Source organism: Glycomyces terrestris (assembly GCF_003933745.1).
Taxonomy (GTDB): Bacteria; Actinomycetota; Actinomycetes; order Mycobacteriales; family Micromonosporaceae; genus Glycomyces; species Glycomyces terrestris.
In genome coordinates, this window is the sequence record NZ_RSEB01000003.1 from 739,865 (window position 1) to 795,410 (window position 55,546).

At 72.6% G+C, this 55,546-nt stretch carries 55 protein-coding genes and 1 riboswitch (2 of these 56 cut by a window edge); of the genes, 32 read left to right on the top strand and 23 right to left on the bottom strand.

Features of this window, described 5'->3' with window-relative positions:
* Positions 1-230 carry the final stretch of a tripartite tricarboxylate transporter TctB family protein gene (locus EIW28_RS13375; protein ID WP_125248177.1) on the top strand. It extends 331 nt beyond the left edge of the window, so 230 of the gene's 561 nt are visible here — the last part of the coding sequence; its start codon lies beyond the left edge, outside the window; the stop codon is at positions 228-230.
* Between the two features lie 10 nt (positions 231-240).
* Positions 241-1,752, top strand: coding sequence for a tripartite tricarboxylate transporter permease (locus tag EIW28_RS13380; RefSeq protein ID WP_125248178.1), 1,512 nt, complete (start codon positions 241-243; stop codon positions 1,750-1,752).
* A gap of 54 nt (positions 1,753-1,806) precedes the next feature.
* On the opposite strand, the gene EIW28_RS13385 is transcribed toward EIW28_RS13380, so the two are convergent.
* Both EIW28_RS13385 and EIW28_RS13390 read right to left on the bottom strand, forming a co-directional pair.
* The gene (locus tag EIW28_RS13385; RefSeq protein ID WP_125248179.1) at positions 1,807-2,961 is read right to left on the bottom strand and encodes a DUF418 domain-containing protein; all 1,155 of its coding nucleotides are present in this window, start codon (positions 2,959-2,961) and stop codon (positions 1,807-1,809) included.
* Positions 2,962-3,074: 113 nt separating this feature from the next.
* Positions 3,075-3,821: a DUF2306 domain-containing protein gene (locus EIW28_RS13390; protein ID WP_125248180.1), complete on the bottom strand. Its 747-nt coding sequence runs from the start codon at positions 3,819-3,821 to the stop codon at positions 3,075-3,077.
* A gap of 139 nt (positions 3,822-3,960) precedes the next feature.
* Between EIW28_RS13390 and EIW28_RS13395 the strand changes: the two genes are divergently transcribed.
* Positions 3,961-4,659: a TetR/AcrR family transcriptional regulator gene (locus EIW28_RS13395; protein WP_158630398.1), complete on the top strand. Its 699-nt coding sequence runs from the start codon at positions 3,961-3,963 to the stop codon at positions 4,657-4,659.
* A 60-nt stretch (positions 4,660-4,719) separates the two neighbouring features.
* Here the strand turns inward: EIW28_RS13395 and EIW28_RS13400 are convergent, their stop codons facing one another.
* Complete coding sequence (locus tag EIW28_RS13400; RefSeq protein ID WP_125248182.1) at positions 4,720-6,087, bottom strand: dicarboxylate/amino acid:cation symporter; 1,368 nt, start codon at positions 6,085-6,087, stop codon at positions 4,720-4,722.
* Between the two features lie 323 nt (positions 6,088-6,410).
* Here EIW28_RS13400 and EIW28_RS13405 point away from each other — a divergent pair, with 323 nt between their 5' ends.
* The 3 genes from EIW28_RS13405 to EIW28_RS13415 all read left to right on the top strand — a co-directional run bounded on the left by EIW28_RS13405 (position 6,411) and on the right by EIW28_RS13415 (position 9,852).
* Positions 6,411-6,848, top strand: coding sequence for a fluoride efflux transporter FluC (locus EIW28_RS13405; protein ID WP_232013972.1), 438 nt, complete (start codon positions 6,411-6,413; stop codon positions 6,846-6,848).
* Positions 6,845-7,207: a fluoride efflux transporter CrcB gene (crcB, locus tag EIW28_RS13410; protein WP_125248184.1), complete on the top strand. Its 363-nt coding sequence runs from the start codon at positions 6,845-6,847 to the stop codon at positions 7,205-7,207. Before EIW28_RS13405 ends, crcB begins: the two co-directional genes overlap by 4 nt.
* A gap of 146 nt (positions 7,208-7,353) precedes the next feature.
* Complete coding sequence (locus EIW28_RS13415) at positions 7,354-9,852, top strand: S8 family serine peptidase (RefSeq protein ID WP_125248185.1); 2,499 nt, start codon at positions 7,354-7,356, stop codon at positions 9,850-9,852.
* Positions 9,853-10,280: 428 nt separating this feature from the next.
* Here EIW28_RS13415 and EIW28_RS13420 read toward each other — a convergent pair whose 3' ends face one another.
* The gene (locus EIW28_RS13420; RefSeq protein ID WP_125248186.1) at positions 10,281-11,015 is read right to left on the bottom strand and encodes an SDR family NAD(P)-dependent oxidoreductase; all 735 of its coding nucleotides are present in this window, start codon (positions 11,013-11,015) and stop codon (positions 10,281-10,283) included.
* 134 nt (positions 11,016-11,149) lie between these two features.
* Positions 11,150-11,357, top strand: a riboswitch (cobalamin riboswitch).
* Positions 11,358-11,398: 41 nt separating this feature from the next.
* Between EIW28_RS13420 and metE the strand changes: the two genes are divergently transcribed.
* The 9 genes from metE to EIW28_RS13465 all read left to right on the top strand — a co-directional run bounded on the left by metE (position 11,399) and on the right by EIW28_RS13465 (position 20,301).
* Positions 11,399-13,630: a 5-methyltetrahydropteroyltriglutamate--homocysteine S-methyltransferase gene (gene metE, locus EIW28_RS13425; protein ID WP_125248187.1), complete on the top strand. Its 2,232-nt coding sequence runs from the start codon at positions 11,399-11,401 to the stop codon at positions 13,628-13,630.
* Between the two features lie 144 nt (positions 13,631-13,774).
* Positions 13,775-14,899, top strand: a complete 1,125-nt coding sequence (gene alr / locus EIW28_RS13430) for an alanine racemase (protein ID WP_125248363.1) — start codon at positions 13,775-13,777, stop codon at positions 14,897-14,899.
* Between the two features lie 63 nt (positions 14,900-14,962).
* Positions 14,963-16,153, top strand: a complete 1,191-nt coding sequence (locus EIW28_RS13435) for an alpha/beta fold hydrolase (RefSeq protein ID WP_125248188.1) — start codon at positions 14,963-14,965, stop codon at positions 16,151-16,153.
* Positions 16,154-16,213: 60 nt separating this feature from the next.
* A complete protein-coding gene (tsaE, locus tag EIW28_RS13440) occupies positions 16,214-16,690 on the top strand; it encodes a tRNA (adenosine(37)-N6)-threonylcarbamoyltransferase complex ATPase subunit type 1 TsaE (RefSeq protein ID WP_232013973.1) in 477 nt (158 codons plus the stop codon).
* Complete coding sequence (gene tsaB / locus EIW28_RS13445) at positions 16,687-17,328, top strand: tRNA (adenosine(37)-N6)-threonylcarbamoyltransferase complex dimerization subunit type 1 TsaB (protein WP_125248189.1); 642 nt, start codon at positions 16,687-16,689, stop codon at positions 17,326-17,328. Before tsaE ends, tsaB begins: the two co-directional genes overlap by 4 nt.
* 53 nt (positions 17,329-17,381) lie before the next feature.
* Positions 17,382-17,837 (top strand): ribosomal protein S18-alanine N-acetyltransferase, encoded by a 456-nt coding sequence (rimI, locus tag EIW28_RS13450; RefSeq protein WP_125248190.1) that lies wholly within the window; start codon positions 17,382-17,384, stop codon positions 17,835-17,837.
* Positions 17,834-18,892 (top strand): tRNA (adenosine(37)-N6)-threonylcarbamoyltransferase complex transferase subunit TsaD, encoded by a 1,059-nt coding sequence (gene tsaD, locus EIW28_RS13455; RefSeq protein WP_125248191.1) that lies wholly within the window; start codon positions 17,834-17,836, stop codon positions 18,890-18,892. The genes rimI and tsaD overlap by 4 nt, the downstream gene beginning before the upstream one ends.
* A gap of 38 nt (positions 18,893-18,930) precedes the next feature.
* Complete coding sequence (locus EIW28_RS13460; protein WP_125248192.1) at positions 18,931-19,488, top strand: mycothiol transferase; 558 nt, start codon at positions 18,931-18,933, stop codon at positions 19,486-19,488.
* A gap of 39 nt (positions 19,489-19,527) precedes the next feature.
* The gene (locus EIW28_RS13465) at positions 19,528-20,301 is read left to right on the top strand and encodes a hypothetical protein (RefSeq protein ID WP_125248193.1); all 774 of its coding nucleotides are present in this window, start codon (positions 19,528-19,530) and stop codon (positions 20,299-20,301) included.
* On the opposite strand, the gene EIW28_RS13470 is transcribed toward EIW28_RS13465, so the two are convergent.
* Genes EIW28_RS13470 through EIW28_RS13495 form a run of 6 tightly spaced genes read right to left on the bottom strand, consistent with a single transcriptional unit; the run spans position 20,298 to position 23,230 of the window.
* Positions 20,298-20,906, bottom strand: a complete 609-nt coding sequence (locus EIW28_RS13470; protein WP_125248194.1) for a hypothetical protein — start codon at positions 20,904-20,906, stop codon at positions 20,298-20,300. The genes EIW28_RS13465 and EIW28_RS13470 overlap by 4 nt on opposite strands.
* A gap of 10 nt (positions 20,907-20,916) precedes the next feature.
* The gene (locus EIW28_RS13475; protein ID WP_125248195.1) at positions 20,917-21,390 is read right to left on the bottom strand and encodes a toxin-antitoxin system YwqK family antitoxin; all 474 of its coding nucleotides are present in this window, start codon (positions 21,388-21,390) and stop codon (positions 20,917-20,919) included.
* Entirely contained in the window at positions 21,372-21,980 is a 609-nt protein-coding gene (locus tag EIW28_RS13480; protein ID WP_125248196.1) for a YwqJ-related putative deaminase, read from the bottom strand. Before EIW28_RS13480 ends, EIW28_RS13475 begins: the two co-directional genes overlap by 19 nt.
* Complete coding sequence (locus EIW28_RS13485; RefSeq protein WP_125248197.1) at positions 21,973-22,467, bottom strand: WXG100-like domain-containing protein; 495 nt, start codon at positions 22,465-22,467, stop codon at positions 21,973-21,975. The genes EIW28_RS13480 and EIW28_RS13485 overlap by 8 nt, the downstream gene beginning before the upstream one ends.
* Positions 22,468-22,500: 33 nt before the next feature.
* Entirely contained in the window at positions 22,501-22,827 is a 327-nt protein-coding gene (locus EIW28_RS13490; RefSeq protein ID WP_125248198.1) for a WXG100 family type VII secretion target, read from the bottom strand.
* 1 nt (position 22,828) lies between these two features.
* Positions 22,829-23,230: a hypothetical protein gene (locus tag EIW28_RS13495; RefSeq protein WP_125248199.1), complete on the bottom strand. Its 402-nt coding sequence runs from the start codon at positions 23,228-23,230 to the stop codon at positions 22,829-22,831.
* Positions 23,231-23,360: 130 nt separating this feature from the next.
* Here EIW28_RS13495 and EIW28_RS13500 point away from each other — a divergent pair, with 130 nt between their 5' ends.
* Positions 23,361-24,383 carry an endonuclease/exonuclease/phosphatase family protein gene (locus EIW28_RS13500; protein WP_125248200.1) on the top strand — a complete coding sequence of 341 codons (1,023 nt, stop codon included), beginning with the start codon at positions 23,361-23,363 and terminating at the stop codon, positions 24,381-24,383.
* Positions 24,384-24,474: 91 nt separating this feature from the next.
* Positions 24,475-25,041, top strand: coding sequence for a dihydrofolate reductase family protein (locus tag EIW28_RS13505; protein ID WP_125248201.1), 567 nt, complete (start codon positions 24,475-24,477; stop codon positions 25,039-25,041).
* A gap of 337 nt (positions 25,042-25,378) precedes the next feature.
* Here EIW28_RS13505 and EIW28_RS13510 read toward each other — a convergent pair whose 3' ends face one another.
* The 3 genes from EIW28_RS13510 to EIW28_RS13520 form a co-directional block, all read right to left on the bottom strand.
* On the bottom strand, positions 25,379-25,915 hold the full coding sequence (locus tag EIW28_RS13510) for a GNAT family N-acetyltransferase (protein ID WP_125248202.1): 537 nt from the start codon (positions 25,913-25,915) through the stop codon (positions 25,379-25,381).
* An 87-nt stretch (positions 25,916-26,002) separates the two neighbouring features.
* A complete protein-coding gene (locus EIW28_RS13515) occupies positions 26,003-26,983 on the bottom strand; it encodes a S66 peptidase family protein (protein ID WP_125248203.1) in 981 nt (326 codons plus the stop codon).
* 83 nt (positions 26,984-27,066) lie between these two features.
* Positions 27,067-28,119: a hypothetical protein gene (locus EIW28_RS13520; RefSeq protein WP_125248204.1), complete on the bottom strand. Its 1,053-nt coding sequence runs from the start codon at positions 28,117-28,119 to the stop codon at positions 27,067-27,069.
* Positions 28,120-28,215: 96 nt separating this feature from the next.
* Here EIW28_RS13520 and EIW28_RS13525 point away from each other — a divergent pair, with 96 nt between their 5' ends.
* From EIW28_RS13525 to EIW28_RS13545, 5 genes are all read left to right on the top strand, one after another.
* Positions 28,216-28,392: a histidine phosphatase family protein gene (locus EIW28_RS13525; RefSeq protein ID WP_125248205.1), complete on the top strand. Its 177-nt coding sequence runs from the start codon at positions 28,216-28,218 to the stop codon at positions 28,390-28,392.
* A gap of 128 nt (positions 28,393-28,520) precedes the next feature.
* On the top strand, positions 28,521-30,794 hold the full coding sequence (locus tag EIW28_RS13530) for a glycoside hydrolase domain-containing protein (RefSeq protein ID WP_125248206.1): 2,274 nt from the start codon (positions 28,521-28,523) through the stop codon (positions 30,792-30,794).
* A complete protein-coding gene (locus EIW28_RS13535; protein ID WP_125248207.1) occupies positions 30,791-32,077 on the top strand; it encodes a glycosyltransferase in 1,287 nt (428 codons plus the stop codon). The genes EIW28_RS13530 and EIW28_RS13535 overlap by 4 nt, the downstream gene beginning before the upstream one ends.
* A 347-nt stretch (positions 32,078-32,424) precedes the next feature.
* Entirely contained in the window at positions 32,425-32,970 is a 546-nt protein-coding gene (locus EIW28_RS13540; protein ID WP_197717238.1) for a SigE family RNA polymerase sigma factor, read from the top strand.
* Positions 32,967-33,752: a hypothetical protein gene (locus EIW28_RS13545; RefSeq protein WP_125248208.1), complete on the top strand. Its 786-nt coding sequence runs from the start codon at positions 32,967-32,969 to the stop codon at positions 33,750-33,752. Before EIW28_RS13540 ends, EIW28_RS13545 begins: the two co-directional genes overlap by 4 nt.
* Positions 33,753-34,084: 332 nt before the next feature.
* On the opposite strand, the gene EIW28_RS13550 is transcribed toward EIW28_RS13545, so the two are convergent.
* Positions 34,085-34,555, bottom strand: a complete 471-nt coding sequence (locus tag EIW28_RS13550; protein WP_125248209.1) for a rhodanese-like domain-containing protein — start codon at positions 34,553-34,555, stop codon at positions 34,085-34,087.
* Between the two features lie 120 nt (positions 34,556-34,675).
* Here EIW28_RS13550 and EIW28_RS13555 point away from each other — a divergent pair, with 120 nt between their 5' ends.
* A complete protein-coding gene (locus tag EIW28_RS13555) occupies positions 34,676-35,512 on the top strand; it encodes an aldo/keto reductase (RefSeq protein WP_125248210.1) in 837 nt (278 codons plus the stop codon).
* Between the two features lie 81 nt (positions 35,513-35,593).
* Here the strand turns inward: EIW28_RS13555 and EIW28_RS13560 are convergent, their stop codons facing one another.
* The 5 genes from EIW28_RS13560 to EIW28_RS13580 form a co-directional block, all read right to left on the bottom strand.
* Positions 35,594-35,809, bottom strand: coding sequence for a helix-turn-helix domain-containing protein (locus EIW28_RS13560; RefSeq protein ID WP_125248211.1), 216 nt, complete (start codon positions 35,807-35,809; stop codon positions 35,594-35,596).
* A complete protein-coding gene (locus tag EIW28_RS13565) occupies positions 35,809-36,297 on the bottom strand; it encodes a DUF2975 domain-containing protein (protein WP_125248212.1) in 489 nt (162 codons plus the stop codon). The genes EIW28_RS13560 and EIW28_RS13565 overlap by 1 nt, the downstream gene beginning before the upstream one ends.
* 126 nt (positions 36,298-36,423) lie before the next feature.
* Positions 36,424-37,311, bottom strand: a complete 888-nt coding sequence (locus tag EIW28_RS13570; protein ID WP_125248213.1) for a sigma-70 family RNA polymerase sigma factor — start codon at positions 37,309-37,311, stop codon at positions 36,424-36,426.
* Positions 37,312-37,409: 98 nt separating this feature from the next.
* Positions 37,410-38,651 carry an arginine deiminase gene (locus EIW28_RS13575; protein ID WP_125248214.1) on the bottom strand — a complete coding sequence of 414 codons (1,242 nt, stop codon included), beginning with the start codon at positions 38,649-38,651 and terminating at the stop codon, positions 37,410-37,412.
* Positions 38,652-38,671: 20 nt separating this feature from the next.
* Positions 38,672-40,111 (bottom strand): basic amino acid/polyamine antiporter, encoded by a 1,440-nt coding sequence (locus tag EIW28_RS13580; protein ID WP_125248215.1) that lies wholly within the window; start codon positions 40,109-40,111, stop codon positions 38,672-38,674.
* A 199-nt stretch (positions 40,112-40,310) separates the two neighbouring features.
* Between EIW28_RS13580 and EIW28_RS13585 the strand changes: the two genes are divergently transcribed.
* The gene (locus tag EIW28_RS13585) at positions 40,311-40,802 is read left to right on the top strand and encodes a universal stress protein (RefSeq protein ID WP_125248216.1); all 492 of its coding nucleotides are present in this window, start codon (positions 40,311-40,313) and stop codon (positions 40,800-40,802) included.
* 292 nt (positions 40,803-41,094) lie between these two features.
* On the opposite strand, the gene EIW28_RS13590 is transcribed toward EIW28_RS13585, so the two are convergent.
* Entirely contained in the window at positions 41,095-42,561 is a 1,467-nt protein-coding gene (locus tag EIW28_RS13590) for a glycoside hydrolase family 43 protein (protein WP_197717239.1), read from the bottom strand.
* A gap of 528 nt (positions 42,562-43,089) precedes the next feature.
* Here EIW28_RS13590 and EIW28_RS13595 point away from each other — a divergent pair.
* Positions 43,090-45,057 (top strand): potassium transporter Kup, encoded by a 1,968-nt coding sequence (locus EIW28_RS13595; RefSeq protein WP_125248217.1) that lies wholly within the window; start codon positions 43,090-43,092, stop codon positions 45,055-45,057.
* A 6-nt stretch (positions 45,058-45,063) separates the two neighbouring features.
* On the opposite strand, the gene EIW28_RS13600 is transcribed toward EIW28_RS13595, so the two are convergent.
* Entirely contained in the window at positions 45,064-46,479 is a 1,416-nt protein-coding gene (locus EIW28_RS13600; RefSeq protein ID WP_125248367.1) for a short-chain fatty acyl-CoA regulator family protein, read from the bottom strand.
* Between the two features lie 142 nt (positions 46,480-46,621).
* Here EIW28_RS13600 and EIW28_RS13605 point away from each other — a divergent pair, with 142 nt between their 5' ends.
* The 6 genes from EIW28_RS13605 to ligD all read left to right on the top strand — a co-directional run bounded on the left by EIW28_RS13605 (position 46,622) and on the right by ligD (position 52,131).
* Positions 46,622-48,139: an MmgE/PrpD family protein gene (locus tag EIW28_RS13605; protein WP_125248218.1), complete on the top strand. Its 1,518-nt coding sequence runs from the start codon at positions 46,622-46,624 to the stop codon at positions 48,137-48,139.
* Positions 48,139-49,044, top strand: a complete 906-nt coding sequence (gene prpB / locus EIW28_RS13610) for a methylisocitrate lyase (protein WP_125248219.1) — start codon at positions 48,139-48,141, stop codon at positions 49,042-49,044. The genes EIW28_RS13605 and prpB overlap by 1 nt, the downstream gene beginning before the upstream one ends.
* On the top strand, positions 49,041-50,159 hold the full coding sequence (locus EIW28_RS13615) for a bifunctional 2-methylcitrate synthase/citrate synthase (RefSeq protein WP_125248220.1): 1,119 nt from the start codon (positions 49,041-49,043) through the stop codon (positions 50,157-50,159). The genes prpB and EIW28_RS13615 overlap by 4 nt, the downstream gene beginning before the upstream one ends.
* Before the next feature lie 200 nt (positions 50,160-50,359).
* On the top strand, positions 50,360-50,695 hold the full coding sequence (locus EIW28_RS13620; RefSeq protein WP_125248221.1) for an ArsR/SmtB family transcription factor: 336 nt from the start codon (positions 50,360-50,362) through the stop codon (positions 50,693-50,695).
* Positions 50,692-51,165, top strand: a complete 474-nt coding sequence (locus EIW28_RS13625; RefSeq protein WP_125248222.1) for an SRPBCC domain-containing protein — start codon at positions 50,692-50,694, stop codon at positions 51,163-51,165. Before EIW28_RS13620 ends, EIW28_RS13625 begins: the two co-directional genes overlap by 4 nt.
* A gap of 69 nt (positions 51,166-51,234) precedes the next feature.
* A complete protein-coding gene (ligD, locus tag EIW28_RS13630; protein WP_125248223.1) occupies positions 51,235-52,131 on the top strand; it encodes a non-homologous end-joining DNA ligase in 897 nt (298 codons plus the stop codon).
* Between the two features lie 131 nt (positions 52,132-52,262).
* Here the strand turns inward: ligD and EIW28_RS13635 are convergent, their stop codons facing one another.
* On the bottom strand, positions 52,263-53,108 hold the full coding sequence (locus EIW28_RS13635; protein ID WP_125248224.1) for an SDR family oxidoreductase: 846 nt from the start codon (positions 53,106-53,108) through the stop codon (positions 52,263-52,265).
* Positions 53,109-53,340: 232 nt separating this feature from the next.
* On the opposite strand from EIW28_RS13635, the gene EIW28_RS13640 reads away from it, so the two are divergent.
* Positions 53,341-54,888: a pectate lyase family protein gene (locus EIW28_RS13640; protein WP_125248225.1), complete on the top strand. Its 1,548-nt coding sequence runs from the start codon at positions 53,341-53,343 to the stop codon at positions 54,886-54,888.
* Positions 54,889-54,990: 102 nt separating this feature from the next.
* Here the strand turns inward: EIW28_RS13640 and EIW28_RS13645 are convergent, their stop codons facing one another.
* Positions 54,991-55,546, bottom strand: partial view of a UDP-N-acetylmuramoyl-tripeptide--D-alanyl-D-alanine ligase gene (locus tag EIW28_RS13645; protein ID WP_125248226.1) — the end only. It continues 800 nt past the right edge of the window; 556 of the gene's 1,356 nt are visible here — the last part of the coding sequence; the start codon falls outside the window, past its right edge — the gene reads right to left on this strand; its stop codon occupies positions 54,991-54,993.

The window sequence follows — 55,546 nt, forward strand, 5'->3', positions numbered from 1 at the left end:
CCGTCGCGCTCCTGTGCGCGGTGTTCGTCGCGAACGCGCTCCTCATCGACTGGCTCGGCTGGGTCATCTCCGGTTCGCTCCTGTTCTGGGGCGCGGCGATCGTCCTCGGCTCGCGCCGCTACTTCCTGACGCTCGCGGCCGCCGTGGTGCTCGGCCTGGCCACGTTCTACGGGTTCGCGATCGGCCTGGGCCTCGGCCTGCCGGCCGGCGTGCTCCAGGGCATCCTGTAGGGGGGCGGGCGTGGACAACCTCAACTCGCTCCTCGACGGCTTTGCCGCGATCCTCACCCCCGGGAACCTCCTCATCGCCCTCATCGGCGTCACGATCGGCACCGCGGTCGGGATGCTCCCGGGCCTGGGCACCGCGATGGCGATCGCGCTGCTGCTGCCGATCACGTACGGGATGGAGCCGACGCAGGCGTTCATCATGTTCGGCGGGATCTTCTACGGCGGCATGTACGGCGGCTCGACCACCGCGATCCTGCTGAACACGCCCGGCCAGTCGTCCTCGGTCGTCACCGTCCTCGAGGGCTTCAAGATGGCCAAGAACGGGCGCGGCGGGCAGGCCCTCGCGACCGCGGCCATCGGCTCGTTCGTGGCCGGCACGATCGCGACGGTCGCGCTCGTGTTCGTCACCCCGATCACCGTCGACTTCGCGATCGGCCTCGGCGCGCCCGAGTACTTCGCGATCATGGTGCTCGCGCTCGTGGCGACCGCGTCGGTCCTCGGTTCCTCGCGCATCCGCGGCTTCGCGTCGCTCCTCGTCGGCCTCGTCATCGGGACGATCGGCATCGACGCGGTCACCGGCCAGCAGCGGCTCACCTACGGGATGCCGGAGCTGGCCAACGGGATCGACATCGTCGTGGTCGCGGTCGGCGCGTTCGCCGTGGGCGAGGCCCTGTGGACGGCGGCCCGCCGCCGCAACGGCAAGGACGAGATCGTCCCGGTCGGCCGGGTGTGGATGGGCCGCGGCGACTGGCGCCGCTCGTGGGGGCCGTGGCTGCGCGGCTCGGCGCTCGGGTTCCCGTTCGGGGCGGTCCCGGCCGGCGGCGCCGAGGTGCCGACATTCCTGTCGTACGTGACCGAGCGGCGGCTCTCGAAGCACAAGAGCGAGTTCGGGAACGGCGCGATCGAGGGCGTCGCGGGCCCGGAGGCGGCGAACAACGCCTCGGCCGCGGGCACGCTCGTGCCGATGCTCGCGCTCGGCCTGCCGTGCAACGCGACCGCGGCCGTCATGCTCGCGGCGTTCCAGACGTACGGCATCCAGCCGGGCCCGCTCCTGTTCGAGCAGGAGTCGGCGCTGGTGTGGACGCTCATCGCGGGCCTATTCGTGGGCAACGCGATGCTGCTGGTGCTGAACATGCCGCTCATCCCGGTGTGGGTGAAGCTGCTGCGCATCCCCAAGCCGTACCTGTTCGCGGGCATCCTGTTCTTCGCGTCGATGGGCGCCTACGCGACCAGCGGCCAGGCGTTCGAGCTGTACGTGCTCCTGGCGCTGGGCCTGCTCGGGCTCGGCATGCGGCGCTTCGGGATCCCGATGCTGCCGATGATCGTCGGCGTGATCCTCGGCCCGATGGCCGAGCGGCAGGCGCGCATGTCGCTCCAGCTCTCGGGCGGCGACCTGTCGGGGCTCGTCGGCGGGCCCGTCGCGTGGACCGTGTACGGGATCATCGCGGTCATCGCCCTGTGGCCCTTGGCGATGCTGGTGCGCCGCCGCGCGGTGCGCGACCGCGAGGCGGTCGCCGCCGGGTGAGGACGGGGTGCGGGCCGATCTCGAACCGGCCCGCACCTCCTTCTGCTCCGCGCCCTAGCGGAGGACGGCCTTCTGGAGCGCCTCGGCCGGGCCGGTGCTGAAGCGGCGCAGCCACAGCCAGGACCCGGCGAGGAGGAACGCGCCGATGCCGAGCCACAGGGCGGGCGCGAACCACGCCTGGTCGCCGTACTTCGCGGCGAGGCCGAGGCCCCAGCCGTAGCAGAGCGCCGAGGCGAGCAGGTTCTGGAGGATGTAGCCGCTCAGGGCGGTGCGGCCCAGGGACTCGAGCGAGGCCATGACCGGGCCGCGGCGCAGGTGCTCGACGAGGTAGCCGATGAGGCCGATGTAGCCGAGCATGACGACCGGCGCGATCACGTACCGCTCGAGGTAGAGGACCTCGTCGGGCAGGAGCAGCGCCACGGCGTTCAGCGGCAGGCCCAGGCCGAGACCCCAGGCCATGAGGCGGGCCCGGATGCGCCGCCCGGTGTCGTCGGCGCCGAACGCGCCGGCGCGGAACAGCCGGACGCCGAGCAGGAACAGGAAGACCAGCAGCGGGAACGTGATGATCGGCTCGACGCGGAAGACGAGGGCGTGGTTGAGCCGGAACTGGACCTGCTCGAGCCAGGTCCCGGACGCGTACAGCGCCTGGACCTCCGGGTTCGGCTCGGGCGCGACGCCGCCGAGGGCCGACCCGGCGGTGACGAGGGCGACGACGGCCAGGTGCAGACCGAGCGCGGTCCACATGACGGCGCGCTGGGCGCGTTCGGAGCGCTTGAGGAGCCAGGCGACGGTGATCGCGGTGACGGCGTACCCCATGAGCACGTCCCATGCGAACAGCAGGACGAAGTGGACGGTGCCTTCGGCGAAGAGGAACAGGGCCCGCCAGTGGTAGCGGCCGGGCCAGCGGCGGCCGCGCTTCTCGACCGACCGGAACTGGATCGCGAGCCCGACGCCGAAGAGGACGGTGAGCATGGAGAGGAACTTGCCGTTGGCGAGGAGCTGGAAGGCGGAGCCGAAGAAGCCGCCTTCGGTGATGCCGAAGCCGAGCAGGGGCCCGGCCTCGCCGTGGGCGGAGGCGAAGAGCCAGATGTTGGTGCCGAGGGTGCCGAGGATCGCGGCGCCGCGGAGGACGTCGAGGAGCGGCAGCCGCTTCGCCGCGGCCGGCCGGGTGTCGGGGGCCGCGGATACGGTGGCGGAGGTGGTGTCCATGCCGTCCAGCATCGCGTGGAGGGAGGCGGTGCGAATCCTGCTGCGGCATGGACTTTCGGGGCGCGGCGGGGCGACCGCGGGTGGAACCCGGGCCGCCCCGAAGGTGGCATCCGTCAGGCGGCGGCTGCGACTTTGGTGGCAGGCCTGGCGCCGCGGCGGCGCTTGGGCCTGCGGTCGAGCCACCACTGGGCGATCATGAGGTTGACGATCCAGCTGAGCCAGATCGAGGCGACCGCGACGTCCGCGATGAGCGCCTCGGTGTCGCCGCCGTAGTAGCTCTCCCGGAACGGCAGCAGGATCACCAGCAGCAGCGCGATCCACACCCGGTTGACGACGATGGACCAGCACAGGGCGAAGCTGCGGATCATCCAGCGGCGGTGGGCCTGGAAGTCGTGGCGGCGGGCCGCGAGGAACCCGGAGAACGTGGTGCCGAACCACAGGAGCGAGAGCAGCACGTTGCCGATCTTGCCGTCGTTCCCGACCGTCGACATGACCGAGACGACGAGCGCGAAGATCCCCGAGGGCACGACGCCCGCGAAGACGTAGAGGCGCCCGGAGACCCGGTGGACGCGGGGGTGCTTGAGCCGCAGCCAGGTCCACACCTGCATGGAGCAGGTGACGAGCGCGATCGAGCCGAACAGGATGTGCCCGGTGAGCATGAGGTAGTGGGTCTCGGGGAAGGCCGACTGGAGTTCGACGAGCGAGTCGCCGGTGTCGAAGGTGAGGTAGAACGGCAGGCGCGCGGCGACGAACAGGCCGGCGACCGCGAAGAGCGGGACGATCCAGGGCCGGCGGTACCACTTCGGCTTCTCGCGCTCGGGCGGGCGCTGGGGTTCGGACTGGGCGAGGGTCTGGGTCACTGGTCTCTCCGATCGCGGTGGGGTCCGATCGATGCGTATGGGATACGCTTTTCAGCGTACATCATACGCAAGCCTGGTGCGTGCACCCGGGACCCTCAGGGGCCCTAGGCTTGCCAGGCGCGAGGCCGGAGCTGAGGGGGTGCTTCTGTTGGGACAGGGCGAGTACGAACTGCTGTGGGGCGACCGGTCGCGGCCGGGCCGCGGCCGCCCCTCCGGGCTCACCCGCGAGCGCATCGTCGCCGAGGCCGTCGCCATCGCCGACGCCGAAGGGCTGCACAAGGTCTCGATGAAGCACCTGGCCGACCGCCTGGGCTCCGGCGTCATGTCCCTCTACCGGCACGTCCCCGGCAAGGACGAGCTCGTCATCCTCATGTACGACTCCCTCATGGACGGGCCCCCCGACCTGCCCGACGCCGACACCTGGCGCGACGTCCTCCTCCACTGGGGACGGACCGTCATCGGCCTGTTCCGCGCCCACCCGTGGGCGATCACCGTCGGCACCTCCGCCCGCACCATGGGCCCCGGCGAGGCCGGCTGGGTCGACCACGTCCTCGGCCGCCTCGGCGCCCTCGGCCTCCCCGCCGACCTCGGCCTCATGGCCGTCCTCACCGTCGACTGCTTCGCCCTCGGGGCCGCCCGCCCCGAGACCGGCGGCGCCGGCTCCTCCGCCGAGTTCTTCAGCTTCCTCGCCGACCCCGCCGCCGGCGCCCGCTTCCCCCACCTCGCGGCCGTCACCACCGCGTCCTTCGCCTCCGAGCAGCTGCTCGAGGACTACTTCGAGTTCGGCCTCCAGCGCGTCCTCGACGGCCTCGAGCAGTACATCGACGCCCGCGCATAGGAACGGGGGCCGGCCCTCCCGGACCGGCCCCCGCTTCTCAGGAGAGGAACAAAGCTCGGATCACGCCGGCGCGAGCGCCGGCTCCCCCTTGCGGGAGCCCTCGGCGTCCCCGCCGAACGCGGACTCCTCGTCCAGCGGCTGCGGGGCCGCGTCGTACACCTCGCGGTCGAGGAGGTCCTCGGACTTCGCCACGATCACCGGCACCACCATCTGCCCGGCCACGTTCGTGGCCGTGCGGATCATGTCCATGATCGGGTCGATCGCCAGCAGCAGGCCCACGCCCTCGAGCGGCAGGCCCAGGGTCGACAGCGTCAGCGTCAGCATCACGGTCGCACCGGTCAGGCCCGCCGTCGCCGCCGAGCCGATGACCGACACGAACACGATGAGCAGGTAGTCCTGCACCGCCAGGTCCACGCCGTACACCTGCGCCACGAAGATCGCGGCGATGGCCGGGTAGATCGCGGCGCAGCCGTCCATCTTGGTCGTCGCGCCGAACGGCGACGCGAACGACGCGTAGTCGCGGTCCACGCCGAGCCGGTCGGTCACGGTCTTCTGCGCCAGCGGCAGCGTGCCGACCGAGGAGCGGGACACGAACGCGAACTGGATCGCCGGCCACGCCTTCCGGTAGAACCGGACCGGCGAGACCTTCCCGAACACGCGCAGCAGCACCGGGTAGACGACGAGCATCACGATGAGCGCGCCCGCGTAGATGTCGACGCTGAACACCGCGAGCGGCTCGAGCAGGTCCCAGCCGTACGCGTACACCGACTTCCCGATCAGGGCCGCGGTGCCGACGGGCGCCAGGCGGATCACCCACCACAGGGCCTTCTGGACCAGTGCCAGCGCGGAGGCGTTGAACTTGAGGAACGGCTCGGCCTTGTCGCCGATCTTCGCGGCCGCCGCGCCCGCCACGATCGCGACGAACACGATCTGGAGGACGTTGACGTTCACGAACGCGTCCACGACGTTCGTGGGGATGATGCCGGTCAGGAAGTCGGTCCACGACCCCTGCGTCTCGGGCGCGGCGGCCGCGCCGGAGAGCTCGACGCCCCGGCCCGGGTTCGTCGCCAGGCCGATGGCGATGCCGATCACCACCGCGATGAGCGACGTGACCGCGAACCAGCCGAGGGTCTTGGCGACCAGCCGGCCCGCGTTCGCGAGGTTGCGCAGGTTCGCGATCGACGCGACGATCGCGGTGAACACCAGGAACGGCACGATCAGGAACAGCAGCTGCACGAACAGCGTGCCGACCGTCTCCAAGGTGGTGCCGAGCCACGCGACGGACCACTCGCGGGCGGCCCAGCCGAGGACGAGGCCGACCACGAGGCCGACGAGCAGTTGCGCGGCGAACGGGAACCGCTTGCGGCGCTTGGACTTCGAATTCTCCTCCACGGCCGTGTCGGCCGTGTTCTCGGGAGCACTTGCCATGGGAACTACCTCTTGTGAAGGCTGGCGCAGGCACGGGGGCGCGCGGCGGCGCGGACCGTGCCGGCGGTAAGGAGTGCGGGTCGGGCTCGGACCCAGCGGGGAGATACGAGTACGTCGGCGAGCCGGCCGGTGGGATCGGCGGAACTAGCGACAGAGCACGGTCGACACGCGGCAGAAGTCGAGATGACGCCTGCGTGTCAGGAACTGGTTGGTGACCGTGTAACTCATAGCCCGTCAACGGTAGCGTCATTCGCAATTCGGGCGCAAGTCCCGGTGAGGGATCGCATACGGACCGCCGCGGCCGGGGCGGTTAGATTCACGGCGTGACCGGACCACACCGCCCGCCCCTGTGGGACGCGCTCCGCGCCGTCCCCGCCTCCGCCCTGGCCGCCGTCGCGCTCGGCGGCGCCGCCGGGGCCCTGGCCCGCGCCGGGCTCCTCGTCCTCCTCCCCGCCGCACCCGGCCGCTTCGACCTGGCCACGTTCCTCGCCAACGCCCTCGGCGGGCTCCTCATCGGCGTGCTCATGACCGTCGTCACCGAGGCCGCGCCGGGCCTGCGGCTCCTGCGGCCCTTCCTCGGCGTCGGCGTCCTCGGCGGCTTCACCACCTTCTCCACCTACATCGTCGGCATCGGCCGCGCCGTCGACGCGGGCGAGGCGCCGCTCGCGGTCGTGTACGCGTTCACCACGATCGCGGCCGCGCTCGGGGCCGCCGCCCTCGGCATGGCCGCCACCCGCCGCGTCCTGGCGGGCCGCCGGTGACGCTCCTCCTCATCGCCGCCGGCGCGGCCGTCGGCGCGCCCGCCCGGTTCCTCACCGACCTCGTGGCCGCCCACTACCTCGGCCGGCACCTCCCCTGGGGCACGCTCGCGGTCAACACCGCCGGGTCCGGCCTCGCCGTGTTCCTCGCCGCCGCCGTCGCCGACCCGGCCTGGTCGGCGCTCCTCGCCACCGGCTTCTGCGGCGCCCTCACCACGTTCTCGACGCTCTCGTGGGAGACCCTCGTCCTCGTCGAGCAGGGCCGCTGGAGGCACGCCGTCCTCAACATCGCCGTGAACCTCGCGGGCGGGCTCGCCGCCGGCCTCGGCGGCCTCGCGCTCGCCCGCCTCCTCGGGTACTGAAGCGCCGACACGCGGCCGGGCGGCGCGGCAAATGCGCGGTTCGGCCCGCCCGATGGCCCACGATCGAGGTCCTGCCATATCTGCCCGCCGGGGGTTCCCGGGCGCCTCCGCGAACCCCCGGCGGGCGCGAGACGAAGGGACCCCTGATGCCGGGCCACCGCACGCTCCGAACCGTCCCGCCCTCCTGGCGGCGGCCCCTCGCGGCCGCGGCCGCCCTGCCGCTCCTGGCCCTCGCCGCCCCTGCGGCGCAGGCGGAACCGGAGGCGGGCGACGCGCGGGTGTGGCTCGTCGAGTTCGCCGAAGGCGCCGACGCCTCCGTGCTCGACGCCGCCCCCGGCCTCGACTTCGAGGTGCGCCACGACTTCGAGCGGATCTGGAACGGCGTCTCCGTCGAGGCCGACCCGGCGACCGCGCGCCGCCTCGCGCAGTTCGGGCACGTCGAGCGCGTCTGGTCCGACGTGGTGTTCACCGGCCCCGCCGCCGTCGCCGACGATGGGCCGGTTCCCGAACTGGCGCAGGCGATCCAGACCACCCGCGCCGACGTCGCGCACGGGCGCGGCGTCACCGGCGAGGGCGTCAAGGTCGGCGTCATCGACACCGGCATCGACTACACCCACCCCGATCTCGGCGGCTGCTTCGGCTCCGGCTGCCGGGTCGCGTACGGCGCCGACTTCGTCGGCGACGACTTCGACTCCGACGACCCCGAGTTGAGCGAGCCGAGCCCGGACGACGACCCGGCCGACTGCGGGGGCCACGGCACCCACGTCGCCGGCATCGTCGGCGCCGACGGCGAGGTCACCGGCGTCGCCCCCGACGCGACCTTCGGCGCGTACAAGGTCTTCGGCTGCGAGGGCTCCACCAGCGCCGAGGTGATCATGCAGGCCCTGGAGGCCGCGCTCGACGACGGCATGGACGTCGTCAACCTCTCGCTCGGGCAGTCGTTCCAGTGGCCCGGCTACCCGACGGCGAAGGCCGCCGACCGGCTCACCGAGGAGGGCGTCGTGGTCGTCGCCTCCATGGGCAACGACGGCGAGCACGGCGTGTACTCCGGTTCGGCGCCCGGCGTCGGCGAGGACGTGATCGCCGTGGCCTCCACCGACAATCCGGCCCAGCGCATGGACGCCGCGTACGTGCCCGCGCTCGACCGCCGCATCGGCTACCGCCCCATCGACGCGTCCCCCGACCCCGAGGCCGGCACCGCGACCGACCCGCTCGCGTGGCTCGGCCGCGCCTGCGCCGACGACGCCTCCGAGAGCGACGTCGCCGGGAAGGCCGCCCTGGTCGTGCGCGGCACCTGCACCTTCGACGAGAAGTACCGGCGGGCCGTCGCCGAGGGCGCGACGAGCGTCGTCGTCTACAACGACCGCCCCGGGCCCTTCGGCGGCGGCGGCGTCGAGGACCCGGCCGTGCCGGTCATCGCGGTCACCGACGCCGACGGGAAGGACCTGCACGACCTCGTCTCGATCGGCGAGGCCCCGGTCCTCGAGTTCACCGGCGAGACCGTCCTCGTCGACCTGCCGCGCGGCGGCCTCGCCTCCGGGTTCACCGCCTACGGCCCGGCCCCCGACCTGACGTTCAAGCCGGACCTGGCCGCCCCCGGCGGCGGCGTCTGGTCCACCGTGCCCGTCGCCGACGGCTCCTACGCCTCGCTCTCGGGCACCTCGATGTCCTCGCCGCACGTCGCCGGCGCCGCGGCCCTGCTCCTCGACGCCGAACCGCGCCTCGCGCCCCGCGAGGTCCGCACCCGGCTCGCGAACGCCGCCAAGCCGGTCCCGTGGGGCGACAACCCCGACCTCGGCGAACTCGAAGCGGCCCACCGGCAGGGCACCGGCGTCGTCGACATCGTCGACGCCCTCGACGCCCGCGCCTGCCTGCACCCCACCGGGGTCAACACCGGCCACGGCACGGGACCGCGCACCTTCGAGCTCACGCTCACCTCGCGCGACGAGGCCGTGCGCGACTACACGCTCACGCACCGGTCCACGATCGCGACCACCGGCGACGACCGGGACCCCGGCTTCCACGCCGCCGAACCCGCCGTCACGTTCGAGCCCAAGGAGATCCGCCTCCACCCGGGCCAGACCGCCACCGTCGAGGTCACGGTCGAGCCCAGCGCCGACCTGCCGCTCGGCAGCGTCTTCGGCGGCCGCATCACCGCCCGCCCCGACGCCGGCGGCGAGTCGCTCACGGCCGCCTACTCGGGCTACCACGGCGACTACCTGGCGATCCCGATCCTGGAGCACCCCGAGCTGCCGAAGCTCGCCGCGATCGTCGCCCAGGACCCGGAGACGCACGAGTTCGAGTACCGCGACCTCGCCGCCGACGAGTCGTTCAGCCTCGCCGACGGCCCTGACCTCGCGGCCCTCCTCTACCTGGGGCACCAGCCGGCGGCCATGGAGGTCTCGGCGGCGAACGCCGAGACGGGGGAGGTCGTCGACTGGGAGCCCGAGGCGTTCCTGCCGCGCTCGCCCGGGCCCGACGACGCGATGGGCATCCACCTGGAGGACCTCATCGCCCAGCGCCCGGGAGCGCTGGAGGCGGGCCGGTGGACCCTCACCGTGAGGGTGCTCAAAGCCCTCGGCGACGAGAGCGACCCGGCGCACTGGGAGCAGTGGACCTCTCCGGAGTTCACGCTCACTGCGTGATCCCGGGGCGACATCGAGGGTTGCGGGCGGCCGGGATGGTGTTCCCGGCCGCCCGCGCCTGTGACTGGCGGTCCTGCGTGGACCGCCGGGCGGGTGGCTTCCCGCGCGCGGTCTCGGTATGGCGACGTTCGCGATTCCCCTTCATATCGCCGCCATCCCGCAGGGCCAGATGGCTTTTTTGTCTCAACCGTGACACCGTCCGGGGTGGAGTGTCGAGAACGAATTTCCGGCCTGTGGATAACTCGCGCCGCGCGCAGCCGCGCAGCGGTCGCCGCGCTGCGGCCGGTGGCCGGGCGGGTGCTGCGGAGCCTGTCGTGATGGCGCATGGGTCAACACTGGCACCGAGTGCCGCCAGGTGTCCAGCGCGAGTTCTCCGCCTGTGGATAACCGCCGCGAACGGCCGGCGGCTTCGCCGCCGGCCGACCGGTCTACTTGCGGCGGTGGACGAGCTGGGCCCCGGCCTGGTCGCGCGGGGTGATGGTGAGCTGGTCGATGTTCACGTGCGAGGGCCGGGTGGCGACCCACGTGACCGCGTCGGCGATGTCGGCCGCGACCAGCGGCGTCATGCCGGCGTAGACGGCGTCGGCGCGCTCCCGGTCGCCCTCGAAGCGCACCAGGCTGAACTCGGTCTCGACCATTCCCGGGTCGATCTCGCACACCCGCACCGGCTGGCCGAGCAGCTCCATGCGGAGCACCCGCGTGACCGCCGCCTCGGCGTGCTTGGCCGCGTTGTAGCCGCCCCCGCCCGGGTACGGCTGGTGGCCCGCGATCGAGCCGATCACGATGACCTGCCCGTCGCCCGAGTCGACGAGCTTCGGCAGGAGCGCCTTGGTGATCCGGGCCGTGCCGAGCACGTTCACGTCGTACATGCGCTGCCACAGCTCCAGGTCCGCGCCGGCCACCGAGTCGAGGCCGAACGCGCCGCCCGCGTTGTTGACGAGCACGTCGCACCGCTCGACCTGGTCGGCGAACGCGGCCACCGACGCCTCGTCGGTCACGTCCAGCGCCAGCGCCGTCCCGCCGCACTCGGCCGCGACCTCCGCGAGCCGGTCGGCCCGGCGGGCGCCGAGGACCACGTCGAAGCCGGCCTCGGCCAGGCCCCGGGCGGCGGCCGCCCCGATGCCGCTGCTCGCTCCCGTGACGACTGCGGTCTGCTTGCCCATCGTTTCCTCCTCGCGTCGCGGCCCGGGCCGCGGTCCCGGCCCGGCCCGGCTCGGACCTTACTCGGCGCTTCCGGGCCGCCCGCACCGGTTCTCACACTCTGGCCGAGGGGCCCGGGGCGCGCGTCCGCGGCCGTACCATCGCTCTCGACGCTGGTTCCGCGGCGAGGACTCGCCGCGGCCAAGAGGGAATCTGGTGCGAGTCCAGAACTGCCCCGCAGCGGTGAGGGGGAACGAAACCCGCCAAGAGCACTGGGTCCGCGAGGGCCTGGGAAGCGGCGGGGACTAGGCGCCGGCGACGGAGCGCCCCCGAGTCCGAATACCTGCCCGCGTCCCGCGCGCGACCGCGCGCGGCCCCGCTGTCGCATGTTCGAGGGAACTGACACATGAACAACCGCACCGCCGTGCGCTCCACCGCGCTCGGCTACCCGCGCATCGGATCGAACCGGGAGCTCAAGCGCGCGCTCGAGGCCCACTGGTCCGGCCGGCTCGACGCCGCCGGGCTCGAGCGGGCCGGCGCCGCCGTCCGCGCCGAGATGCTCGGCGACCTGTCCGTGCTCGACTCGGTCCCGACCGGCGTCTTCTCCTACTACGATCACGTGCTCGACACCGCGTTCGCGGTGGACGCCGTCGCCCCGCGGCACCGGCGCGACGACGAGCTCGCCTCCTACTTCGCCGCCGCCCGCGGGGACGCCGCGGCCGCGCCGCTCGAGATGACGAAGTGGTTCGACACGAACTACCACTACCTCGTGCCCGAGATCGGCCCCTCGACCGCGTTCGCCGCCCGGCCGGGGAAGGCCGTCGCCGAGTTCCTGGAGGCGCGCGAGCGCGGTCTGGACGCCCGGCCGGTGCTCGTCGGGCCCGTCTCGTTCCTGCTGCTGGCGAAGCCCGCGGACGGCGCGCCGGAGGGCTTCCGGCCGCTCGACCGCATCGGCGACCTCGTGGAGGTGTACGCCGAGATCCTCACCGCGCTGGGCCGGGCGGGGGCCGGGTTGATCCAGCTGGACGAGCCCGCGCTCGCGGCCGACCGCACCCCGGAGGAGCTCGCGGCCGTCGCGGCGGCGTACCGGCGGCTCGTCGGCACCGCGGAGATCCTGGTGGCCGGCGGGTACGGCCCGTTCGGGGAGTCGCTGCCGGTGCTCCTGGAGGCCGGGGTCGAGGGGATCGCCCTCGACCTGGTGCGCGGCCGGGCGGATCTCGATGCACTTGAGGCACTGGATGTTTCACGTGAAACATTCGTGGTCGCCGGGGTGGTCGACGGGCGCAACATCTGGCGCACCGACCTGGCGGCGGCCGCCCGGGACGTCGAGCGGGTCCGGGCCCTGACCGACCGGGTCGGGGTCGCCTCGTCCTCCTCGCTGCTGCACGTCCCGGTCGACCTCGCCGCCGAGACCGACCTCGCGCCGGAGCTGGCCGCGCGGCTCGCGTTCGCGCGCCAGAAGCTCGCCGAGATCGCCGCGCTCGCCGACCCGGACGGGCCGCGCGACGCGCGCCCGGCGGCCCCGGACGCCTGGCGGGACGCGTCGGTGCGGTCCCGGCTCGCCGGCCTCGGCGCGGACGCGGACCGCCGGGCGCCCTACGCCGAGCGCCGCGCCGCGCAGGCCGAGCGGGTGCCGCTGCCGCCGCTGCCGACGACCACGATCGGCTCGTTCCCGCAGACCGCGGAGCTGCGCCAGGCCCGCGCCGCCCACCGGCAGGGCCTCATGATCGACGCCGACTACCGCGCCCGCATGCGGGCCGAGGTCGCGGCCGTCATCGCGGAGCAGGAGCGGCTCGGCCTCGACGTCCTCGTCCACGGCGAGCCCGAGCGCAACGACATGGTGCAGTACTTCGCCGAGCAGCTCACCGGCTTCGCGACGACCGCGGCCGGGTGGGTGCAGTCGTACGGCTCGCGCTGCGTGCGGCCCCCGATCCTGTTCGGCGACGTGGCCCGGACCGCGCCGATGACGGTGCCGTGGACCTCGTACGCGCAGTCGCTCACCGCGAAGCCGGTGAAGGGGATGCTCACCGGGCCGGTGACGATCCTGGCGTGGTCGTTCGTGCGCGACGACCAGCCGCTCGCCGACACCGCCGACCAGGTGGCGCTCGCCCTGCGCGACGAGGTGGCCGACCTCGAGGCGGCCGGGACGGCGATCATCCAGGTCGACGAGCCCGCGCTGCGCGAGCTGCTGCCGGTGCGGGCGGCCGGGCGCGCCGCCTACCGGGCGTGGGCGACGCGGGCGTTCCGGATCGCGACCGCCGGAGTGCGGCCGGACACCGCGATCCACACCCACCTCTGCTACTCCGAGTTCGGGGAGGTCATCGACGCGATCGCCGCGCTCGACGCCGACGTCACCTCGATCGAGGCGTCCCGCTCGAAGATGGAGGTCCTCGCCGACCTCGACGGCGCCGCCTACCGGAGCGCGGTCGGGCCGGGCGTGTGGGACATCCACTCCCCGCGCGTGCCGGACGCCGCCGAGATGGCCGCGGCGCTGCGCCTCGCCGTGGCCGCGCTCGGGCCCGACCGGGTGTGGGCCAACCCCGACTGCGGGCTGAAGACCAGGCGCTACGAGGAGGTCCTGCCGGCGCTCGCGGGGCTCGTCGAGGCCGCGCGCCTCGTCCGCGCCGAGGCCGCCTAGACCGCGGCGCACCGGACCGCGCCTCCCGTTTCGCCCGGGATGCGCGGTCCGGGTGCGTTGCGGCGGCCCGGTCCCGGAGCCACGTACCCTTGAGCCGTGGCGATGGACAACTACCGCATCCTGACCGAGCCGGTGCACGGCGGCATGTCCGGCCTGGCGAAGGCCAGCGCGGACTGGCGGCGGCTCGCGCACAACGTCGAGGCGCTCGCGCGCGTCGCGGGCGTCCCGATGATGGCGATGGTCAAGGCCGACGCGTACGGGCACGGCATGGTGCCGGCCGCGCGGGTCGCCGTCGAGGCCGGGGCGGAGCGGCTCGGCGTGGTGACGCTCAAGGAGGCGTGGCAGCTGCGGCAGGCGCCGGGCCTGGGGTCGGCGCCGGTGATGGCGTTCTTCTTCGCGCCGGAGCAGCCGGGTCTCGCGGAGGTCGTGGGCGCCGGGATCGACCTCGGGGTGTCGTCGCTGGCGCAGCTGGAGGCCGCGGCCGCGGCGGGCGAGGCGGCGGGGTCGCCGGCGCGGATCCATCTCAAGGGCGACACGGGCATGTCGCGCGGCGGCGTGGCCGAGCACGAGTGGGAGCAGGCCGCCGAGGCGGCGGCGAAGTTCCAGGCCGCGGGGTCGGTCGCGGTGGTCGGCGCGTGGAGCCACCTGGCGTGCGCCGACGAGGTCGGGCACCCGGCGAACGCGGCGCAGAAGGCGTCGTTCGCGCGGTTCCTCGCGGCGGTGGCGGCGGCGGGCCTGGAGCCGGAGGTGCGGCACCTGGCGAACTCGGCCGCGCTCATCGCCGACCCGGAGACCCGCTTCGACCTGGTGCGGCCGGGGATCGCGCTGTACGGGTACAACCCGGTCCCGGACGTCCCGGTGGACCTGGTGCCGGTGCTCGAGGTGCGGTCGCAGGTGATGAGCGTCAAGCGGCTCCCGGCCGGGTCGGGGATCTCCTACGGCCACACGCACGTCCTGGAGCGGGACACGACCGTGGCGCTGGTGCCGCTCGGCTACGCGGACGGCGTGCCGCGGGCGGCGTCGAACCGGGCCGAGGTGTACCTGGCGGGGAAGCGGCGGCGCGTGATCGGGCGGATCTGCATGGACCAGTTCGTGGTCGACTGCGGCGACGACGCCGTGAAGACGGGCGAGCCGGTCGTGCTCATCGGCGCGGGGGAGCAGCACCCGGACGCGGACGAGTGGGCCGCGTGGGCCGGGACGATCCCGAACGACGTGCTGACGGGCCTCGGGGCCCGCATCCCCCGGCTGTGGAACCGGGGCCTGGAGTAGCGCCGTCGGCCCGGGCATCGGCGCCCGGGACCCCTGAGACCCCTTGAGTGGCAGTGAGGTCGCATGACTGAGAGGCAATCGGGCCGCGGTTCGCGGCGGGCGCGCGGCTGGACGCTGGCGGGCGGGATCACCGGCGGCATCGCGGTGGGCGCGGCGCTGGCGTACGGCGTGCCGGCGTACCTGGCGCGGCGCACCCGCGCGTCCTCGGCCGACCCGTACGCGCACGAGCCGTTCGAGATGCCGCCGGTGAACTCGGTGCGGACCGTCGAGACCCGCGACGGCGCGTCGGTGCACGTGGAGACGGCGGGCCCGGAGGACGCGGACCTGACGGTGGTGCTCATCCACGGCTACATGCAGGACATGGGCACGTTCTACTTCCAGCGCAAGGCGATCGCGGACGCGGTGCGGGGCGGTCTGCGCCTGCGCGCGGTCCTGTACGACCAGCCCGGGCACGGCCGCTCGGGCGGCCTGGTGCGCACCGAGTACTCGATCGACGACCTGGCCGAGATCCTGCGGGACGTGCTCGACGCGGTGGCGCCAGAGGGGCCGCTGGTGCTCGCCGGGCACTCGATGGGCGGCATGACGGTGATGGCGTACGCGCGCCTGTTCCCGGAGGAGTTCCGGGAGCGGGTCAAGGGCGTGGCGTTCCTGTCGACGAGCGCGGCCGGGCTCGACACGGTGGAGACGAAGCCGATGCGGGCGCTGCGGCGGCTGAGGCGCACCGTGCTGCCGATGCTCCAGCAGGTGGCGGGCTGGACGCCGGACCTCATCGACCGCTCGCGGCTCCTCGCCGGGGACCTCGGGTGGCTGCTGACGCGCAAGGCCGCGTTCCGGGCCCCGAACCCGCCCGGGTCGATCGTGACGCTGGTCGAGCGCATGAACCGGCGCGTGTCGATCCAGTCGATCGTGGGGTACGCGCGCGCTATCCTCGACCACGACGCGACGGCGGTGCTCCCGCAGTTCAAGGGCCTGCCGATCCTGGTGGCGGTCGGCGACGGGGACCCGTTGACGCCGCCGGCGCACTCGCGGCGGCTCGCGGAGGCGCTGCCGGGGTCGCGATTGGAGCTCATAGCCGAGGCGGGGCACTCGCCGCAGCTGGAGTACCCTGGTGAAATCTCACAACTGTTGTTGGAGATGATCGACAAAGTCGCGGCCGAGATCGGTGACGGTTCGCTGCGCCCGGGGACCGCCGGCCCGGAGGCCGGCCCTGAGCGCCGCCGCAGCTGGAAGCCGTTCTCGCGCCACCTTCCGTAGACGAAGGCCGAGTCAGACACGGGCGCCGGCGTGCCGCCGGCCGCAGAAGAGGAGTGAGACGTGAGGCTGACGCTCCAGACAGCCGGAGACACCCACGAGTTCGGGCTGCGCCTGGCCGCGGTCCTGCGCCCCGGCGACCTCGTGATCCTCACCGGCCCGCTCGGGGCCGGGAAGACGGCCCTGACGCAGGGCATCGGCGCCGGGCTCGGCGTCGAGGGGCGCATCACCAGCCCCACCTTCGTGATCGCGCGCACGCACCGCGCCGGCGCCGCCGGCGTCCCGCTCGTGCACGTCGACGCGTACCGGCTGGAGACCCTCGACGAGCTCGACGACCTCGACCTGGACACCGACGTGGAGGCTGCGGTCACCGTCGTCGAGTGGGGCGCGGGCCTGGCCGAGCGGCTCGCGGAGTCGCACCTGGAGATCGCGATCGAGCGCCGCGCGGACGAGGTCCGCGAGGCGGTCCTGCACGCGCGCGGCGGCGACTGGGCCGCGCGGCTCGCGTCCCTCGACCTGCCGGTGGTCTCGGCCGCATGAGAGTCCTCGCCCTCGACACCTCCACCAGCGCCGTCCAGGCCGCGCTCGTCGACCTCGAAGACGACGAGCTGTTCCTGACCTCGTTCCGGCGCGAGATCGACTCGCGCGGGCACGTGGAGAAGCTCGGCCCGTTCATCGAGGCGTGCCTTCAGGATGCGGGCCGCACCGCGAAGGACGTCGACGCGGTCGTCGCCGGCGTCGGCCCCGGCCCGTTCACCGGCCTGCGGGTCGGGATGGTCACGGCCGCGGCGTTCGCCGACGGCGCGGGCGTCCCGGTGTACGGGGTGTGCTCGCTCGACGGGATCGGCGGGAACACGCGCGGCCGGGCGCTCGTCGCCACCGACGCGCGCCGCAAGGAGGTCTACTGGGCCGTCTACGAGGACGGGGTCCGCGAAGGCGAACCGCAGGTCGGCAAGCCCGCCGACCTCCCCGAGACCGGCGCGGACTACGCGATCGGCGAGGGCGCGTCGATGTACGCCGACCAGCTCGCGGTCCAGGCCGAGACCGAACCGGTCTACCCGGACCTGGTGAAGCTCGTCGAGCTCGCCGCGCCGCGGCTGCTCGCGGGCGCGCCGTCCGAGCAGCTGACGCCCCTGTACCTGCGCCGCCCCGACGCGCAGGCCGCCGGCGGGAAGTGACGCGCGCGGACGCGGCGGCCGGGCCCCGGCCCGGCGTGGTACAGCTTGACGTGATGAACGGTGACTTGAGGATCGAGCGGGTGCGCTGGTGGCACCTGTCCGCGCTGGCGCGGATGGAGGCCGCGATCTTCGGGCCCGAGGCGTGGAGCGAGGGCGTGCTGTGGTCCGAGCTCGCGGCCGGGCACGACTACCGGGCCGTGTTCGACCGCGCCGCGGGCGACCGGATCGCCGGGTACGCGGGCGCCGCGTTCGCCGACGCGGAGGCGTGGATCAACAACATCGCCGTCGACGAGGCGTACCGGCGCCGCGGCGTCGCCCGGATGCTCATGGACGACCTGATCGCGCGGGCCCGCGCGGGCGGCGCGAAGTCGGTGTTCCTGGAGGTCGCGGTCGACAACGTCCCGGCCCAGCGGCTGTACGACGGCTACGGTTTCTACGGCATCGGCGTGCGCAAGAACTACTACCAGCACACCGGCACCGATGCCGCGGTGATGAGGATGGACCTGTGAAGAACGAACCTGTGGTACTCGGCATCGAGACCTCCTGCGACGAGACCGGCGTCGGGATCGTGCGTGGGCACGAGCTGCTCGCCGACGCCGTCGCGTCCTCGGTCGAGGAGCACGCGCGCTTCGGCGGCGTCGTCCCCGAGGTCGCCTCGCGCGCGCACCTGGAGGCGATGGTGCCGACGGTGCAGCGGGCCCTGGACGACGCCGGCGTGACCCTCGCCGACCTCGACGGCATCGCCGTCACCGCCGGCCCGGGCCTGGCCGGGGCGCTCATGGTCGGCGTCGGCGCCGCGAAGGCGTACTCGATCGCCACCGGCGTGCCGATCTACGGCGTCAACCACCTGAGCGCGCACATCGCGGTCGACACGCTCGAGAACGGGCCGATCCCCGAGCCCGCGATCGGGCTCCTCGTGTCCGGCGGGCACTCCACGATCATGATGGTCGAGGACCTCGCCGGGAAGGTCACGCAGCTGGGCGCCAGCATCGACGACGCCGCGGGCGAGGCGTTCGACAAGGTCGCGCGCCTGCTCGGGCTGCCGTTCCCCGGCGGGCCGTACATCGACCGGGCCGCGAAGGAGGGCGACCGGGCGTTCGTCGAGTTCCCGCGCGGGCTCTCGGCCGCGAAGGACATGGAGAAGCACCGCTACGACTTCTCGTTCTCGGGGCTCAAGACCGCGGTCGCGCGCTGGATCGAGGCGCGCCGCGCCGACGGCGAGGACGTGCCCGTGAACGACGTCGCGGCCGCGTTCCAGGAGGCCGTGTGCGACGTCCTCACCCGCAAGGCGATCCTGGCCGCGAAGGAGCACGGCGTCGAGACGATCCTCCTCGGCGGCGGCGTCGCGGCCAACTCGCGCCTGCGCGGCCTCGCGACCGAGCGCGCCGAGGCGGCCGGCCTGACGCTGCGCTACCCGCGGCCGAAGCTGTGCACCGACAACGGCGCCATGGTCGCGGCCCTCGGCTCGCACCTCGTCGCCGCCGGCGTCGCCCCGTCCACGATCGACTTCCCGGCGAACTCGTCGATGGACGTCGAGGTCGTCAGCCTCGCGAACTCGCTGTAAGCCCGCGGATGTCGGTCCCCGGCGCTACCGTGACCGGCATGACCGACACTCCGTGGGAACCGCCGCTGGCGGGAACCGAGTCCGAACACCTCCTGGCGATGCTCGAACGGCTGCGCACGACCTTCCGCTGGAAGGCCGACGGCCTCGACGCCGCCGGCCTGAACGCCCGCGTCGGCGCCTCCGCGCTCACCATCGGGGGCCTGCTCAAGCACCTCGCGCGCGTCGAGGACGTCACCTTCGCCTGGAAGATGCGCGGCGAGAGCCCGGGCGAGCCCTGGGTCTCGGCGCCGCTCGACGACAGCGACGCGTGGGAGTTCGCCTCCGCGGCCGACGACAGCCCCGAGTACCTGTACGGGCTGTGGGACGCGGCGGTCGCGCGCTCCCGCGAGCGCCTCGCCGCGATCACCGCCGACGGCGGCCTCGACCAGCCCGCCCACTGGGAGTGGCCCGGCCGCGGCCACTTCAGCGTCCGCCGCGTCGTCTGCGACCTCATCGAGGAGTACGGCCGCCACACCGGCCACTGCGACCTCCTCCGCGAAGCCGTCGACGGCCGCGTCGGCGAGGACCCGCCCGAGGGCTGGACCCCGCGCTCCTGACCCCGGTACCGTTGCGGGTCAACCGGAAGGGAGCACCCGATGAGCACCGGCCCGCAGCGGCTCGCCGCCGCCCTCGACGCATGGGCCCTCGCCGTCGACTGGATCGAATGGGTCGAACTCGGCGGCTCCCTCGGCCGCGGCGCGGGCGACGAGCTCTCCGACGTCGACGCGGGGATCGGCGTGACCGACTTGGCCGAGGACGACCCGCGCATCGGCGAGGCGCTCACCGCGATCAGCGGCTTCGCCCCGGTCGCGGCCACCTTGCGCCAGCGGCTCGGCGACCTCGTCCACCTCGTCTGCGTCTACCGGGACGGCCGCCAGCTCAGCCTCGTCGTCTTCGACGCCGCGGCCCGCGCCGGCCTGCCCCCGCAGTCCACCGCCACCGTCGACAAGACCGGCCGCCTCGCCGCGCCCCTCGACCCGGCCCGCTGGACCCCCGACGCCGCCACCCGCCGCGAATGGGCGTTCCTCGCCTGGATCGCCCTCGGCGACGCCGCCCGCCACGCCTATCGCGCCCACCCCTGGCGTGCGCTCCGCTCCCTCACCGAGGCCCGCGACCACCTCTGGCAGCTCCACGCCGCCGCCCTCGGCCTCCCCTATCCCGCGTTCGGCGCGGTCACCGCCGAGAACGCCGAAGCCGAACCGCCGCAAGGCATCGAGGCCACCCACCCCGCGACCCTGACGCCCCCGGACCTCCACCGGGCCCTGAACGCCCTCGCCGAACTCCTCGCACCCCACACCACCCCGGACCTGCAAGCCCTACCAGCGGCGATCCGCCCCCGCCTGGACCTGCTCGACCCGAGCTGCGACTAGACCAGCCCGGCCGCCAGCAGTAGTTCGAGCCAGCGGTCGCGGACGACCGCGGGCGTCCCGAGCACTAGCGCGTGCTCCTCGCCCACCGCCCGCGCGACGAGTTCGGCGTAGCGCCACCCCAGGACGAACTCGTCGAAGAACTCGGCGACGCTCCCCGTGAGCCGTTCGAACGGCGGCCCCTCTCCCGGGTTCTCGTAACGGAACAGGTACTCGTCCGAATCGCAGTAGAAGACCGAGCCGTCGAGGAGGTCGACGTGAACCACGTCCTCCCATTCGGCGAACGCGATGAACTCGGGGAGTGCGAACCGTAGGGTGCCGATCACCGCCGCGTCGGCGAACGGGTCGCCTTCCCTCCGGGGCCTCGCGTCCAAGCGCTCCGCCGAGGCGACGACCGCCGGGCGGTCGAACCGGAGGAGGTTCCCGCCGATCGATCGCAGCGATCCGAACACCTCGCGCATGCCTCCTGGGAGCGGCGGCAGCACCAGCGGCTCCGGCTCGATTTCGATGACGACGCCCCCACCGCTCCGTGCTGCCGCCGCCTCAAGCGCGCTGAGCTTCTCCAGAACCGATCGCATCAGCTCCGTGTCGGGACGACTCGAGTCCACCTCGGCCCGGTTAGTGGACGCCGAGCGAGGCGGCCGCCGACGGTCCCGGCACCGGTGGGAGGTCGTAGACCGTCCGCGTCTTGGCGATCGACTCCTGCTCGGGCGCATCGGAAGGCAGCGCCCACTGCTCCGTGGCGACGCCGCCGTCGAACGCGACGCGCCAGACGACGGTGCCGCCGTCGTAGGCGACGGCGGCCGCCAGGCTGCCGTCGGGTCGGAACTGCCGCGACACGCCGTGGCGGAACGCCTTGCAGTACCAGTCCTCGACGAGGACCGTCCCGTCCGCGGCGATCGTGCGAGCGGGACCGTGCTGGTAGCCGTCGCGGTAGGCGATCTCGTCCCGGCCGCCGCCCCGGTTCTCCTCGAAGCCGATCCCGGTGAAGCGCCGGCCCTCGTAGGAGAAGCGCTGATCGCCGTCCACGTCCAGGTCGTCGTCGGGCACCCTCGGCATCGCCGAGGTGTCCGTCAGCTCTTCCTGTCCCATCCGTCGATCCCCTCTACGATGCTGCTGCAGTTCGCGCAGCACTCGATGAACTCGCCCTTCTTGGAGCCCTTGAGTCTGATGTTATCCACGATGAGATCCTCCGGCTTCGCGTCGGGCCGGTCCTTCAGCGCCTCGTTCCACGCGTAGACCTCGGAGTGCGACCCCGGCTTGTTCAGGAACTCCGGAGTCGGCACGCGACCGCTCTCGATGTCGGCGTTGCGGGCGTCCAGACGCGCCTGGATCGACGGGTGGAGGTCGTCCGGCGGGTCGGCGTGGTTCTGACCGAAGTGGACCTTGCCGGTCTTGCGGTCGAGGATGCCCGACAGGACCGGGCCGCGCTCGCGGTTCGTCTGGTAGTCGGGGCCGTCCTTGTCCATGATCCGGTCGTAGCGCTCCCGGAGCTGCTGATTGAGCTTCGCGCGGTCGGCGTCGATCGAGTTCGGGTAGTCGGGGGTCCGGGAGGTGCCCGGGACGTCGGGAGACCGGCCCTTGCCGAACCGGAAGATGTCGGCCCGCTTCAGGATGCGGGAGATCAGGCCGCTGCCGGCTTCGGAGGCGGCGCGGTTGGCGCGGACGCGTTTCCTAGCCATTGAGCACCATCTCGATCGCCATGCCGATGAGCTGGTCGATGATGATGCCGCTGATGATCTTGAAGATCGGGATCTGGGCGAGCGACGCGCCGAAGGTGACGACGGCGGTCGCGATCGCCTGGGCGATCTGGAACGCGAGCAGCACGAGCTGCACGATCACCTGGACCTTCAGCGCCAGGATCACGCCGGCCGCGATGGTGAGGCCGATGTTGATGATGTTGCTCGGCTCGGTCGCGTCGGCGAGGTTCCGGACGGCCGACTCCGCGTCCTCCCATTCGTCGCGGAACGCGTCGATCTCGCGGCCGACGTTGTTCTCGACGAGCGTCCGCGCGGCGGCTTCGAGGTTCTCGATCTTGCCGGTGATCTGGTCCGCCATGCCGGTCCATTCACCGGCGAGGTTGAAGATCGACTCCTCGTCGGATTCCGGCCAGTCGTACCCGAGCATGCCCAGCAGGCCGACGAGTTCAGACGGCAGTTGCAGGCCCAAGGGGGGACCTCCTTGACAGGGGTTGGGGTGCGGTCAGCGTTCGATTTCGCCTTGGAGGTCGGTGAAGATCTTCGCGATCTCGGCGTCTCCGGTCTCGTGGTCGTCGGCCATGTCGCGGATGCACTGCGCGTAGTCGGCCAGGTCCTCGATGTTCGTGGAGAAGCAGCCGGTGAGGGCGTCGGTGCACGCCTGATGCGCGATGCCCACCAGCATGCCGATCTCGTCGCCGCCGAAGGCGTCCGCGAACTGCTCCAGCGCGCCGGTGAACTGGTCCAGAAGGGCCTGGACCTCGTCCTTGGCGGCGTCGAGCTGGTCTGCGGCCTGGCGCATGGACTCGAAGTCGAGCTGGATGTCCGGCATCTCACCGTCCTCCGTGGATCTTGGCCATCACTTCGCTGATGGAGGCGCTCATGGCCTGGAACTGGCGGATCGAGCGGTCCTGGATCTCGGCGACGGTCTCGTTCATGGCCTCGAGGTCGGGGACGGGCTCGTCGGTGCCGAGGGCTTCGGCGCGCTGGTCGAGGGCCTCGTTGATCATGCGCTTGATCTCGGCGGTGAGGGCCTGGGAGCCGAAGTGCATGGCGCGGCCGTCCATCTCGAGCTCGTCGACGCGGCCGGCGGGGCTGAGGGTGAGGCGGATGAGGCCGTCGGCGCCTTCGACCGTGACGGGGTCGATCTGGTGGGACTCAGGGGATTTGACGGCGCTGCTCAAGGTCGCTCGGGCGTCGGCCAGTTGCTGGGCGATCGCGTCCTCTCCGAACATGGGTCCTCCATTCGCACTGTGCGACACGAGCGTTACTCATTATATGTGAAACGCGCAACTGCATGGGTTTGTCGCGGTTGCGCACTGGGGCGGCGCCGGTTGTGGACGGTGGCCGTTAGGCTTCGGGCGCATGACTGATGCTGACGTGGCGACAGGGGCCGAAGCGCACGCGGAGGCGCCGCGGCGGCCGTGGTGGCGGGCCCGGTGGCTGCGGGCGCTGTCGTGGACCGGGACCGCGGGGGTCGCCGCGTACACGCTGGTGCGGCTGCTGGGGCTGGAGACCGGGTGGCTGCTGGTGACGACCGTGGCGTTCGTGCCGTACTTCGCGGTCGCCGCGCTGGTGGCGGCGGGTGTGCAAGCGGCCGTTCGGCATTGGGCCGCGCTCGCGGTGACCGGCGCGGCGGTGGTGGCGCTCGGGGTGGTGCTGGTGCCGCGGGTCGTGGTGGACGAGCCGGTCGCGGCGGGCGGGGCGGAGTTCACCGTCATGTCCGTGAACCTCTATGTGGGGCAGACGGATCTGGAGAAGGTCGTCGCACTCGTCGAGGAGCGGCGGCCGGACCTGCTGAGCGTCCAGGAGCTCACGCCGGGCGCGGCCGAGCGGCTCGCCGAGCTGGGCCTGGAGGAGCTGCTGCCGCACGCGATCCTGGAGCCCGACGAGCTGGCGGTTGGGACCGGCGTGTACTCCGCGCACCCGCTCGCGCGGATCGAGACGGTCGGGCGGGACGGGATCTTCTACCAGATCGGGGCCGAGGTCGACCTCGGCGGCGAGGCGCTGCGGTTCATGGCCGTGCACACCGCCGCGCCCGCGTCGCCCGAGCGGATCCCGTTGTGGGAGGAGGACTTCGAGGACCTGCCGCGGCCTGACGGCGGCGCGCCGTGGGTGCTCGTCGGGGACTTCAACGCGACCCTCGACCACGACAACATGCGCGGCCTCCTCGCCGACGGCTACGTCGACGCCGCCGAGGCCATGGGCGACGGGCTCCAGCCGACCTGGCAGCCGACCGAGGGGTACCTGGACGGGCTCGTGAAGATCCCGGCCGTCACGCTCGACCACGTCGTCGCCGAGGAGGGCGTCGCCGTCCTCGACTGGGAGGTCCTGGAGAAGGACGGCAGCGACCACGCCCCGGTCCTGGCCCGGCTCCGGCTGCCGTGAACCTGAAGCGGATTTCAGGGTTGCGATGAATCCTGTCGGGGGTCGTCGTCATAGTTGACGACAAGCCACTGCTGAACTGAAAGGCCACGTCATGCGCCAGATCATCGTCACCGCGTTCGTCTCCCTCGACGGCGTCATGGAGGCCCCCGGCGGCGAGCCCGGGTACCGGAACACCGGCTGGACCTTCAAGGACATCGAGTTCCTGCCCGAGGCGTACGAGATCAAGGACCGCGAGCAGGAGGAGGCCGGGGCGCTGCTGCTCGGGCGCGTCTCCTACGAGGCGTTCGCGCCGGTGTGGCCGAAGATGACCGAGGAGTTCGCCGGCTACAACTCGAAGCCGCGCTACGTCGTCTCCACCACCCTGAAGGAGCAGGACGAGCGCTGGCCGGCCACCATCCTGCGCTCCCTCGACGAGGTCGCCGCGCTCAAGGAGACCGAGGGCGGGCCCCTGTCCGTGCACGGCAGCGCCACCCTCGGGCACGCGCTCGCCGACGCCGGGCTCGTCGACCGTTACCACCTGCTGGTCTTCCCCAAGCTCCTCGGCGCCGGGAAGCGCCTGTTCAGCGACGCCGACAAGGACGCCGTGCAGCTCGACCTCGCCGAGCACGAGGTCTACCGCAACGGCATCCAGAAGCAGGTCTTCGACGTCGTCCGGTAAGGGGCGGCCCTCGGGCCGAGGCCACTTACTTCGGCCCAGGCCGCCGGTGCCGCACCGGCGGCTTCGCCGCACGGGCCGGAACCCGTCCGGCGCTCGCTGAGCGCTCCGCCCTACTTTCCGGTCGTGTCTTCCTCAAGGACCGACCGGTGGCTTCTGAGACGTGCGTTCGCGGTCGTCACCCGCGCGCTACCGCCCGGCCGCGTCCTACGTAGGGCCGGCCGTCGGCCTCTGCGGTATGCGCTCGCGGTCGTCACCCGCGCGCTACCGCCCGGCCCCGTCCTTCCATGGGGCCGGTCGCTCGCCGCCGCGACATGCGCTCGCGGCCGCCACCCGCGCACTACTGCCCGGTCGCGTCCTTCGGGAGGGCCAGCCGCTCGATCGGGTAGGCCCGGCCCGCGAGTTCGAACTCGTCGCGTTCGCCGTCCGGCGTGAAGCCGTACCGCTCGTAGAAGCGGCGGCCCACCTGGTTGCCGACCAGCTCCCACACCCGGATCGGGAGCATGCCCTCCTCGGTGAGCCACTTCTGGGCTTCGCGCATGAGCGCGCGGCCGGCCCCGCGGCCCCAGTGGTCAGGGTGGACGTAGATCGCCCACACCTCCCCGGGGACGCCGGGCCCGGCCTCCTCCTCGGTCGACTCGCGGCGGTCCCAGCCCACCGTCGCGAAGCCGATCACGTTGGGGCCCTTCTCCGCTACCAGGGTGATGGCGTGCGCGCGCCGGTGGGAGAGGCCGCGCACGAAGCCGTCCGAAGGCTCGTCGGAGAGGCCGGCCAGCACCTCGTCGGCGACGATGCCCGCGTAGGCAGCGCGCCAGGAGGCGTTCTTCAGTTGCATGATCTCGTCTGCGTCTGCGGGGCCGCCGGTTCGGATCCTCATGTCTACCAACCGTGCCCGAAGGTCCACAAGAAAGCAACCACTCAGGGTGCCGTAATTGCGACCGCAACCCGTTCGTGCAAGAAACGTCTAGGCGACGACCGGCTCCAGGAGCCGCAGCTCGCGGGCCGTGGCATCCACGGAGGCCAAGGCGCCGATCGGCATCGGCAGATTGGGGCCGGTATGTCCGAAGTCGACTCCGGCGAGGACCGGGAAGTCGTAGTCGGCGAGCACGTCGAGCACCACGTCGCGCACCAAGACGGGGTGGAACTCGGACCCGGCCGGGAGGTCGACGTCGAGCGGGATGCCGACGACCATCGCCCCGACCCGGTCGAACACGCCGCACATGCGCAGGACGTGCAGCTGGTTCCACACGTGCCCGAGGTTGCGGCCCACGTCCTCCCAGAAGAAGACCGCGCCGTCCCAGGTCTCGGGCGCGAGCCGGTACGGCGACGCCTGCACGTTGATGAGCCGGTCGAGCAGGCCGCCGACGAGCCGGCCGGTCGCCCGGCCCGGTCTCCAGGTCTCCCAGGCGTTCTCGGCCGGAAGCGACACCTCCGCGAGCTCGCCGGTGAGGAGACCGCGCAGGAGGTCGCGGACGACGCGGCGGCGCTCGGGGGTCGCGTCGGGCCAGGCGCCGTCGCCGATGCCGCTCGCGAGGTCGGTGTGCATGCCGACCAGGCCGGTCTGCGAGTGGAACGCCAGGTGGAGCGCGGAGAGGTCGCTGTAGCCGAGGAGCGGCTTCGGGTCGCGGCGGATCGCGTCGTAGTCGATGCGGTCGAGGTAGGCCGTGGTGGCGTTCCCGCCGGTGAACGCGACGATCGCGCGCACCTCCGGGTCGTTCAGCAGCGCGTTCAGCTCGGCGGCCTGGGCCTCGGGCGGCGCGGCGCGCCAGAAGCGGTTGCCGCCCGCCGCGACCAGGGGCGTGACCTGCACCCGGAACCCCATGCCTTCCAAGGCCGCGACGCCCGAGTCGAGCTCGGACCGCCACTGCGGCAGGCACGGGCCCGACAGGGCCGCGACGGCGACGGTGTCGCCGGGGTTGAGGCGCTTGGGCCGCAAGGGTTCCATGTGGTGCTGCCTTCCGGGGACGGTTCAGGGCCGGGACCAGCCTAGCGGCGGTCCCGGCCCGGTGCGATCCCAGGTTGCAAGCGCTATCGGATTGCGGGCTCGATCGCGTCGGCCCGCTTGCGGGCCCGGGCGGCGGTGAGCGCGATGCCCGCGGCGGCGACGAGGACGGAGGCGGCGTACGCGGCGAGGCTGGCGGCGTCGGGGGCGGTGAACGCCTGGCCGCGGACGGCCTGCCAGCCGGCGGTCGCGAAGACCCCGAGGTAGCCGACGGCGCTCCAGCGGACGATCGCGGCGCGGACCCGGTCGTCGCGCAGCCACAGGCGGCGGGCGGCGAGGAGGCCGAGGAGCATCGCGAGGCCGATGAGGACCTGGATGCCGTGCAGGCCGATGAAGTGCGCGACCCGCATGTCGCCGCCGGTGGTGGACCAGCCGGTGAGGAACATGCCGTTGCCGTCGAGGTCGCCGACGCCGTGGCCGGCGTTGAGCGGGACCTCGTTCCCGTTGGCGTCCAACTGGGTGCGCTCGCCCTGGCCGCCGATGGTGACGATGAAGAACGCGGCGAACATGCCGAGGCTCGACAGGAGCAGGCCCCAGCGGATCACGGCGGTGACGGCGCGGTCGCCGATGCGCTGGAACAGGACCAGGACCGCGATCACCAGGTTCGCGAGGAACATGACGGGCACGAACTGGAACGCCATCTGCACGACCTGGTTGAACGGGTCGTCGGAGGCGTTGAAGTGACTGTAGGTGCCCATCGCGGCCGCGGCCACGATGACGCCGACCTCGGCGGCGCTGATCACGGCGAACACGGTGCCGAAGACCCAGCCGGTGCGGCGCAGCTTCGTCATATGCGACAGGAGCCAGGCGAGGGTGAGGCAGTAGGTGAAGAAGGAGAAGCCGAACTTGAAGGACTTGACCCAGACGTCCTCGCCGAGGATCTCGCGGTCGTCGAAGGGCATCGCGACGAGCGAGGCGAGGGCGATGACGCCGCAGGCGATCCCGAGGACGAGGAGCGGGCGGTGCCAGCGGCGGCCGCCGCTGGTGAGGGCGAGCCCGGCGTCGGCGGCGCGGGCGGCGGCGGACCGGGCGGCCGCGTGGCGGGCCTGGGGGCGGGTGATGACCGGGGCAGTGCTCATGGGAACGACGGTATTTCCGATCCGGTTGCGCCACACTGACGCACACCGCCGAATAAGAGGTGGGGCCTGCCTTACCCGGGCCGGTACGCTGCGGCGATGACGACGGTGTTCGTGGTGCAGCACGGCGAGAAGGAGCGCGTCCCGGGCGACCCGGGCCTGACCGAGCGCGGGCGGCTCCAGGCGGCGCTGGCCGCGGAGCGACTGCGACCCGAAGGCCTGCGGGCGGTGTCTCGCGGGCCGTTGGCGCTCCGGCACTTGATGCAGCGCGTGTGAGCGGTCGGCCTGGGTGCCGGGGCGCGAAGGTGTCTATTGCTTGTATTTCGGGTGGCGCAGCGGGGGATTCTAGACGTAGTGCGCGCGAACGCTTGCGCGTTCACGCTGCCGTAACGAGGATGTGACGAATGAGCTCTAATCTCAGTCGCATCTTGGACAGCGTGGACCCGTTCATCGGTACGGCGGCGACCGATCTGCCCGCGGCGCAGGGGCTGGCCGCCAGTTGGTGGTGGCCGAAGGCCCAGGTCGGGAACACCCATCCGGGCGCGTGCTACCCGCTCGGGATGGTCTCCGCGTGCGCGTGCTCGGGCGCCTACCCGACGGGCTACGGCCTGTACGGGATCTCGACCGAGGGCGCCCCCACGCCCATGTACGACGACTACCTCGCCAGCGGCTTCACCCACTTCCAGCAGTCCGGCACGGGCGCGATCCGCAAGTACTACAACTACTTCCGCGTCACGCCGATGATCGAGCCGCTCGACGCGCTCGGGAACCGCTGGAAGCTGGAGGAAGAGGAGGCCTCGCCGGGCTACTACGCGGCGACGCTGGAGAACGGCATCAGGTGCGAGCTCACCGTGGGCGCGAAGACGGCCGTGCACCGGTACACGTTCCCCGAGTCGTCCTCGTCGCGAGTGGTCCTCGACTTCTCGTACGGCGGGCTCGCGATCGAGCACGGCACCACGGTGCCGCTGCGGGCCGGCATCGAGAGCCTGGGCCAGGGGTGCGCGCAGGGGACCGTGGTCATGGAGGGCATCCCGCTCTCGGTCTACATCGACACCGACGCGCCGGGCTGGCGCCAGCTCGTCTGGTACGACCGGCGGCGCGTCGACGGCGGGACCAGGCTCGACTTCGACTACATCCGGCGCACGACGCTGCGCCCGTTCGGCCTCATGTTCATGGGCCCGACCCGGGCCGGGCAGGTCGTGGAGATCCGCATGGGCTTCTCCATGCGCGGCACGGAGCAGGCGAGGAGGAACCTCGAGCAGGCCCTGCCGGGCGAGGCCGGGTTCGACCAGGCGCTCGCCGACACGCGGGAGGCGTGGTCGGACTACTTCTCCCAGGTCGAGGTCCAGGGCGGGACGGGTGAGCGTCGGCAGGTGTTCGCGACGAGCCTGTACCACTCGCTGATCAAGCCGTGCTTCGCGCAGGACGAGAGCCCGTTCTGGCCTTCCAAGGGCCCGTTCGTGTTCGACATCGCGACCATGTGGGACATGTACAAGACCCAGTTCCCGCTGCTCACCGCCTTGAATCCGGCGAAGGGCGCGGACATGATGGAGGCGATCGTCCGGATCGCCGAGGAGGAGGGGAACCTCCCGATCGGGTACCGGATGGCGCGCGGCTCGGACCGGTTCTTCCGGCAGGCCTCCGCGCTCGCGCACACCGTCCTCGCCGACGGCTTCCAGCTCGGTCTCGAAGGGCCCGAATGGGATTGGGCGCTCGTCCACATGCAGGACGACCTGCGCCGCGGCTACGGCGAGGACTACACCGAGCGCGGGATCGTCCACCCGATCAGCCACACCCTCGACCTCGCCACCGGCTACTGGTGCACCGCGATCATCGCGCGCGGCCTGGGGGACCTGCGGCTCGCCGACGAGCTGGAGGCGAAGTCCCGCCACTGGATCAACGCGTTCGGCCCCGACGGGCTGCTGCGCGACTCCTCCTTCTACGAGGGCGGCCGCTGGAACTACTCGTTCCGGCTGCTGCACGACATGGCCTCGCGCATCGAGCTCGCCGGCGGCGACAAGGAGTTCACGTCGATCCTCGACCGGTTCTTCGGGTTCGGCGCCGACCCGGTCGTGCAGCTGGGGACGCCGCCGTTTGGGACCGAGTTCGCGATCGGCCTCGACCTCGACCGGTTCGAGGGCCTGAACAACGAGCCGGACATGGAGGCCCCCTGGGCCTACCACTACGCGGGCCGGCCGGACCGGACCGCCGAGATCGTGCACGCGGCCCTGTCCTACCAGTTCGGGACCGGCCGCGGCGGGCTCCCGGGCAACGACGACTCCGGGGCCCTGTCGTCGTGGTACGTGTGGGCGTCGCTGGGCCTGTTCCCCGTCGCCGGCCAGAACCTGTTCCTCGTCAACGCGCCCGCCTTCGCCGAAGCGCAGCTCCGCTTCGGCGGCAACGACTTCGAAGTGGTCACCACCGGCCATGTCGAGGCGGGCATCGGGGAGGACGCCCGCGGGTACCCCCCGCAGTACGTCCAGTCCGCGCGCTTCAACGGGAAGCCGCTGGACCAGAGCTTCATCACCGGCAACCAGCTGCACGGCGGCGGGAGGCTGGAGATCGAGCTCGGAGCCGAACCGTCCGACTGGGCGACGAAGACGCGCCCGCCGTCCGCCTCCGACCGCACCGACCTCGCTCGGGACGCCGGGGCCCGCTTCCAGGAGTTCCTACCGTGACCCAGCAGTCCCGCCGCCTCATCATCGTCGTCCGCGCCGACCCGGTCATCTGCGGCCACGCCACCGAGGCCCGCGGCCTCGCGGAGGTCGCGCTCACGCGCGGCTTCGACGACGTGCGCATCGTGACCTGGCCGATCGACGCGCTCCAGGCGGCGGGGCTGCCGCTCAAACCGCTCGACGAGCTCCTCCCGTACTCCGAGGGGATCACCGTCGAGCGGCCCGGGCCCGTCGGGGACTACCGCCTCCCCGACGGCCGCCACCTCCTCGGCATGACCGGCCGCCTGTTCGAGCTGTTCACCGACGGCGTGCCGACGGTGTGCATGTCGATGTACCTGTCGCCGCACGCGAACGCGGTCGTGGACGCGCTCCGGTCCGCGCGCGCCGCCGGGCTCGACCCGGACGTCGTCACCGTCGCCGAGGCGGTCGGCTCCGACATCACGAACGTCGTGCGCGGCTGCCTCGCGCGCGGCGAGTTCGGGGCCGCCGCGGCCCTGTTCACGACCTACCTCGCGAACGACCGGTGCGTGGCGGTCTCCCAGTACACCAAGGACCTCATCGTCGAGGAGGCCGAGCAGGTCGACCGCGCCTGCGGCACCCGCTTCGCCGCCCAGGTCGCCGCGCGCGTCCAGGTCTCGTACCCCGCCGTCGACGCCGGCCTCTACACCGGCATCGACGCCACCCCCGAGCGGCGCGCCGCCGTGGACGCGGCCCTGGCCGCGCGCGGCCTCGAACGCGACAAGTACGTCCTGTTCCTCTCGCGCGTGGCCGCCGCCAAGGGCGCCGACGACCTCATCGCCGCGCACCGCGACTCCCTCGCCTACAAGACCCACCGGCTCGTCATCGCCGGCACCGGCCCGGCCCTCGCGGAGACGAAGGTGTTCGCCGAGGGCGACGAGCGGGTCCTGTTCCTCTCCGACGTCGGTGACGAGGAGAAGCCCCTGCTCATGAACGGCTGCGCGGCGTACGCGCTGCCGTCGAAGCCCCGCCCCGAGTTCGTGGAGACGTTCGGCATCGCCCTGGTCGAGAAGATGCTCGCCGGCGGCGGCCCCGTCATCACCACCCGCACCGGCGGCATCCCCGAAGCGGTGGGCGACAACGCGATCGAGGTGCCGCCCGCCGACCGCGAGGCGCTCGCCGCGGCCATCGACGCGGCCGTGTCCATGGGCGCCGAGGAGCGCGCGGCGCGGGCCGAGCGGGCCCGCAAGTACGCGATGCGCTTCGACCGCGCCGCCGTCTTCGACCGCCTCTTCGCCGGGCTCACCCCGGGCGTCCCCGTGGCGTAAGCCCCCCACCTGCGACGACGCCGCCCCAGAGAACTTCTTCGAAGAATCTTCTGATCCGGGGCAACCTTCGGCGTGCCCGCGGCAACTGGGAGACGGTGCGGCAACCCGGCTCCGCCGCACCGCACAGCTACCGGAGGGAAGGACCCCGATGTCCTCACCGACTTTCATCCTCACCCCCGCCATGGCGGGCCCGTAACGACTCCGGTTCCAGCGGATGGGCTTCCTGCCATGGGAGATCGACAGGCGCGGGCACCGGGGGTGCCTGCGCCTGTCGTGCAACGGAACGTGAGGGGGTCACGGTCTTGCTGCTAGAATCGCCTCCCCGCACCGCGACCGGAAGGCCCCCCTTGGACGTCCCCGCCAAGCTGGAGGAAGACGCCTTCCGCGCCTTCTTCGAGCGGCACCACGCCGAGCTGGCGCGCTTCGCGTGGATGCTCATCGGCGAGCGCGCCGCGGCCGAGGACATCGCCGCCGACGCCATGCTCGCCGTGTGGCGCCAATGGGACCAGGCCCGCCGGGCCCGCTCGCAGATCGCGTACGCGCGCGGGATCGTCGCGAACCTCGCCAAGGCCCGCATCCGGGCCGCCGTGCGCGAGCGCCGCCGCAACACCCTCTTCTGGCAGCGCCCGACGGAGGCCGCCGAGGGCCCCGACACGGCCGCCGTCCTCGACGTGCGCGCCGCGCTCGACCGGCTGCCGCTGCGCCGGCGCGCCTGCGTCATCCTGCGCCACTCCCTCGACCTGTCCGAGCGCGAGACCGCCGACGCCCTCGGCATCTCGATCGGCACCGTCAAGAGCCAGACCTCGAAGGGCCTCGCCGAACTGCGGCGCCTCCTCGGCGCCGCCGGGGACGGGTCCGCGCGGGCCGAGATCAGGAAGGAGGCCGGGCCGTGAACGACGAGCTGCCCGACCGGCTCCGGGTCACCGCCGAGGAGTTCGAACCCGACGCCGACCGCATGTGGACCCGCATCGCCGACGGCATGCGCGAGCCGCGCGGCGCCGCGGCCCCGGCCGCCCGCCGCCGCCTCATGCCGCACCTGGCGCTCGCCACCGGCGCGGCCGTCCTCCTCGTCGGCGCCGTCGTCCTGTTCGGACAGATGCTGGGCCTGGGGCCCTCCGCCGACTCGGACTCCGCGCCCCCCGCGGGCGGGCCCGGCACCCAGTCGCAGACCCCCGCCGGGGACGGCGGGACGACCGGCGGCGAGTCCCCCTCCGGCGGGCCCTCCGACACCGGCACCACCGCCGCCGAGACCGGCACCGACGAGGAGACCCCCGAAGGCGGCCCCGAGGCCCCGGAGTGGCTGGACGCCGCCGGCGTGATCGACCCGAACAACACCGAGTACTGGACCCAGTCGTCCGTCGTCTTCTCCAGCGACAGGGCCCTGACCGGGCTCGAGGTCGAACTGCGCCTCGCCGAGGGCGAGGGCCTGACCCACCTCGACTCGTGGACCACCGACGACAACCTCTTCACCGAGGCGGTCGTCACCAGCGAGGACGGCGTCACGATCCTGCGCTGGACCCTGAAGGAGGGCGCGGTCGTGCCCGCCGGCGCCGAGTACACGCTCGCGGGCCAGTTCGACCCCAACGGGGGTCCGCGCAGCGGCGAGGACGACGCGTTCACGATCACGGCCACGGCCGAGGACGGCGCGACCGGCGTCCTCGAGGGCGGCTACTAGCGCCGCAACCCCAGAGCGGAGGCGGGGACCGGCCGCAGCGGCCGGTCCCCGCACCTGCGTCAGCAGCCCACGAGCGCGAACGCCGCCGTGGGATTCAGACCGCGAACACCTCGACGTCGTACTTCGGTATCACCGAGTCCCGGGTCATGATCGCGGCGTTGTCGCACCGGGCCTGCGCGATGAGGAAGCGGTCGAACGGATCGCGATGGATGTCGGGGAGGCGGCCGGCCGCGATCGCGTGGTGGTGCCGGGCGGGGAGCTCGAGGAAATCGCTCGAGCGGACGGCCCCGGTGCACCGGCGGGTCGCGGCCGATCCGGCGCGCGCGCCGCGGTCAGCAGGCGCAGGAGACGCCGCTCGACGGGGCGGTGAGCGGGTCGGGCCTGCCGCGTTCGACGCCGGCGTCGGTCTCGACCGGGAGTCCTTCGCGGGCCCAGTACTCGAAGCCGCCCATCATGTACTTCACCCGGTAGCCGAGCCGGGCGAACTCGACGGCGGCGCGGTACGCGCCGTTGCAGCCCGGGCCCCAGCAGTACACCACCACGAGCTGCGACGGGTCCACCAGTTCGCTTGCGCGGGAGGCGATCTCGTCGGTCGGCAGGTGCACGGCGCCGGGGACGCGGCCCTGCGACCAGGCGGCCGCGCCGCGCGAGTCCACCAGCGTGAAGCCGGGCTCCCCGGCGTCCATGGCGGCGTGCACGTCGGACACGTCGGTGCTGTAGGCCATGAGGCCGGTGAAGTGGGCGAGCGCGTCGGCGGGGGAGGCCGCGGGGACGCGCAGCACGGCGTTCTGATTCGTACCCATGATCGGAACGATACATGCCAGTACAAAGAAATCATTGCACCGGTACAAAGCCTGCCGCGGTGCGGGACGCGGGGTAGCGTAGGACGCCGAATCGCATCCGATGAGAGAGGGACTCCACCGATGGCTCCCACTGCACCGACCGTCCGCCTCCTCCACGGCGCCGACATGCCGCGCCTGGGCCTGGGCACCTGGCCGATGGACGACGCGGAGGCCGAGCGGGTGGTCGCCGAGGCGATCGGCCTCGGCTACCGGCTGGTCGACACCGCCGAGAACTACCGCAACGAGCGCGGCGTCGGCCTGGGGCTCAAGGCCTCCGGCGTCGCCCGCGAGGACCTGTTCGTCACCACCAAGTTCAACCGCGAATGGCACGGCGTCGAGCTCGCGGCCGAGGCCGCCGAGCGCCGCCTCGACCTCCTCGGGCTCGACTACCTCGACCTGCTCCTCATCCACTGGCCGAACCCGCAGCACGGCAAGTACACCGAGGCCTGGCAGGGCCTGGTCCGGCTCCTCGAGTCCGGGCGCGTCAAGGCGATCGGCACCTCCAACTTCAAGCCCGCCCACCTCGACCGGATCATCGACGCCACCGGGGTCGTGCCCGACGTCAACCAGATCCAGCTGAGCCCGTACACGACCCGCGACGCCTCGCGCGAGCACGGCGACGCCAAGGGCATCGTCACCCAGTCGTGGTCGCCGATCGGCGGCGAGGGCGGCGAGGTCCGCAAGGACCCGCTCGTGGTCGCGCTGGCCGAGAAGTACGGGAAGACGCCGGTGCAGATCGTGCTGCGCTGGCACCTCGAGCTGGGCCTGGCGGTCGCGGTGAAGTCCGCGAACACCGAGCGGCTGGAGCAGAACCTCGACGTGTTCGGCTTCGAGCTGGACCCGGCCGACATCGACGCGCTCACCGCCCTCGACCGCGGCGAGGCGGCGGCCGCGGACTCGGACCGGTTCGGGCACTAGGCGGGTGCGGCGGCCTGACGCGGCCGCCGCGCGAAGACGACGACGGCGGCACCGGAAACCGGTGCCGCCGTTCGCCTTTCCTTACTGCTGCTCGTCGGGGACCCAGCGGAGGACGTCCCCGGGCTGGCATTCGAGGACCCGGCAGATCGCCTCCAGGGTCGAGAACCGCACCGCCTTCGCGCGGCCGTTCTTGAGGACCGCGACGTTCGCGGGGCTGATGCCGACCGCCTCGGCGAACTCGCCCACCGACATGCCGCGCTCGGCGAGCAGCACGTCGAGGTCGACCGCGATGGCCATCAGATGACCTCGGCCATCTCGGTCCGCAGCTCGGTCGCCTTGCGCAGCAGGCCCTTCATGATCAGGGTGAACATCGCGAAGGCCGCGCCGCCGCCCGCGCACGCGACGAGCGCGCCGATGTCGCCGAGGAGCCGCATCTCGTCGGCCCCGCTGCCGTACACGAAGATGTAGGCGGCGGTGAGCAGGGAGAGCAGGGTCGCGGCGGCGGTCGCCCAGACGACCACGTCGACCCAGCCGAAGGCCCGCTCGCTGAAGATGGCGTCGCCCTGGATCATGCCGAGGAGCCGCCAGGTGGCGACGAGCACGACCTGCACGCAGGCGATGCCCGCGATCGCGGCGGGGACGACCACGGTGGCCATCGAGTCGCCGTACGCGGCGGTGACGTCCTCGGCGAGCGAGTTCGGCACCACGAGGACCTGGCCGAAGAGGCCGGCGAGGAAGGCGGCCGCGAGGGCCAGCCGGAGCATGAAGATGAGGAATGCGTTCATGCATCGATTCTCGATCGGTTTCTATCGAAAATCAATAGATACCGATCGAGAATCGAGAGATGGCACGATCCTGGGAGCTGAGCTGAGCTGAGCTGAGCTGAGCTGAGCTGAGCTGAGCTGAGACCCTCACGCGTCGAGGAGCGTCAGCTCCATCCCGCGAATCCGGGCCGCGTCCGTGATGCCCTCCATCGCCGTGATCCGGCCGTCCTCGACGGTGAAGACGAGCACCCGCGTCGGCAGCGGCATGTCCGGGATCGAGGAGACCGCGCCGATGCGCCCGTCGACGAGCACCAGCTGCGCCTGGGTCGCCATGGCCGCGAACGTGACCGCGCCGCCCGCGATCGTGGCCGCGCCGCGCAGGATCGTGCCCACCTCGGCCGCGTCCGTCCGCAGCGTGACGTCAGGGTCGAGCACCGACACGAGCGCGTCGAAGTCGCCTTCGCGCGCCGCCGACATGAACGCCTCGACCACCGCGCGCTGCCGCGCCACGTCCCGCCGCTCCGGCTCGCCCGTGCCGCGCACCCGCGCCCGGGCCCGGCTCGCGAGCTTCCGCGCCGCCACGGGCGTGCGGTCCACGATCTGCGCGATCTCGTCGAACGGCACCCCGAACATGTCGTGCAGCACGAACGCGAGCCGCTCCGCCGGCTCCAGCGTCTCCAGGACCACCAGCAGCGCCAGGCCCACCGAGTCGGCCATGACCGCCGACGACTCCGGGTCGACCGGCGCGCCCGCGAGGGTCGGCAGCGCCGCCGGCTCCGCCCCGGACTCCGGCATCGGCAGCTCGGCCCGCGACTTGCGGCGCCGCAGCTGGTCCAGGCACACCCGGCCCACCACGGTCGTCAGCCACCCGGAGAGGTTCTCGATCCGGTCGGCGTCACTGGCCGCCAAGCGGAACCACGCCTCCTGCACGGCGTCCTCGGCCTCCCCGGAGGAGCCGAGCATCCGGAACGCGACCGACTCCAGCCGGGGGCGGTCCTCCTCGAAACGTCGCGCGAGCCACTGGTCGTCGGTCATCTCCGGTCCCTCCTTGTGTGCGGTCACCGGTATGACGCAATCCTGGCCGCGGATGTGACCGAGCGGGCCACCGCGTGGCCGCGGTCACCCGGCCCGCCTCAGAAGTCCACGGGGTCGCGGATGATCGGGCAGGTCATGCAGTGGCCGCCGCCGCGGCCGCGGCCGAGCTCGGCGCCCACGATCGTCAGGACCTCGATCCCGGCCTTGCGCAGCAGCGTGTTCGTCTGCGTGTTCCGGTCGTACGTCATGACCACGCCCGGCTCCAGCGCCACCGCGTTGTTCCCCGAGTCCCACTGCTGCCGTTCGGAGGCGTACACGTCGCCGCCGGTCTCGATGACCCGCAGCCCCGGCAGGCCCAGCGCCTCCGCGACCACCTCGGTGAACGGCGCCGAACCGTGGTCGACGAGGTCGAGGCCCGGCTCCCGGTCGGCCGGGTGCAGCGAGAACGTGTGCACCGCGTCCATGATCTTCGGGTACAGGGTGACCACGTCGCGGTCGGCGAACGTGAAGACCGTGTCCAGGTGCATCGCCGACCTGAGCTTCGGCATGCCCGCCACGATCACCCGCTCGGCCGCGCCCCGCGCGAACAGGGCCCGCGCCACCTGCGTGATCGCCTGCCGGGAGGTGCGCTCGCTCATGCCCATGAGCACCACGCCGTTCCCCACCGGCATGATGTCGCCGCCCTCGAACGTCGCCTGCCCCCAGCTCTCGTCCGGGTCGCCCCACCACACCGTCGACCCCGTGAAGTCCGGATGGAACGTGTACACCGCCTTCATCAGCAGCGTCTCGTCGTGCCGCGCCGGCCAGTACAGCGGATTGAGCGTGAGCCCGCCGTACAGCCAGCACGTCGTGTCCCGCGTGTACAGCGTGTTCGGCAGCGGCGGCATCAGGTACTCGCGCGCGCCCGTCGACTCGCGCGCCAGCGCCAGGTACGCCGGGCGCAGGTCCTCCGGCAGGTCCGCGGTCGACATGCCGCCGATGAGGAACTCGGCCAGGTCCGCGGGCGAGAGCGACTCCAGGAACGTGCGGGTCGGCTCGATCAGACCCAGCCCCACTTCGTTCGCGGTGATCTTGCGGTCGAGCAGCCACGAGCGCGCCGCCGGGTCCGCCACGGTCGCGGCGAGCACGTCGTGCAGCTCCACCACCTCGACGCCGCGCCCGCGCATCGCGGCCACGAAGTCGGCGTGGTCGCGCTGCGCGTTCTCCACCCACATGACGTCGTCGAACAGCAGCCCGTCGGCGTTCGTCGGCGTCAGCCGCCGGTGGGCCAGGCCCGGGCGGCACACCAGGACCTTGCGCAGGCGGCCCACCTCGGAATGGACGCCGTACTCCTCGCTCATCGCTTCTCCCCCAAGCTTGTTCAGATGCTGATCCAGTCGAGTGCGAGCGCGGTGACCCCGAGCGCGGCGCCCGCCACCGAGACGGCCAGGAGCACCGCCTCGCCGGGGCTGAACAGGCGCCGGCCCTGCTCGCGGCGGGTCATGACGAACAGGATCGTGGCCGGGGCGTACACGATGAACGAGACGAGCACGAACTTCAGGCCCGCCGCGAACAGCAGGAACGCCGTGTACACGACCGCGAGCAGCGCGATCGGGAGCGCCCCGCCCGCCCTGGCGCCCACCGCGTCCCGGTCCCGTCCGGCCGCGACCTTCACCGCGAACAGGGCGGCGAGGAGGAACGGGATGAGCGTGAGCGCGCTGGTGAGGTCGAGCGCGAAGTTGAACGCGTCCTCGGAGAAGTAGGTGACGACCAGCACGACCTGGCTGAGCGCGGTCGAGAGCGCGAGCGCCGGCACCGGCACGTCCGCCCCGGTGGAGCGGGCCAGGAAGCGCGGCATGTCCCGGTCCTTCGCGGCCACGAACAGGACCTCTGCGGCCATGAGCGTCCACGCCAGGTACGCGCCCAGGACCGAGACGATGAGGCCGGCGCTGACGAACACCATGCCCCAGGTGCCGACCGCGTGCTCCAGGACGCCGGCCATCGACGGCTGGCGCAGCTCGGCGATCTCGTCCATCGGCATGATCCCGTAGGACACGATCGTGACCGACGCGAACACTGCGAACACCGACAGGAACCCGGTCACGGTCGCGCGGCCGACGTCCTCGCGGCGCTTCGCGTGCCGGGAGTACACGCTCGCGCCCTCGACGCCGAGGAACACGAACACGGTCGCGAGCATCGTGCCCTTGACCTGGCTGAACAGGGACCCGGCGTAGTCGGCGCCGCCCCAGTTCGCGGCGAACGCGGCCGGGTCGAGGAAGAACAGCGCCAGGACCACGAACACGGCGATGGGGATGAGCTTGGCGACCGTGACGATCCGGTTGATCGCCGCGGCCTCCTTCACGCCCTGCTTGATGAGGAGGAAGAACCCCCACAGGCCCGCGGACGACAGCGCGAGGGCGAGGACGGTGTCGCCTTCGCCGAGCGCGGGCACGAGCGCGCCGACCGTGGACATGATGAGGACCCAGTAGGTCACGTTGCCGACGCAGGCGCTGGCCCAGTACCCGAACGCGGAGAAGAAGCCCGGGTACTCGCCGAAGCCGGCCTTCGCGTACGCGTACACGCCGGCGTCGAGGTCGGGGCGGCGGACGGCGAGCTGCTGGAACACGAACGCGAGCATGAGCATGCCGGTGCCGGCGATGGCCCAGGCGACGAGCGCGCCGGCGACGCCGGTCTGCTGCGCGAAGCGGGCGGGGAGGGAGAAGACGCCGGCGCCGACCATGGAGCCGACCACCATCGACGTGAGCGTCCAGAACGCGAGTTTCGCCGCGGGACGCGCTTCGGTCGCGGTGTCGTGCGCCATGGGATCCTCGCAGGTCCTGCCCGCGTGCTCGGGTGCCGGCGGGCATCGGGCCTGAATATAACTCCGGTCCGGGCGCCCGGGCCGCGATTCGCGCCGATCGCGCCCCGCCGGGGGAGCGGGCCGGATTCGCGGCGGGCCGCGCCGGGTATCCCTGCCGTGTTCCCGCAGTCCCCGCGGGCACTGTACGGAAGGAGCGGACATGGACGTCTCGGAGAGCAGGCCGGAGCGGATCGTCGTCGGCGTGGACGGCTCGGCGGCGTCGCTGCGGGCCCTGGAGTGGGCGCTGCGCGAAGCGGCGCTCACCGGAGCCGGACTGGAGGCGGTCCACGCGTGGGAGGTGCCGGCCGCGTACGGCACCGGGATGGTGCTGGCGATGCCGGGCAACGAGGAGTTCGAGTCCGCCGCGCGCGAGGCCCTGGCGCGCGCGGTCGACCAGGTCGCCGGGAACGAGCCCGGCGTCGCCATCGAGCAGAACACGGTCGCCGGGCACCCGGCGCGGGTCCTCATCGACGCCGCCGAGGGCGCGTCGCTGCTGGTCGTGGGGTCGCGCGGGCACGGCGGGTTCGTGGGGACGCTGGTCGGCTCGGTCAGCCAGTACTGCGTCTCGCACGCGCCGTGCCCGGTCGTCGTGGTCCGCGACCTCTCGCACGAGGACAAAGGCAGGGACCACGGCAAGGACCGTGAGCACTAGGCCGCGAGAGAGGGCGCGAGGATTTGGTCGCGAGCGCTAGGGCCGCGAGGACTAGGGCCGAGGAGCACTGGGGCCGCGAGCGCTAGGGCCGCGAGGTCTAGGGCCGAGGAGCACTGGGGCCGCGAGCACTAGGCCACGAGGACTGGGGCCGCGAGGTCCACTGGGGCCGCGGGCACTCGGACGCGAGGGCCACTCGGGCCGCGAGGATTACTGGGGCCGCGGGCACTCGGACGCGAGGGCCACTCGGGCCGCGAGGATTACTGGGGCCGCGGCCTCCGGAGGCCGCGGCCCCCTAAGCGGGCCGGTAGGCGAACCGGCGCAGCAGCGAGTCGCCGCCTGCCGCGCCCACCCCGAGCATCCGGCCGGTGAAGCCGGTCGCGACCTCGGTCGAGAGGTAGCGGCCGTCGAGCCGCGCGAGCACGTCGTCGCCGACGGCGAGCACGATGTCGTCGGGGCCGTATGCGGTCATGGTCTCGGCCTCGCACTCGACCGCGCTGATGCGCAGCACGGCGTCGCCGTCCGCCGCGACTGCGCCGAGTTCGGCCGCGACGCCGCCGATGCGGGCCTCGGCGCGCACGGTGCCGTCCTCGTAGACCAGGCCGTAGCGGTGCCGGTCGTCGATGCGGACCTCGAAGCGGCCCGAGCCGGCGAAGACCGCCTCGGCCTCCCAGCGGAGGTCCTTGACGCGGGCGCACAGCAGCCCGGGGGAGCGGTCGCCCGGGTCGCGCAGGTAGAGGCCGCCGCCGGGGCGCGGCGTCGCGATCTTCTCCGGTTCGCTCGCGGGCGCGACCCAGCGCAGGCCGAGCGCGGGGGCGGTGAAGTCGTCCTCGAACGCGGTGTCGTCGGGCGCGAACTCGTAGCGGGACTCGTCGAACACGGGCCAGCCGTCGACCCAGTCGACGCCGGCGAGGAACGTCTCGCGGCCGAGCACGTGGAACGAGGGCGTGAACCCGCCCGGTCGGACCGCGAGGTAAACCGCGGCCCATTCACCGGAGGCGGTCTGGACGAGGTCGGCATGGCCGGTGTTCTGCACCGGGTGCGGGGTCGAGCGGTGGCTGAGGACGGGGTTGCGCGGGCACGGCTCCCAGGGGCCCTCGGGGCGCTCGGCGCGGGCGATCGTCACGGAGTGGCCGCGCTCGGTGCCGCCCTCGGCGAGCAGCAGGTACCAGTGGCTGTCGACCCGGTACATGTGCGGCGCTTCGGGATACGCGAGCCCGGAGCCCTGCCACACGCGGTACGGCGGCGCCTCGAAGCCGCCGGTCTTCATGTCGAGGCGTCCCTGCCAGACGCCGTTCCCGGCGGCGTCGTCGCCGCCGACGGTGCCCGTCCAGCTGAGGTAGCAGGTGCCGTCCTCGTCCCAGGCGAGGTCGGGGTCGATGCCGACCGCCTCGGGCACGAAGACGGGGTCGCTCCAGGTTCCCGCGGGGTCCTCGGCGGAGACGATGGTCTGGCCCGACCCGGCGTCGCCCACGTTCGTGGTGACGAAGTAGAAGCGGCCCTCGTGGTGGCGCAGGGTCGAGCCGTAGATGCCGCCGGAGGGCCGGCCGTCGCCGCGCAGGAACTGGCCGCGCCGGTCGAGGATGTTCCCGATCTGCCGCCACGACACGAGGTCGCGGCTGTGGAAGATCGGCGCCCCGGGGAAGTACTCGAAGCTGGAGTGGGCGAGGTAGTAGTCGTCCCCGACCCGGCAGACCGTGGGATCGGGGTGGAAGCCGGAGACGACGGGGTACTCGGCTGCTGACACGGTCGGACGGCTCAAGGAGGCTCCCTCGGTGATGGCGCGGACGGCCAGACTAAGTTGCGTCGCCAAACTTTGTCAACCGGCTTCAGCTCCTTTTCAGGTCTCCCGCAGTACGTTCGAGACCGGGGACCCAAAGCCGCCTTCAGCTCCGCTTCAGGTGTCCCCGTCTACCTTCGAGACCGGGGGCCCAGCGGTGGCTTCAGCTTCGCTTCAGGTTGCTTCAGCTCGGCTTCAGGTGTCCCCGACTACGTTCGATATCGGGGGCCCAAAGCTGCCTTCAGCTTCCCCTCAGGTCGCTTCAGCTCCGCTTCAGGAACTCGAGCCTAGCCTGGAAACCGGGGGCCCTTTCCCGGCGGTGAAGGCGGTCCTCGCCGTGCCCGCCGCCGGGGCTGTGATCCCGGGCAACGAGCGCCGCCGTTCACGCGTGCCGCGTCTCGCGCTCCAGGTCGACGGAGCGTGTCCGCGAGGTATCGTGCATCGGTCGGAACGGTCCGCGGGTGCCCGCCCGCCGGTCCGGCCGCCCGTTCTCAAGTAGGAGTGTTCGCAGTGACCGCCGCCGCCGGCACCGCGGGTCAGCCCGGACCCGCCACCGCCGCCGAGCCCCCCGAGGGGCCCGGCCTCCGCAGCGCCACGCGCCTCGCGCTCGTCGTGGGCGCCCTCGGCATCGTCTTCGGCGACATCGGCACCAGCCCCATCTACGCCCTCCAGACGGTGTTCAACCCCGCCGACCCGCACCCGGTGCCGGTCCAGGAGGCGAGCATCTACGGCGTCATCTCCCTCATGTTCTGGTCGATGACGATCATCGTCACCGTCACCTACGTCCTCCTCGCGATGCGCGTCGACAACGACGGCGAGGGCGGCATCATGGCCCTCATCACCCTCCTCCACCGCTGGAAGCAGGGCCGCGGCCGCACGACCGCGCTCGCGCTCGCCGCGCTCGGGATCTTCGGCGCCTCCCTGTTCCTCGGCGACTCGATGATCACGCCCGCGATCTCCGTCCTCTCCGCCGTCGAGGGCATCGGCGTCGTCGAACCGCACCTCGAAGGGCTCGTCGTCCCCGTCACCGCCGTGATCATCGTCGTGCTGTTCACCGTGCAGCGCCGCGGCACCGCCGCCGTCGGGCGCGCGTTCGGGCCGGTCATGATCGTCTGGTTCTGCGTCCTCGCCCTCCTCGGCATCCGCGGGATCAGCGGCCACCCCGAGATCCTCAAGGCCCTCTCGCCGGTCTACGCCGCCGACTTCCTCTTCGGCCACTTCCACATCGCGTTCTTCGCGCTCGCCGCGATCGTCCTGTGCGTCACCGGCGCCGAGGCCCTCTACGCCGACATGGGCCACTTCGGGCGCCCCGCCATCACCAAGGCCTGGCTCATCCTCGTCTTCCCCGCCTGCCTCCTCAACTACATGGGCCAGGGCGCGATGGTCCTCGAGGACGGCGCGGCCGTCAGCGGCCCCTTCTTCCTCCTCGCCCCCGGCTGGGCCCGCCTCCCGCTGCTGCTCCTCGCCACGTGCGCCACCGTGATCGCCGCCCAGGCCGTCATCACCGGCGCGTACTCCGTCGCCGCGCAGGCCTCCCGCCTCGGCTACCTCCCGCGCCTGCGCATCGACCACACCTCCGCCGAGCAGTACGGCCAGATCTACGTCCCGTGGATCAACTGGCTCCTCATGGTCTCCGTGCTCACCCTCGTGTTCGCGTTCCGCTCCTCGCACGCCCTCGCGTACGCCTACGGCATGGCCGTCATGGGCACGATCGCGATCATGACCCTGCTGTTCCTCTACATCGCCAAGCACCGCTGGAACCTCCCGGTATGGGTCGTCGCCGCCGGCGGCGCGCTCCTCCTCGGCTTCGACCTCCTCTTCCTGGCCGCGAACTTCACCAAGCTCGTCCACGGCGCCTGGCTGCCGCTGCTCATCGGCGTCGCCGCGTTCACCGTCATGGTCACCTGGCAGAAGGGCCGCGCGATCGTCACCGCCGAGCGCGAACGCCGCGAGGGCCCGCTCCGCGCCTGCGTCAAGCAGCTGCGCGCCGAGCTCCCGAAGACCAAGTGCGTGCCCGGCACCGCCGTGTTCCTCAACCGCGGCAAGCTCACCACCCCGCTCGCCCTGCGCGCCAACATGGAGCACAACCACGTGCGGCACCAGCAGATCGTGATCGCCTCGATCGAGACGAAACCGGTCCCGCGCATCGCCGACGACGAGCGCATCAGCGAGGACTTCCTCGGCTTCGCCGACGACGGCATCGTCTACGTCCAGGTCCGCTTCGGCTACATGGAGGTCCAGGACGTGCCCCGCGCCCTCGCCCTCCTCGACCGCACCCGCCACGGCGGCCGGCTCCACGTCGAGGACGCCACCTACTTCCTCTCCACGATCCAGCTGCGCCCCGGCGCGCAGCCCACGATGGCCAAGTGGCGCAAGCACCTGTTCATCGCGACCTCCCGCATCACCGCCGACGCCGCCGACCACTTCCGGCTCCCCCGCGAGCGCACCATCATCATGGGCTCCCAGATCGAAGTCTGAGCGGCGTCAGCCCGCCGAGGGGTAGGGCGTGAACCGGCTGTGCCGGTCGGTGACCTCCAGCGGCGCGCCGATCGCCGGGAACGCCCGCTGCGGGCAGCCCTTGCGGTCGCACACCTTGCAGCCGGGCCCGATCGGGGTGAGCATCGCCGGGTTCTGGAGGTCGAGGCCGTCGGCGTACACGAGGCGGTGCGCATGGTGGAGGTCGCAGCCGAGGCCGATCGCGAACGTCTTCGCGGGCGTCCCGAAGCCCCCGTACCGGCGCGTCACGGTGCGGGCGACCCACAGGTAGGAGCGGCCGTCGGGCATCTGCGCGAGCTGGGTGCGGATCTCGCCGGGGTTCGCGAACGCCTCGTAGACGTCCCACAGCGGGCAGGTGCCGCCGACGCGCGAGAAGTGGAAGTCGGTGGCGGACTGGCGCTTCGAGATGTTCCCGGCCCGGTCGACGCGCACGAAGAAGAACGGGACGCCGCGCGCGCCGGGCCGCTGGAGCGTCGAGAGCCGGTGCGCGACCGTCTCGAAGCCGACGCGGAAGCGCCGCCCGAGGAGGTCGATGTCGTAGCGCAGCTCCTCGGCCGCGCGCAGGAACGGTCCATAGGGGAGGATGAGGGCGCCGGCGAAGTAGTTCGCCAGGCCGATGCGCGCCAGCCCGCGCGCCTCGTCGCCCGAGAGGTCCGCCGCGTCGACCTCGGCCCGGATCAGGTCGTCGCATGCCGCCAGCGCCAGGTGCGTGGCGAGCTGGAACGCCCGCTGTCCGGGGCTCAGGAGCGGCGAGACGCGCAGCACCCGCGCCTCGGGGTCGAAGCGGCGCTTCACCCGGTTCGCCTCGCCCGCTTCGAGGTCGGTGACCACCGTCCCGTATTCGTCCCGCAGCAGCCGCGCGAGGCCGCCGGCGAGGTCGCCGCGTTCGAGCGCGCCCTCCAGGCCCGCGCCCTCGTACATGCGCTCGGCGGCCTCGTCGAGCGCGGCCACGTGGTTCCGCTTGGCGTAGAACAGGTCCCGGACCTCCTCGTGCGCGGTCGGGGAGCCGCCGTCGTCGAGGGTCGCGCTCATCGCCGCGTTGCGTTCGAGCAGGTGCCGGTGGCGCCGGTGCAGGTCCACGACGTACCGCGCCAGCTCCGGCATCGACTCGGCCAGCTCGCGCGCCTCGGCGTCCGAGACCCGGTCGGCGTGCGCGGTGTCGGCCAGGGCGTCCCGCAGCTGCGCCGTCAACCGGTCGCTCTCGGAGGCCGAGAACCGCTGCACGTCCACGTCGTACACCTCGGCGAGCCGCAGCAGCACCGGCCCGGTGATCGGCCGCTGGTTCGACTCCATCTGGTTGACGTAGCTCGTCGAGATCCCGAGCGCCTGCGCCAGCGCGGCCTGCGTCAGCCCCTGCTCCTCCCGGAACCGGCGCAGCCGCAGCCCGGCCTTCGCCTTCCTCAACGCCATGACCACGGCCTTTCACAGAGTTCACAAACCGGCCCGGAAAATTCCACAAGAAACCACATTTACAGCTGTTTCAACGGGTCTCCGGGGTGTACATACTGTGAAACATACCCGTCCGCCGCACTGCCAGGAGCCCTGAGTGATCACCCACCGCGTCCGCGCCCACGCCTCCCGCGAGGACCTGCCCCGCGAGGCGCAGCTCGCCTGGAAGCTCGCCGCCGCCGCGGTGGACCCGGTGCCGGTGGAGCGCGACGTCGCCGAGATGATCGGCAACCGCGTCATCGACAACGCCGCCGTCGCCGCCGCGTCCCTGGCGCGCGGCCCGGTGGCGGCCGCGCGGGCCCAGGCGCTCGCGCACCCCTACTCGCCCGGCGCGGCCGTCTTCGGAGTGGCACAGCACGGGGCGGCCGCGCCGGTGCGGTCCTCGCCGGAGTGGGCCGCGTGGGCGAACGGCGTCGCCGTGCGCGAGCTCGACTTCCACGACACGTTCCTCGCCGCCGACTACTCGCACCCCGGCGACAACATCCCGCCCGTGCTCGCGGTCGCCCAGCACCGCGGCCTCGACGGCCGCGCCCTGGTGCGCGGCATCGCGGCCGCGTACGAGGTCCAGGTGGACCTGGTGCGCGGGATCTGCCTGCACGAGCACCGGATCGACCACATCGCGCACCTCGGCCCCTCGGCCGCGGCCGGCATCGGCGCGCTCATGGACCTGCCCGTGGACGTCGTCTACCAGGCGATCGGGCAGGCGCTGCACACCACGACCGCGACCCGGCAGTCCCGCAAGGGCGCGATCTCGTCCTGGAAGGCGTACGCGCCGGCGTTCGCGGGCAAGGCCGCCGTCGAGGCCGTCGACCGGGCGATGCGCGGCGAGGGCGCCCCGTCCCCGATCTACGAGGGCGAGGACGGCGTCATCGCGCGGCTCCTCTCCGGGCCCGAGGCGGTGTACGAGGTGCCGCTGCCCGGCCGCGGGGAGCCCAAGCGGGCCGTCCTCGACACGTACACCAAGGAGCACTCCGCGGAGTACCAGTCGCAGGCGCTCATCGACCTGGCCCGCCGCATGGCGCCGCGGGTCGGCGACCTGTCGCGGGTGCGCGAGGTCGTCATCCGCACCAGCCACCACACGCACCACGTGATCGGCTCGGGCGCGGGGGACCTGCAGAAGACCGACCCGGACGCGAGCCGCGAGACCCTCGACCACTCGATCATGTACATCTTCGCGGTGGCCCTGGAGGACCGCGCCTGGCACCACGAGCGGTCCTACACTCCCGAACGCGCGCACCGGCCTTCGACCGTGGCGCTGTGGCGGAAGGTCCGCACCGTCGAGGACCCCGAGTGGACCGCCCGCTACCACGACCCCGACCCCGCGAAGCGGGCCTTCGGCGGCCGCGTCGAGATCGTCCTCGACGACGGCACCGTGGTCGCCGACGAGCTCGCGGTCGCCGACGCGCACCCGGCCGGGGCGCGCCCGTTCGGCCGCGAGCAGTACATCGCGAAGTTCCGGACCCTCGCCGACGGCGTGATCGCCGCGGCCGAGCAGGACCGGTTCCTGGACCTGGCCTGCCGCCTGGAGTCGCTCGACGCGACCGGCGTGCGGGCCCTGCACCTGGCCGCGCCCGCGGGGGCGCTGGCCGAACCGACCGCGAAGGGGCTGTTCTGATGCCGACTCCCGCCGAGAAGCGGCGCCGCCTGCGCGACGGGCTCGCCTCGGGCCGCCTGCTGCGGCTGCCGGGCGCGTTCTCGCCCTTGGCCGCGAAGGCGGTCGCCGACCACGGGTTCGACGGCGTGTACGTCTCCGGGGCGGCGCTCGCCGCGGACCTGGCGCTGCCGGACATCGGGTTGACGACGCTGACGGAGGTCGCGGGCCGGGGCGGGCAGATCGCGCGCGCCACGGACCTGCCGACGCTCGTCGACGCGGACACCGGGTTCGGCGAGGTGTCGAACGTGGCCCGCACGATCCGGTCCTTCGAGGACGCCGGGCTCGCCGGCTGCCACCTGGAGGACCAGGTGAACCCGAAGCGCTGCGGGCACCTGGACGGGAAGTCGGTGGTGCCGGCGGCCGAGATGGTCCGCCGCGTCGCCGCCGCCGTCAAGGCCCGCACCGACCCGGACTTCGTCGTGTGCGCGCGCACCGACGCGCGCGCGATCGAGGGCCTGGACGCCGCGATCGACCGCGCGAAAGCCTATGTGGACGCCGGGGCGGACCTGGTGTTCCCGGAGGCGCTGCGCGACGAGGCCGAGTTCGCGGCCTTCCGCGCGGCGGTCGACGTCCCGCTGCTGGCGAACATGACCGAGTTCGGGACCTCCCCGAACCTCACCGCCCGGCAGCTCGAGGACCTGGGCTACAACGTCGTCATCTGGCCCGTCTCGAGCCTGCGGGCCGCGATGGGCGCGGTCGACGAGCTGTTCGCGGCCTTGAAGACCGAAGGGACGCAGGCGTCCCTGCTCGGCCGGATGCAGACCCGCGCCCGGCTGTACGACCTGGTCGACTACGCCTCGTACAACGAGTTCGACCAGGAGCTGTTCGACTTCGCCGTTCCAGGCGAGCACGGGAGGGACGCATGAGCGCCGACATCCGCAAGGGCCTGGCCGGAGTCGTCGCGGACACCACCGCGATCTCGGAGGTCGTCCCCGAGACCCTCTCGCTGACCTACCGGGGCTACCCGGTGCAGCAGCTGGCCGCGTCCCGCTCGTTCGAGGAGGTCGCGCACCTCATCTGGTACGGCGAGCTCCCCGACGCCGCGGCCCTGGCCGCCTTCACCGCCCGCGAGCGCGCCCAGCGGGAGGTGACCCGCTCGACGATCGGCGTCGTCGACCGCGTCCCCGACAACTGCCACCCGATGGACCTGCTGCGCACCGCCGTGTCCTGCCTCGGCGCGGAGGACCCGAGCGAGGACGACAACCGGCGCGCGTCGAACCAGGCGAAGGCCGAGGCGCTGTTCGCGAAGCTCCCCACCGTGATCGCGCACGCCCACCGGCGCCGCCGCGGCCTGGCGCGCATCGCGCCCGACCCCGGCCTGGGCTGGTCGGCGAACTTCTTCCACATGTGCTTCGGCGAGGTCCCGGCCCCGGAGGTGCTGCGCTGCTTCGAGGTCTCGATGATCCTGTACGCCGAGCACTCCTTCAACGCCTCGACCTTCACCGCCCGCGTCGTCGCCTCCACCCTCTCCGACATGTACTCGGCCGTGACGGCCGCGGTCGGGGCGCTCAAGGGCCCGCTCCACGGCGGCGCGAACGAGGCCGTCATGAAGATGATGCTCGAGATCGCCGACCCCGACCGGGCCGGCGACTGGCTGCGGGCGCGCCTGGCCGCCAAGGAGAAGGTCATGGGCTTCGGGCACCGCGTCTACAAGGACGCCGACTCGCGCGTGCCGACCATGAAGGCCGCGCTCGTCGACATGGCGGCCCTCACCGGCGGGCGGAAGTGGGTGCGGATGTACGAGGAGCTGGAGCGGGCCATGCTGGAGGCCAAGGGCATCCACCCGAACCTCGACTTCCCGGCCGGGCCCGCGTACTACCTCATGGGCTTCGACATCCCCATGTTCACGCCGCTGTTCGTCATGTCGCGCGTCACCGGCTGGACCGCGCACATCATCGAGCAGCTCGACGCGAACGCGCTCATCCGGCCGCTCTCGGCCTACACCGGGCCGAGCGAGCGCCCCGTCCCCGCCGCCGCCTGAAAAGCGCACGACCGCACCCCCGGTCGGGGGTGCGGCCGCCCGCATATCGGACCACTCCGGTGCGGGCCCGGCCGTCACCTGCCCGCGGACGTGCTGCGGGTGGCGACCCGGCCGGGCCGCGAGACCGCCCGGGCCGGGCGCACGAAATAAGCAACACTGAGCCCTTGCGCTTAGTGTCCGGCCGCGCAATACTTAGCCTTATGGCACACTATTCGGAGGCGCTCGACGGCGTGTTCACCGCGCTCGCCGACCCCACCCGTCGCGAGGTGGTCCGCCGCCTCGGGCGCGGGCCGATGAGCGTCGGCGACCTCGCCCGCGGGTTCCCGATGACCCTTCCCTCCTTCATGAAGCACGTGCGGACCCTGGAGGCGAACGGCCTCATCCGCACCGCGAAGGCCGGCCGGGTGCGCACCTGCGCGCTCCGGCGCGAACGGCTCGCGCTCGTCGACGACTGGCTCGCCGAGCAGCGGCGGGTCTGGGAGGCGCGCACCGACCGGCTGGAGCAGTTCGTCACCGATCCCGAGGAGCAGCAATGAATCCCGAACTCGACCTCGTCGTCGAACGCGTCATCCGCGCCCCGCGCGACGTCGTCTGGCGCGCCTGGACCGACCCGGCCCGCTTCGAGCAGTGGTGGCTCCCGGCCCCCATGGTCATGCGCGTCGAGCGCTTCGAGGCCGCGCCCGGGGGCCCCATGGTCACCAGCATGAGCGAGGACGGCGAGACCTACGTCCCGCACATGGACGCCGTGTTCCTGGTCGTGGAGGAGGGCGAGCGCATCGTCTTCACCAACGCCCTCGACAGCGCCTGGCGCCCCGCCGACCCGCAGCCGGTCGCCCTCACCGCGGAGATCACGCTCGCCGACGCGCCCGAGGGCACCGAGTACCGCGCCCTGGTGCGCCACGGCGACCGCGCCGCCCGCGACCGGCACGAGGAGCTCGGCTTCCACGAGGGCTGGGGCGCCGTCGCCGACCAGCTCGCCGCGCTCGCCGAGAAGGAGTCCGCCTAGGCCCAGTGTCGCGGCCGTTTACCGCTGCGACCTGCGGGTACACCCCGGCGAGAGAAAGGGGTCACCCGCATGCCGTCAGTTACGGTCGAGGGCCGCGACATCACCGTCTCCCGGCTCGACAAGGAGCTCTTCCCCGCCGACCACGTGACCAAGGGCGACGTCATCGACCACTACCGCGCCGTCGCCGACGCCATGGTCCCGCACCTGGCCGGCCGCCCGCTCACCATGCGGCGCTTCCCCGACGGGATCGGCGAGGGCGGCTTCTTCCAGAAGGACGCCTCCGACTACTTCCCCGACTGGATCCGCACCACCGCGGTCGAGGGCCGCGGCGACTCCGGCACCGTCGACTACGTCCTCTGCGACGACGCCGCCACCCTCGTCTACCTCGCGAACCAGGCCACCGTCGAGTTCCACGTGTGGCTCTCCACCCTCGACGACCTCGAGCGCCCCGACCGGCTCGTCATCGACATCGACCCGCCCGACGGCACCGACACCGCCGTCCTCCACAAGGTCGCCCGCCGCCTGCGCGACGTCTACACCGAGATCGGCCTGACCCCGTTCACGCAGGCCACCGGCGGCCGCGGCTACCACGTGGCGGCCCCGCTCGACCGCACCGCCGACTTCGCGACCGCGCGCGAACTCGCGCTCGCGATCGCCGACCGGCTCGCCGCCGAGGACCCGGACCTGCTCACCACCGCGCAGCGCAAGAACCGGCGCGGCGACCGGATCTTCCTGGACGTCAACCGGAACGGCTTCGGGCAGACGTTCGTCGCCCCGTACTCGCTGCGCGCCCGCGCCGGCGCGGCCGTCGCCACCCCGCTCGACTGGGACGAGCTCGGCCGCTCGACGCCGGACCGCTACTCGACCGACCGCGTCCGCCGCCGCCTCGTCCGCAAGTCCGACCCGTGGGCCGCGATGGACGACCACGCCGCGTCCGCGGAGGAGGCCCTGGGGCGCCTGGGCTGAGCCCTTGGGCCCCTTGGACCCCGCTTCGATCCGGACGCGGACGGCGTCCCCGGCCGCTGCGCGGCGCAAGCACAGGGACCGGCGGCGGCGCGCCACCAGAGGCGCCGCCGCCGGTCGTCTCGAAAGACCGGTCAGCCCGGCATCGTCTCGCCGCCGAGCGGGGCGAGCACCTCGCCGCTGTAGTACGACGAGAGCCGGTTCGACGCGAAGAACACGAATGACGGCGCGATCTCGTCGGGCTCGGCCGTGCGCCCCATCGGGGTCTGCTCGCCGAACTTCTCGACGTGCTCCTCCGGGAGCGTCGAGGGGATCAGCGGCGTCCACACCGGACCGGGCGCGACGCAGTTGACGCGGATCTTCCGGTCCGCGAGCGCCTGCGCCATCGAGTACGTCCAGGCGATGACCGCGCCCTTCGTCGCCGAGTAGTCGATGAGGGTCTTGTTGCCGCGCAGGCCGTTCACCGACGCGGTGTTGATGATCGAGTCGCCCTCGCCGAGGTGCGCGAGCGCCGCCGCCGTCACCCGGAAGTAGCTGTGAATGTTCACGTCGAACGTGCGCACCCACTGCTCGTCGGTGATCTCCTCGGGCCGGTCCACCGGCTGCTGGGTCGCGATGTTGTTCACCAGCAGGTCGATCCCGCCGAGCGCCTCGACGGTGCCGTCCACGGCCTTCTGGCACTGCTCGGCCGACCCGAGGTCGCCCGGGAGCAGCGCGCACTTGCGCCCCTCGGCCTCGACGAGCTTCGCGGTCTGCTCCGCGTCGTCGTGCTCCGACAGGTACGCGATCGCGACGTCGGCGCCCTCCTTCGCGAACGCGACCGCCACGGCCCGCCCGATCCCGGAGTCGCCGCCGGTGACGAGCGCCTTGCGGTCCTTCAGGAGCCCGCGGCCCTCGTAGCCCTCCATCGAGTCCCGCGGCCGCGGCCGCATCTCGTCGGTCCGCCCGGGCGGTTGCTGCTGCTGCGCCGGCTTGCCCATGGTGCCGTTCCCCCTCACGTGGCTGCGGCCCCGCGGCGGCGGGGCCCTGGGACGCAGGAGGTACCCGTGACGGCCGCGCCTAACCGCCGGTCCGGTGCAGCCGCAGGTCAGGGCCGTGCGGCCGAGAGATCCCCGAGATTGTGCAATCGGTTGCCCAAAATCCTTGATTTTCGGAAAGGGCTTTCCCTAGACTCATTGAAACATGTCAATTCCTACCCCTTAGGAGCCGGCGATGAGACGATCGCTAGCACTCAGAGTCGGGACAGTCGCCGCCGCGATGGCCGTGGCCGTCGCCGGCGTGGCGCTCTCGATGAACACCGCGACGGCCCAGGCGAACGCCGCGAACGGCTACGCCGCGCAGAACGGCGGCACGACCGGCGGCGCCGGCGGCGCCGTCGTCCGGGCCACCACGGGCACCCAGATCAACCAGGCCCTGTGCAACCGGGCCTCCGCCAGCACCCCGATCGTCATCCAGGTCGAGGGCACCATCAACCACGGCAACACCGCCGACGTCTCCGGCAGCAGCTGCGACGTCGGCTCGACCCTCATCGACCTCAAGGGCGTCAGCAACGTGACGATCGTCGGCGTCGGCTCCGGAGCCGTCTTCGACCAGATCGGCATCCACATCCGCGAGTCGAGCAACATCATCCTCCAGAACTTCACCGTCAGGAACGTGAAGAAGTCCGGCTCGCCGACCTCCAACGGCGGCGACGCGATCGGCATGGAGTCCGGGGTCCGCAACGTCTGGGCCGACCACCTCACCCTGGAGGCCTCCGGCGGCGAGGCGGAGGGCTTCGACGGCCTGTTCGACATGAAGAACGACACCAAGTACGTGACGCTGTCCTACAGCATCATGCGCAACTCCGAGCGCGGCGGCCTCATCGGCTCCAGCGAGAGCGACGTGTCGAACAGCTTCATCACGTTCCACCACAACCTGTACCAGAACCTGAACTCGCGCATCCCGCTGCTGCGCGGCGGCACCGCGCACAGCTACAACAACCACTTCGTCGGCGTCGTCGAGTCGGGCATCAACTCCCGCGTCGGCGGCAGGATCCAGGTGGACAACAACTACTTCGAGGACTCCAAGGACGTCCTCGGCACCTTCTACACCGACGAGATGGGCTACTGGGAGGTCAACGGCAACGTCTACGACAACGTGACCTGGTCGTCCCCCGGCACCGACAACCACCCGGCCGGACCGAACCCGGTCTCCACCACCTCGGTCTCCATCCCCTACTCGTTCAGCCTCGACAACGCGAACTGCGTCCCGTCGGTGGTGGCCGCGACCGCGGGCGCGAACAAGGGCCTGAAGACCTCCGACGGCAGCTGCTCCGTCCAGTCGCCGTCCCCGACCCCGACCGGCAACCCGCCGACCACCCCGACCACGGACCCGCCGACCTCGCCGCCGCCGACCACCGGCGTCAACCTCAGCCTCGGCGCGGGCGCCGACGGCTCCTCGAAGGCCAGCGGCACCAGCTACGGCAACGTCATCGACGGCAGCGCCTCGACCCTGTGGTCCCCGAGCGGCACCACCGGCCGCGTCTCGGTGAAGTGGAGCTCCGCCAAGACGATCGACACGGTCGTGATCCGGGAGGCCGCCGGCTCTGTCGGGAACATCGACGACTGGCAGCTGGTCAACAACGACACCGGAGCGGTCCTCGCCTCCGGCACGGGAGCGGGCACGATCACCTTCACCGCCACCTCCCTGACGAAGGTCAACTTCGTGATCCTCACGGCCTCAGGCACACCCAAGATCACCGAGTTCGAGACCTACGCGTAGACCCAGGGAGCGAAGACAGGGACGCCCGGGCGCGCGAGCACCCGGGCGTCCCCGTCGGCCGCGATCGCGCGGGGAACCCCGAGCGACCGGTTCCGGCACCGCTCAGCCGCCCTGCCGCAGGAGCGCGTCGGCCACCTCGTCGAGGCGCGCCGCACGCGAGCCCTTGACGAGCACCACGTCGCCGTCCTCGACCCGGCCGCGCAGCCACGCGGCCGCGGCGTCGTTGCCGCCCAAGGCGATCCCGCGCTCCCCGGCCCCCGCGGCGACCGGCCGGGCCTCCTCGCCGACCGCGACCACCACGTCGGCCCGCGCGGCGGCGTACGCGCCGATCGCGAGATGCTCCGCGTCGCTCTCGCCGCCGAGTTCGAGCATCCCGCCGATGACCGCGATGCGGCGCCCGCCCTCGACCACCGCGAGCGCGTCCAGCGCGGCGCGGGCCGAGTCCGGATTCGAGTTGTAGCTGTCGTTGAGCAGCACCCCGCCCCCGGGCAGGTCGCGCAACTCCATGCGCCACTTCGACAGCGACGCCGTCTCCAGTGCCGCCGCGGCCGCGTCGAGGGGTACGCCGACCGCGAGCCCGGCCGCGGCGGCGGCGGCCGCGTTGTGCGCCTGGTGCGCGCCGATGAGCGGCAGCGCGACCCGCGCCGCGGCCCCGGCG

Coding starts and splice junctions, on each gene's coding strand:
- EIW28_RS13435 (WP_125248188.1), top strand. CDS start 14,963: ATGACTGAGAGGCAATCGGGCCGCGGTTCGCGGCGGGCGCGCGGCTGG.
- EIW28_RS13515 (WP_125248203.1), bottom strand. CDS start 26,983: ATGGAACCCTTGCGGCCCAAGCGCCTCAACCCCGGCGACACCGTCGCC.
- EIW28_RS13635 (WP_125248224.1), bottom strand. CDS start 53,108: ATGGGCAAGCCGGCGCAGCAGCAGCAACCGCCCGGGCGGACCGACGAG.
- EIW28_RS13510 (WP_125248202.1), bottom strand. CDS start 25,915: ATGAGGATCCGAACCGGCGGCCCCGCAGACGCAGACGAGATCATGCAA.
- EIW28_RS13480 (WP_125248196.1), bottom strand. CDS start 21,980: ATGGCTAGGAAACGCGTCCGCGCCAACCGCGCCGCCTCCGAAGCCGGC.
- EIW28_RS13625 (WP_125248222.1), top strand. CDS start 50,692: ATGAATCCCGAACTCGACCTCGTCGTCGAACGCGTCATCCGCGCCCCG.
- EIW28_RS13585 (WP_125248216.1), top strand. CDS start 40,311: ATGGACGTCTCGGAGAGCAGGCCGGAGCGGATCGTCGTCGGCGTGGAC.
- EIW28_RS13615 (WP_125248220.1), top strand. CDS start 49,041: ATGAGCGCCGACATCCGCAAGGGCCTGGCCGGAGTCGTCGCGGACACC.
- EIW28_RS13500 (WP_125248200.1), top strand. CDS start 23,361: ATGACTGATGCTGACGTGGCGACAGGGGCCGAAGCGCACGCGGAGGCG.
- EIW28_RS13530 (WP_125248206.1), top strand. CDS start 28,521: ATGAGCTCTAATCTCAGTCGCATCTTGGACAGCGTGGACCCGTTCATC.
- EIW28_RS13640 (WP_125248225.1), top strand. CDS start 53,341: ATGAGACGATCGCTAGCACTCAGAGTCGGGACAGTCGCCGCCGCGATG.
- alr (WP_125248363.1), top strand. CDS start 13,775: ATGTCCGGCCTGGCGAAGGCCAGCGCGGACTGGCGGCGGCTCGCGCAC.
- EIW28_RS13385 (WP_125248179.1), bottom strand. CDS start 2,961: ATGGACACCACCTCCGCCACCGTATCCGCGGCCCCCGACACCCGGCCG.
- EIW28_RS13570 (WP_125248213.1), bottom strand. CDS start 37,311: ATGACCGACGACCAGTGGCTCGCGCGACGTTTCGAGGAGGACCGCCCC.
- EIW28_RS13460 (WP_125248192.1), top strand. CDS start 18,931: ATGACCGACACTCCGTGGGAACCGCCGCTGGCGGGAACCGAGTCCGAA.
- EIW28_RS13495 (WP_125248199.1), bottom strand. CDS start 23,230: ATGTTCGGAGAGGACGCGATCGCCCAGCAACTGGCCGACGCCCGAGCG.
- metE (WP_125248187.1), top strand. CDS start 11,399: ATGAACAACCGCACCGCCGTGCGCTCCACCGCGCTCGGCTACCCGCGC.
- EIW28_RS13620 (WP_125248221.1), top strand. CDS start 50,360: ATGGCACACTATTCGGAGGCGCTCGACGGCGTGTTCACCGCGCTCGCC.
- EIW28_RS13525 (WP_125248205.1), top strand. CDS start 28,216: ATGACGACGGTGTTCGTGGTGCAGCACGGCGAGAAGGAGCGCGTCCCG.
- EIW28_RS13420 (WP_125248186.1), bottom strand. CDS start 11,015: ATGGGCAAGCAGACCGCAGTCGTCACGGGAGCGAGCAGCGGCATCGGG.
- rimI (WP_125248190.1), top strand. CDS start 17,382: ATGAACGGTGACTTGAGGATCGAGCGGGTGCGCTGGTGGCACCTGTCC.
- EIW28_RS13415 (WP_125248185.1), top strand. CDS start 7,354: ATGCCGGGCCACCGCACGCTCCGAACCGTCCCGCCCTCCTGGCGGCGG.
- prpB (WP_125248219.1), top strand. CDS start 48,139: ATGCCGACTCCCGCCGAGAAGCGGCGCCGCCTGCGCGACGGGCTCGCC.
- ligD (WP_125248223.1), top strand. CDS start 51,235: ATGCCGTCAGTTACGGTCGAGGGCCGCGACATCACCGTCTCCCGGCTC.
- EIW28_RS13555 (WP_125248210.1), top strand. CDS start 34,676: ATGGCTCCCACTGCACCGACCGTCCGCCTCCTCCACGGCGCCGACATG.
- EIW28_RS13565 (WP_125248212.1), bottom strand. CDS start 36,297: ATGAACGCATTCCTCATCTTCATGCTCCGGCTGGCCCTCGCGGCCGCC.
- EIW28_RS13550 (WP_125248209.1), bottom strand. CDS start 34,555: ATGGGTACGAATCAGAACGCCGTGCTGCGCGTCCCCGCGGCCTCCCCC.
- EIW28_RS13575 (WP_125248214.1), bottom strand. CDS start 38,651: ATGAGCGAGGAGTACGGCGTCCATTCCGAGGTGGGCCGCCTGCGCAAG.
- EIW28_RS13465 (WP_125248193.1), top strand. CDS start 19,528: ATGAGCACCGGCCCGCAGCGGCTCGCCGCCGCCCTCGACGCATGGGCC.
- EIW28_RS13475 (WP_125248195.1), bottom strand. CDS start 21,390: ATGGGACAGGAAGAGCTGACGGACACCTCGGCGATGCCGAGGGTGCCC.
- tsaB (WP_125248189.1), top strand. CDS start 16,687: ATGAGAGTCCTCGCCCTCGACACCTCCACCAGCGCCGTCCAGGCCGCG.
- EIW28_RS13505 (WP_125248201.1), top strand. CDS start 24,475: ATGCGCCAGATCATCGTCACCGCGTTCGTCTCCCTCGACGGCGTCATG.
- EIW28_RS13490 (WP_125248198.1), bottom strand. CDS start 22,827: ATGCCGGACATCCAGCTCGACTTCGAGTCCATGCGCCAGGCCGCAGAC.
- EIW28_RS13520 (WP_125248204.1), bottom strand. CDS start 28,119: ATGAGCACTGCCCCGGTCATCACCCGCCCCCAGGCCCGCCACGCGGCC.
- EIW28_RS13580 (WP_125248215.1), bottom strand. CDS start 40,111: ATGGCGCACGACACCGCGACCGAAGCGCGTCCCGCGGCGAAACTCGCG.
- EIW28_RS13560 (WP_125248211.1), bottom strand. CDS start 35,809: ATGGCCATCGCGGTCGACCTCGACGTGCTGCTCGCCGAGCGCGGCATG.
- EIW28_RS13400 (WP_125248182.1), bottom strand. CDS start 6,087: ATGGCAAGTGCTCCCGAGAACACGGCCGACACGGCCGTGGAGGAGAAT.